At 59.8% G+C, this 57671-nt stretch carries 55 protein-coding genes (2 of these 55 cut by a window edge); 45 read left to right on the top strand and 10 right to left on the bottom strand.

The window, feature by feature from the left end; genetic code table 11:
- The 7 genes in view from flgG to fliP are tightly spaced (at most 17 nt apart) and all read left to right on the top strand, a layout consistent with a single transcriptional unit that may run on beyond the window.
- Positions 1-366, top strand: partial view of a flagellar basal-body rod protein FlgG gene (gene flgG, locus FHT76_RS12550; RefSeq protein WP_016552760.1) — the final stretch only. 423 nt of this gene lie to the left of the window's left edge; only the last 366 of its 789 coding nucleotides appear in the window; its start codon lies off the left edge, out of view; the stop codon is at positions 364-366.
- Positions 367-383: 17 nt separating this feature from the next.
- On the top strand, positions 384-869 hold the full coding sequence (gene flgA, locus FHT76_RS12545; RefSeq protein ID WP_183860210.1) for a flagellar basal body P-ring formation chaperone FlgA: 486 nt from the start codon (positions 384-386) through the stop codon (positions 867-869).
- Positions 866-1987 carry a flagellar basal body P-ring protein FlgI gene (locus tag FHT76_RS12540; RefSeq protein ID WP_183860208.1) on the top strand — a complete coding sequence of 374 codons (1122 nt, stop codon included), beginning with the start codon at positions 866-868 and terminating at the stop codon, positions 1985-1987. Before flgA ends, FHT76_RS12540 begins: the two co-directional genes overlap by 4 nt.
- Positions 1984-2517, top strand: coding sequence for a MotE family protein (locus tag FHT76_RS12535; protein ID WP_183752674.1), 534 nt, complete (start codon positions 1984-1986; stop codon positions 2515-2517). The genes FHT76_RS12540 and FHT76_RS12535 overlap by 4 nt, the downstream gene beginning before the upstream one ends.
- On the top strand, positions 2514-3230 hold the full coding sequence (gene flgH, locus FHT76_RS12530) for a flagellar basal body L-ring protein FlgH (protein WP_016552764.1): 717 nt from the start codon (positions 2514-2516) through the stop codon (positions 3228-3230). The genes FHT76_RS12535 and flgH overlap by 4 nt, the downstream gene beginning before the upstream one ends.
- 11 nt (positions 3231-3241) lie before the next feature.
- Positions 3242-3760 (top strand): flagellar basal body-associated FliL family protein, encoded by a 519-nt coding sequence (locus FHT76_RS12525; RefSeq protein ID WP_183752672.1) that lies wholly within the window; start codon positions 3242-3244, stop codon positions 3758-3760.
- Positions 3757-4494 (top strand): flagellar type III secretion system pore protein FliP, encoded by a 738-nt coding sequence (fliP, locus tag FHT76_RS12520; RefSeq protein WP_183752670.1) that lies wholly within the window; start codon positions 3757-3759, stop codon positions 4492-4494. Before FHT76_RS12525 ends, fliP begins: the two co-directional genes overlap by 4 nt.
- Positions 4495-4585: 91 nt before the next feature.
- Here the strand turns inward: fliP and FHT76_RS12515 are convergent, their stop codons facing one another.
- Positions 4586-6517 (bottom strand): glycosyltransferase family 41 protein, encoded by a 1932-nt coding sequence (locus FHT76_RS12515; RefSeq protein WP_183860206.1) that lies wholly within the window; start codon positions 6515-6517, stop codon positions 4586-4588.
- Between the two features lie 321 nt (positions 6518-6838).
- Between FHT76_RS12515 and FHT76_RS12510 the strand changes: the two genes are divergently transcribed.
- From FHT76_RS12510 to folD, 26 genes are all read left to right on the top strand, one after another.
- Complete coding sequence (locus FHT76_RS12510; RefSeq protein ID WP_183860204.1) at positions 6839-7729, top strand: flagellin; 891 nt, start codon at positions 6839-6841, stop codon at positions 7727-7729.
- A 282-nt stretch (positions 7730-8011) separates the two neighbouring features.
- Positions 8012-8902 (top strand): flagellin, encoded by an 891-nt coding sequence (locus FHT76_RS12505; RefSeq protein ID WP_183752664.1) that lies wholly within the window; start codon positions 8012-8014, stop codon positions 8900-8902.
- A gap of 242 nt (positions 8903-9144) precedes the next feature.
- Positions 9145-10053: a flagellin gene (locus tag FHT76_RS12500; protein WP_183860202.1), complete on the top strand. Its 909-nt coding sequence runs from the start codon at positions 9145-9147 to the stop codon at positions 10051-10053.
- 265 nt (positions 10054-10318) lie between these two features.
- On the top strand, positions 10319-11284 hold the full coding sequence (locus FHT76_RS12495; protein ID WP_183752660.1) for a flagellin: 966 nt from the start codon (positions 10319-10321) through the stop codon (positions 11282-11284).
- Positions 11285-11449: 165 nt separating this feature from the next.
- Positions 11450-12085, top strand: a complete 636-nt coding sequence (locus FHT76_RS12490) for a hypothetical protein (RefSeq protein WP_183860200.1) — start codon at positions 11450-11452, stop codon at positions 12083-12085.
- Positions 12082-13365 (top strand): MotB family protein, encoded by a 1284-nt coding sequence (locus FHT76_RS12485; RefSeq protein ID WP_183860198.1) that lies wholly within the window; start codon positions 12082-12084, stop codon positions 13363-13365. The genes FHT76_RS12490 and FHT76_RS12485 overlap by 4 nt, the downstream gene beginning before the upstream one ends.
- Positions 13366-13367: 2 nt before the next feature.
- On the top strand, positions 13368-14675 hold the full coding sequence (motC, locus tag FHT76_RS12480; protein WP_183860196.1) for a chemotaxis protein MotC: 1308 nt from the start codon (positions 13368-13370) through the stop codon (positions 14673-14675).
- A gap of 1 nt (position 14676) precedes the next feature.
- Positions 14677-16074 carry a flagellar hook-length control protein FliK gene (locus FHT76_RS12475; protein ID WP_259126522.1) on the top strand — a complete coding sequence of 466 codons (1398 nt, stop codon included), beginning with the start codon at positions 14677-14679 and terminating at the stop codon, positions 16072-16074.
- A complete protein-coding gene (locus tag FHT76_RS12470; protein ID WP_114711449.1) occupies positions 16016-16579 on the top strand; it encodes a transglycosylase SLT domain-containing protein in 564 nt (187 codons plus the stop codon). Before FHT76_RS12475 ends, FHT76_RS12470 begins: the two co-directional genes overlap by 59 nt.
- Before the next feature lie 283 nt (positions 16580-16862).
- Positions 16863-17534 (top strand): transcriptional activator Rem, encoded by a 672-nt coding sequence (gene rem, locus FHT76_RS12465; RefSeq protein ID WP_016552777.1) that lies wholly within the window; start codon positions 16863-16865, stop codon positions 17532-17534.
- Positions 17535-17662: 128 nt separating this feature from the next.
- Positions 17663-18964 (top strand): flagellar hook protein FlgE, encoded by a 1302-nt coding sequence (locus FHT76_RS12460; protein WP_183752650.1) that lies wholly within the window; start codon positions 17663-17665, stop codon positions 18962-18964.
- A gap of 18 nt (positions 18965-18982) precedes the next feature.
- Positions 18983-20449: a flagellar hook-associated protein FlgK gene (gene flgK, locus FHT76_RS12455; protein ID WP_183752648.1), complete on the top strand. Its 1467-nt coding sequence runs from the start codon at positions 18983-18985 to the stop codon at positions 20447-20449.
- Between the two features lie 3 nt (positions 20450-20452).
- A complete protein-coding gene (locus FHT76_RS12450) occupies positions 20453-21574 on the top strand; it encodes a flagellar hook-associated family protein (protein ID WP_016552780.1) in 1122 nt (373 codons plus the stop codon).
- 36 nt (positions 21575-21610) lie between these two features.
- Positions 21611-21958 carry a flagellar biosynthesis regulator FlaF gene (gene flaF, locus FHT76_RS12445; protein WP_007530128.1) on the top strand — a complete coding sequence of 116 codons (348 nt, stop codon included), beginning with the start codon at positions 21611-21613 and terminating at the stop codon, positions 21956-21958.
- Positions 21955-22404 (top strand): flagellar biosynthesis repressor FlbT, encoded by a 450-nt coding sequence (gene flbT, locus FHT76_RS12440; protein WP_016552781.1) that lies wholly within the window; start codon positions 21955-21957, stop codon positions 22402-22404. The genes flaF and flbT overlap by 4 nt, the downstream gene beginning before the upstream one ends.
- Positions 22395-22835 (top strand): flagellar hook assembly protein FlgD, encoded by a 441-nt coding sequence (flgD, locus tag FHT76_RS12435; protein ID WP_183752646.1) that lies wholly within the window; start codon positions 22395-22397, stop codon positions 22833-22835. Before flbT ends, flgD begins: the two co-directional genes overlap by 10 nt.
- A 64-nt stretch (positions 22836-22899) precedes the next feature.
- Positions 22900-23166: a flagellar biosynthesis protein FliQ gene (gene fliQ, locus FHT76_RS12430; RefSeq protein WP_016552783.1), complete on the top strand. Its 267-nt coding sequence runs from the start codon at positions 22900-22902 to the stop codon at positions 23164-23166.
- 88 nt (positions 23167-23254) lie between these two features.
- Entirely contained in the window at positions 23255-25342 is a 2088-nt protein-coding gene (flhA, locus tag FHT76_RS12425) for a flagellar biosynthesis protein FlhA (RefSeq protein ID WP_183752644.1), read from the top strand.
- A complete protein-coding gene (gene fliR, locus FHT76_RS12420) occupies positions 25339-26091 on the top strand; it encodes a flagellar biosynthetic protein FliR (protein ID WP_183860190.1) in 753 nt (250 codons plus the stop codon). Before flhA ends, fliR begins: the two co-directional genes overlap by 4 nt.
- A gap of 4 nt (positions 26092-26095) precedes the next feature.
- A complete protein-coding gene (locus tag FHT76_RS12415; RefSeq protein ID WP_259126525.1) occupies positions 26096-26509 on the top strand; it encodes a hypothetical protein in 414 nt (137 codons plus the stop codon).
- 32 nt (positions 26510-26541) lie between these two features.
- Complete coding sequence (locus tag FHT76_RS12410) at positions 26542-27108, top strand: rod-binding protein (RefSeq protein WP_016552788.1); 567 nt, start codon at positions 26542-26544, stop codon at positions 27106-27108.
- A gap of 17 nt (positions 27109-27125) precedes the next feature.
- On the top strand, positions 27126-27491 hold the full coding sequence (locus tag FHT76_RS12405; RefSeq protein ID WP_183752638.1) for a hypothetical protein: 366 nt from the start codon (positions 27126-27128) through the stop codon (positions 27489-27491).
- Positions 27491-28024 (top strand): hypothetical protein, encoded by a 534-nt coding sequence (locus FHT76_RS12400; RefSeq protein WP_183752636.1) that lies wholly within the window; start codon positions 27491-27493, stop codon positions 28022-28024. Before FHT76_RS12405 ends, FHT76_RS12400 begins: the two co-directional genes overlap by 1 nt.
- 273 nt (positions 28025-28297) lie before the next feature.
- On the top strand, positions 28298-29089 hold the full coding sequence (locus tag FHT76_RS12395; RefSeq protein WP_183860186.1) for a WecB/TagA/CpsF family glycosyltransferase: 792 nt from the start codon (positions 28298-28300) through the stop codon (positions 29087-29089).
- Between the two features lie 120 nt (positions 29090-29209).
- Positions 29210-30904 (top strand): succinoglycan biosynthesis protein, encoded by a 1695-nt coding sequence (locus tag FHT76_RS12390; RefSeq protein WP_259185610.1) that lies wholly within the window; start codon positions 29210-29212, stop codon positions 30902-30904.
- 118 nt (positions 30905-31022) lie between these two features.
- Positions 31023-31922, top strand: coding sequence for a bifunctional methylenetetrahydrofolate dehydrogenase/methenyltetrahydrofolate cyclohydrolase FolD (gene folD / locus FHT76_RS12385; protein ID WP_183860182.1), 900 nt, complete (start codon positions 31023-31025; stop codon positions 31920-31922).
- Here folD and FHT76_RS12380 read toward each other — a convergent pair.
- Entirely contained in the window at positions 31901-32947 is a 1047-nt protein-coding gene (locus FHT76_RS12380) for a LacI family DNA-binding transcriptional regulator (protein WP_016552794.1), read from the bottom strand. The genes folD and FHT76_RS12380 overlap by 22 nt on opposite strands.
- A 282-nt stretch (positions 32948-33229) precedes the next feature.
- Here FHT76_RS12380 and FHT76_RS12375 point away from each other — a divergent pair, with 282 nt between their 5' ends.
- The 6 genes from FHT76_RS12375 (at position 33230) to FHT76_RS12350 (ending at position 40353) form a co-directional block, all read left to right on the top strand.
- A complete protein-coding gene (locus FHT76_RS12375; RefSeq protein ID WP_259126529.1) occupies positions 33230-34594 on the top strand; it encodes an ABC transporter substrate-binding protein in 1365 nt (454 codons plus the stop codon).
- Positions 34595-34759: 165 nt separating this feature from the next.
- Positions 34760-35773, top strand: coding sequence for a carbohydrate ABC transporter permease (locus FHT76_RS12370; protein WP_114711469.1), 1014 nt, complete (start codon positions 34760-34762; stop codon positions 35771-35773).
- 1 nt (position 35774) lies between these two features.
- Positions 35775-36938 carry a carbohydrate ABC transporter permease gene (locus FHT76_RS12365; RefSeq protein ID WP_114711471.1) on the top strand — a complete coding sequence of 388 codons (1164 nt, stop codon included), beginning with the start codon at positions 35775-35777 and terminating at the stop codon, positions 36936-36938.
- A gap of 26 nt (positions 36939-36964) precedes the next feature.
- Positions 36965-38617 carry an alpha-glucosidase family protein gene (locus tag FHT76_RS12360; RefSeq protein WP_183860178.1) on the top strand — a complete coding sequence of 551 codons (1653 nt, stop codon included), beginning with the start codon at positions 36965-36967 and terminating at the stop codon, positions 38615-38617.
- 20 nt (positions 38618-38637) lie between these two features.
- Positions 38638-39729: an ABC transporter ATP-binding protein gene (locus tag FHT76_RS12355; RefSeq protein WP_183752622.1), complete on the top strand. Its 1092-nt coding sequence runs from the start codon at positions 38638-38640 to the stop codon at positions 39727-39729.
- Between the two features lie 270 nt (positions 39730-39999).
- Positions 40000-40353 (top strand): hypothetical protein, encoded by a 354-nt coding sequence (locus FHT76_RS12350; protein WP_040673934.1) that lies wholly within the window; start codon positions 40000-40002, stop codon positions 40351-40353.
- Positions 40354-40425: 72 nt separating this feature from the next.
- On the opposite strand, the gene edd is transcribed toward FHT76_RS12350, so the two are convergent.
- The 5 genes from edd to FHT76_RS12325 all read right to left on the bottom strand — a co-directional run bounded on the left by edd (position 40426) and on the right by FHT76_RS12325 (position 47374).
- Positions 40426-42246, bottom strand: a complete 1821-nt coding sequence (edd, locus tag FHT76_RS12345) for a phosphogluconate dehydratase (protein WP_114711477.1) — start codon at positions 42244-42246, stop codon at positions 40426-40428.
- Between the two features lie 60 nt (positions 42247-42306).
- Complete coding sequence (pgl, locus tag FHT76_RS12340) at positions 42307-43005, bottom strand: 6-phosphogluconolactonase (protein ID WP_183860176.1); 699 nt, start codon at positions 43003-43005, stop codon at positions 42307-42309.
- Positions 43006-43016: 11 nt separating this feature from the next.
- Entirely contained in the window at positions 43017-44492 is a 1476-nt protein-coding gene (gene zwf, locus FHT76_RS12335) for a glucose-6-phosphate dehydrogenase (protein WP_183860174.1), read from the bottom strand.
- Positions 44493-44625: 133 nt separating this feature from the next.
- Positions 44626-45924, bottom strand: coding sequence for an FAD-binding oxidoreductase (locus FHT76_RS12330; protein ID WP_183860173.1), 1299 nt, complete (start codon positions 45922-45924; stop codon positions 44626-44628).
- A 13-nt stretch (positions 45925-45937) separates the two neighbouring features.
- A complete protein-coding gene (locus FHT76_RS12325; RefSeq protein ID WP_037139264.1) occupies positions 45938-47374 on the bottom strand; it encodes a glutamine synthetase family protein in 1437 nt (478 codons plus the stop codon).
- Between the two features lie 125 nt (positions 47375-47499).
- On the opposite strand from FHT76_RS12325, the gene FHT76_RS12320 reads away from it, so the two are divergent.
- The 4 genes from FHT76_RS12320 (at position 47500) to FHT76_RS12305 (ending at position 53809) form a co-directional block, all read left to right on the top strand.
- Positions 47500-48681 carry an NAD(P)/FAD-dependent oxidoreductase gene (locus FHT76_RS12320; protein ID WP_183860171.1) on the top strand — a complete coding sequence of 394 codons (1182 nt, stop codon included), beginning with the start codon at positions 47500-47502 and terminating at the stop codon, positions 48679-48681.
- Positions 48682-48830: 149 nt separating this feature from the next.
- Positions 48831-48974, top strand: a complete 144-nt coding sequence (locus FHT76_RS12315; RefSeq protein ID WP_183860169.1) for a hypothetical protein — start codon at positions 48831-48833, stop codon at positions 48972-48974.
- Between the two features lie 298 nt (positions 48975-49272).
- The gene (locus tag FHT76_RS12310; protein WP_183860167.1) at positions 49273-51801 is read left to right on the top strand and encodes a HAMP domain-containing methyl-accepting chemotaxis protein; all 2529 of its coding nucleotides are present in this window, start codon (positions 49273-49275) and stop codon (positions 51799-51801) included.
- A 166-nt stretch (positions 51802-51967) separates the two neighbouring features.
- The gene (locus tag FHT76_RS12305; RefSeq protein WP_183860165.1) at positions 51968-53809 is read left to right on the top strand and encodes a methyl-accepting chemotaxis protein; all 1842 of its coding nucleotides are present in this window, start codon (positions 51968-51970) and stop codon (positions 53807-53809) included.
- On the opposite strand, the gene FHT76_RS12300 is transcribed toward FHT76_RS12305, so the two are convergent.
- A complete protein-coding gene (locus FHT76_RS12300; protein ID WP_183860163.1) occupies positions 53782-54015 on the bottom strand; it encodes a hypothetical protein in 234 nt (77 codons plus the stop codon). The two genes, FHT76_RS12305 and FHT76_RS12300, sit on opposite strands and share 28 nt — an antisense overlap.
- 88 nt (positions 54016-54103) lie before the next feature.
- On the opposite strand from FHT76_RS12300, the gene FHT76_RS12295 reads away from it, so the two are divergent.
- Positions 54104-54973, top strand: a complete 870-nt coding sequence (locus tag FHT76_RS12295) for a LysR family transcriptional regulator (RefSeq protein WP_183860162.1) — start codon at positions 54104-54106, stop codon at positions 54971-54973.
- A gap of 19 nt (positions 54974-54992) precedes the next feature.
- On the opposite strand, the gene FHT76_RS12290 is transcribed toward FHT76_RS12295, so the two are convergent.
- Both FHT76_RS12290 and aceA read right to left on the bottom strand, forming a co-directional pair.
- Positions 54993-55229 carry a hypothetical protein gene (locus FHT76_RS12290; protein ID WP_016552811.1) on the bottom strand — a complete coding sequence of 79 codons (237 nt, stop codon included), beginning with the start codon at positions 55227-55229 and terminating at the stop codon, positions 54993-54995.
- Positions 55230-55251: 22 nt separating this feature from the next.
- Positions 55252-56541 (bottom strand): isocitrate lyase, encoded by a 1290-nt coding sequence (aceA, locus tag FHT76_RS12285; protein ID WP_183860159.1) that lies wholly within the window; start codon positions 56539-56541, stop codon positions 55252-55254.
- A gap of 191 nt (positions 56542-56732) precedes the next feature.
- Between aceA and FHT76_RS12280 the strand changes: the two genes are divergently transcribed.
- On the top strand, positions 56733-57671 hold the 5' portion of the coding sequence (locus FHT76_RS12280) for a short-chain fatty acyl-CoA regulator family protein (RefSeq protein WP_183860157.1). Its footprint extends 474 nt past the window's final position; 939 of the gene's 1413 nt are visible here — the first part of the coding sequence; its start codon is at positions 56733-56735; its stop codon lies off the right edge, out of view.

The following is a 57671-nucleotide window of genomic DNA, read 5'->3' as shown; positions in this document are numbered from 1 at the left end:
ATTCCGCAGGGCTCGACGCAGGTCACGATCAGCCGCTCGGGCGAAGTCTCGGCGAAGCTGCCGGGCAATACCGATCCGACCGTGCTCGGCCAGCTGCAGATCGCCGACTTTGTCAATGAAGCCGGCCTTCAGCCGCTCGGCGACAACCTCTTCCAGCAGACGCCGGCCTCCGGCGATCCCGTCGTCGGCACGCCCGACGAAGAGGGCTTCGGCTACATGAAGCAGGGCTACCTGGAGTCCTCGAACGTCGATCCGGTGAAGGAAATCACCGAGCTGATATCGGCACAGCGCGCCTATGAAATGAACTCCAAGGTCATCACCACCGCCGACGAAATGGCCTCCATCGTCAGCAAAAACCTGAAGTAATCGGGAAGGGCCGAAACATGATGTTTTGCCGGGTCAAAGGTATCCTCGGATGGGCGGCAGCCGCCGCCATTGCGATGGCCGCATTTGCCGCAGCGCAGGCAGCTGTTGCTGCCGGCATGGGCTTTGCGGTCGTTCCGACGACGACGATCTACCCCGGCGAAACCGTGTCCGGCGCCCAGCTCCAGGAAGTGGAAGTAACCAACCCGAACCTGGCCGGCGACTACGCAAAGTCGATCCGCCAGGTGGAGGGAATGATCTCGAAGCGCACGCTCCTGCCGGGACGCACCATCTCGGTCTCGGCGCTGCGCGAGCCCTTTACCGTGACACGCGGCTCGTCGATCCGGCTGATCTTCACGCTTGGCCCGATGACGATCTCGGCCGCCGGCTCGCCGCTTGAAGACGGCATGACCGGCCAGCTCATCCGCGTTCGCAACATGGATTCCGGCGTGATTGTCAGCGGCACCGTGCTCGCCGACGGCACCATACACGTGGCCGCAAAATGAAGAAGTTTTTCCGCCTTTTCGTCGCTCTCGCGTTTTTGTCTCCGAACGTCGTCGCTGTCGCGCCCGCCGCGGCGATGAATTCGCGCATCAAGGACATCGCATCCTTGCAGGCAGGACGTGACAACCAGCTGATCGGCTATGGCCTGATCGTCGGCCTTCAAGGCACTGGCGACGGCTTCCGCGCCTCGCCCTTTACCGAGCAGTCGATGCGCGCGATGCTGCAGAACCTTGGCATCTCTACGCAGAACAGCCAGTCCAACGCGAAGAATACCGCGGCCGTGATGGTCACCGCCAACCTGCCACCTTTTGCCAGCCCCGGCAGCCGCATCGACGTGAACGTCAGTTCGCTTGGTGATGCGACCTCGCTGCGCGGCGGTACGCTTATCATGACCTCGCTCTCGGGCGCGGACGGCCAGATCTACGCGGTCGCCCAGGGCTCCGTCGTTGTCTCGGGCTTTAACGCCCAAGGCCAGGCGGCAACGGTCACCGAGGGTGTCACGACCGCTGGTCGCGTGCCGGGCGGTGCCATCATCGAGCGTGAGCTGCCTTCGCGCTTCAAGGATTCCGTCAATCTCGTTCTGCAGCTGCGCAACCCCGATTTCTCGACGGCCATCCGCATCGCCGATGTCGTCAACGGCTATGCGTCCGCGCGTTTCGGTGGTCCGGTAGCCGAGGCCAAGGATGCGCAGGAGGTCATCGTCCAGAAGCCGAGAACGGCGGATCTGACGCGCCTGATGGCCGATCTGGAGAATCTCGTCGTCGAAACGGACACCCCGGCCAAGGTCGTGGTGAACGAACGGACAGGAACGATCGTTATCGGCGCGGACGTGCGCGTGTCGCCGGTCGCCGTCAGCTATGGTACTCTGACCGTCCAGGTGACCGAGACGCCGCAGATCATTCAGCCCGAGCCGTTCTCGCGTGGCGTGACCGCGGTGCAGCCGCAGACCGATATCGCGGCGCAGAAAACGGGCGGCAAGGTGGCGCTGCTGGATGGGCCTGACCTCAGGACACTGGTGGCCGGCCTCAACAATATTGGCGTCAAGCCGGATGGCATCATCGCCATCCTCCAGGGCATCAAGTCAGCCGGCGCGCTGCAAGCGGAGCTCGTTCTGCAATGATGAAGACCATGGCTTTGTCAGATTTGCTTCAGCGTCTTGCCTTGCCGGCCATGGCCGTCGTGGCGCTGTCCATTCCCGGCGCCTTCGCACAGGAGCAGCCGGCGCCGAAGGGCGAAATGACCTCGCAGGAGGAGATCAAGCAGTTCTGCACGAACATTGCCGATCCCGCCCGCGACCAACGCTACCTGCTTCAGAAGCAGGAGCTCGAGAAGCTTCGTGCCGACGTCGATTCGCGCATCGCCGAGATGAACAAGCGCAAAGAGGAATATCAGGACTGGCTGAAGCGCCGTGATGTCTTCCTCAAGCAGGCCGAAGCGGGCCTCACCGATATCTACAAGAAAATGAAGCCGGACGCAGCCGCATCACAGCTGCAAGAGGTCAAGATCGAAGTCGCAGCGGCGGTCATCATGCGGCTGAACCCGACCCAGTCGAGCCTGATCCTCAACGAGATGGATCCGCAGAAGGCTGCGGTCATCGCCAACATCATCGCCAGCGCGTCCGATCCAAATACGTCGAAGGACCCCTCATGAACAAGCGTTTCCCGGCCGCGATTGCCGCTGTAGCCCTCCTTGCAGGCTGCGCATCGCCGCAGGCCGTCAACGAGATCGGTCGCGCCCCGGCCATGAGCCCGATCGGCAGCGGTCTCGCCTACGGCCAGACCCCACAGATGGCGCTTTATCCGAAGCAGCCGCGCCAGGTGGCGCAAGGCTATTCGCTCTGGAGCGACTCGCAGGCCGCCCTTTTCAAGGATGCCCGCGCTCTCAACGTCGGCGATATCCTGACCGTCGATATCAAGATCAACGATAAGGCGAAGTTCGAGAACGACACCAGCCGCAGCCGAACCAATTCGAGCGCCATGAACTGGGACGTCAACGCCAACGTCATGGGCTGGAATCCGTCGTCGAAGACCGACCTGACCTACGGCTCCGACACGAGCACCGACGGCAAGGGTAAGATCGACCGCTCCGAAACGCTGAAGCTGCTGGTCGCCGCGGTGGTCACCGGCATTCTCGAGAACGGCAACCTTGTGATCAGTGGCTCTCAGGAAGTTCGCGTCAACCAGGAGATCCGCATTCTCAACGTCGCCGGTATCGTCCGTCCGCAGGACGTCGACGCCGACAACCTGATTTCCTACGAGAAGATTGCTGAGGCCCGCATCTCCTACGGCGGTCGCGGCCGCCTGATGGAAGTGCAGCAGCCGCCGCGCGGCCAGCAGGCCGTCGATCTCTTCTCGCCGCTCTGAGGCAGAACATCATGGCAGAGACAGAAGCCGCCGAAGGCCAGCCGAAGAAGAAATCGGCCGCAATCATGACCATCGCCGGGCTTGCGATCCTGACGCTGCTTGGCGCCGGCGGCGGCTGGGTGGTTGGTGCCATGGTCGCGCCCAACATCAAGGGTGCCGAGCAGGCGGAGCAAGCAAAGGCGGCCAAGGACGAGGCCGCGCAAAAGAAGGAAGGCGAGGCGGGACTGCCTCACATTTCCACGGAAGCCAACAACGTCGTTCAGCTTGAGCCGATCACGTCGAACCTCGCCTATCCCTCGGAGAACTGGGTTCGTCTGGAAGTCGCACTGCTGTTTTCCGGCCCGCCCGACGTGAAACTCGCGGAGGATATCCATCAAGATATTCTCGCCTATGTCCGTACGGTTTCGCTGCAGCAGATCGAAGGGCCGCGAGGCTTCGAATATCTTAAGGATGACATCCAGGAGCGTGTTGACCTTCGCGCGCAAGGCCGCGTATCGAAGGTCATGTTCAGGACCTTCGTCGTCGAATGATTCGATTCCTATTGCTGTTCGCTGCCATGATGGCGGCACCGGAGCTGGCGCATGCGCAGCAGCTCCCGACAAACCTGTTGAACTTGCCGGTCGACGGTTCGGTCGCGGCATGGATCATCAGAACATTCGGCCTGCTGACCGTCCTTTCGGTCGCGCCGGGCATTCTGATCATGGTGACGAGCTTCCCGCGCTTCGTCATCGCCTTCTCGATCCTGCGATCGGGAATGGGCCTGTCCTCCACTCCTTCGAATATGATCTTGCTGTCGCTTGCGCTGTTCATGACTTTCTATGTCATGCAGCCGACCTTCGACCAGGCATGGCAGACGGGCGTTCAACCGCTCCTGTCGAACCAGATCGACGAGCAGCAGGCCATCACGCGCATTGCGGAGCCCTTCCGCACCTTCATGACAAGCAACACGCGCGACAAGGATCTGGCGCTTTTCGTCGATTTGGCGCGGGAGCGCGGCCAGAGCGTCGAGACCGGTGAGAAGATCGACTACCGCGTCCTCATTCCTGCCTTCATGATCTCAGAGATCCGGCGCGGTTTCGAGATCGGCTTTCTGGTTGTTCTCCCATTCCTCGTCATCGACCTGATCGTTGCCACCATCACCATGGCGATGGGCATGATGATGCTGCCGCCGACATCGATTTCGCTGCCGTTCAAGATCCTCTTCTTCGTGCTGATCGACGGCTGGAATCTCCTGGTCGGAAGCCTGGTCCGCTCCTTCCACTAGAGTAGGTTCACGGCGCAACAGGCGGTCCAAATACCACGAAACAGTAAACCCGCCGCAGAGACGCGGCGGGTTTTCTGTTTGTCGGGTTGGCTCACACGGTCGTGATGAAAGGCGTTGTCCGCGGCGGCAGCGCCGGGACGTCGAGATGATCCGGCTCCAGGCCACGCTTGGCGCGGTCGATCATCATTTCGTAAGCCGTCTCGAGATGCTGCCGGAAGCGATCCGCATCAAAGAGCGGCATGATGCCGGCGTTTTGCTTAAGGCGCGCCTTGTAGGCGACGACGCGTTGCGCGTCGAGCGCCATCTCCACAGCCATCTCCTCATAGGCCTGCGTATCGGCGGCCACGAGTTCCGGCAAGCCGATGGCATTCAGCAAGCTCTCGCTGACGCGCGACGCAAAGTTGGTACCCTTGACGGTGAGGACCGGCAAACCGCCCCAGAGCTGCTCCGACGTTGTCGTGTGGCCGTTGACCGGGAAGGTGTCGAGGCCGAGATCGGCGCATTGCTGTCGGTCGATGTGCTTTTGATAGGTGACGCGTGGGCAGAAGATGATGCGGTCCGAAGTGATTCCGCGCTTGTTCGCATAGTTCCGGATATTCGTTTCGGCGCGCACTGACGACAGCATCAGCCAGAGGACGCTGTTCGGCGCCCGCCGGAGGATGTTGCACCAGATATCGAGTGTCTCAGCCGTGATCTTGCGGTTGCCGTTGAATGACGCGAACACGAATGCATCGTCCGGCAATCCGACCGCCGCCCGCGTGGTGGGGGTCGGCTTTGGGCGGTTCGTCGGATCGTTCGGCTGGTAGCTCTCAGGCATCCGAACAAATTTCTCGTGATAGTGAGGCTTGGCGCGATCGGGGAGAACAAAGTGATCGCCGACGATGTAATCGAGGTCAATGTTGACAGTGCTGCCGGGAAAGCCCAGCCAGGAGACATGGATCGGGGCGACGCTCTGGTTGAGGATATCCGGCCGTCCGTCAGTGGTATGCCCCTTCAGATCAACCAGAATGTCGATTTCCAGCTCTCGGATTTTCTCGGCGACCTCCGCGTTGGTCAGATCACGGATCAGGCAGACATTGCCCCAGGCGGATCGGTCGGCCTTGTTCGCCGCCAGATACGCTTCTCCGGAGTGGCAGAAGAGGGTAATTTCAAAGCGGTTGCGGTCATGCAGCTCGAGCACGCGCTGGAGAAGCTTCATCGTCGCATGGTCGCTCCAGAAGTCTGACGAGAGATAGCCGATCCGGATTTTCTCTCCCCACTTGTGAGGCAACGACCGCCGCTTTGCCGCGAGTTCCGGCAGTGAAAGGAGGGGGTTGAGCGAGACGATGCCGTTCAGCGCCTCGTCTCCGCACCAATGCAGATTGTAGAAGGGATTGTCCTTCCGCAGAAACTCGAGATCGCGCTTCGCGATCATGTCGGCGATCGGACCAAAGAGGCTGGCGACGCGGCCGTAGTCGCAGGTCTCCCGCGCAAAGACGAGATTGAGCAGGCGGAGCGCCGGCATTTCCGGAAATCGCTTGAAGAGGTTCGCTACGAGGGCCTCGTTCGTCGGATCCAGAATGTGGTCGGTCAACGCGTGAACCGCGAGCGCGATGTGTTCCGGATTGGAGCTTTCCGAGATGACACGCCTGAAAGGGCTGATGAGATCAAGCCGTCCCTGCTTGATGTAGATTGAGACGAGGACAAAGGCGAGATCGGCGTCGTTTTGCGCCAACTTCATCACGCGCAAGGCATGCGCCAGCGCTTCCTGTTCGTCGCCGCTCTGGAAATACAGGATTGCTGCTTCGCGTGTGTAGATCGACTCCGCCTGACCATCGAGCTTCCCGGCGAGCGAATAGGCGGCGGCGGCTTCGGCCTTGAAGCCAAGCTTTATAAGGTTTTTGGCCAGAAGCACGTAGGTCTTGACGTCCTTCTGCGTGTCGACGAGTTGGTTCAGCACCTCAAGCGACTTGAGATAGAGGCCCTTCTGGTAATCCTTGGAGGCCGCTGCGAATGAAATGCTACTGTTCAAGACCCACTCCATGCCGGGATTTCGTCGACGCACCGGACCACGAGCATATGGGCACGGTCCTAGCTGTCTCATTCTAAGCATTTGAAGCTTGCATGAAGCCGGTGTTGCAGCGGGGCGAGGCGATCTCTTCAGTCATCGTTAACCACTGCAGGCGTCGGCGGCGGTTTCCTAATGATCTTAACTGCTTGGCAATCAATGGCTGCGAAATTCAGATGGACATGACGGGTTTGGTTGCAAACAAAACGGCACCGAGTGGCATGAAGCTGGTCCGTCATCGCCGGTATAGAAGTCCGGTATGTCCTCCTTTTGTATTTTGTTTTTGGGGACAGACTTATGACAAGCATTAACACCAACAATTCTGCAATGGCGGCACTCCAGACGCTGCGCAACGTCAACAAGGGCTTGAACGAGACGCAGGCGGCCGTTTCGTCTGGCCTGCGCGTCGGCAAGGCTTCCGACAACGCTGCTTACTGGTCGATCGCCACCACGATGAAGTCGGACAACAAGGCCCTTTCGGCCGTTTCCGACGCCCTCGGCATGGGTGCTGCAAAGATCGACACGGCTTACACCGCTGTCGACAGCGCCATCGATATCGTTGGCGAAATCAAGGCCAAGCTCGTTGCCGCAACCGAAAAGGGCGTCGACAAGGCGAAGGTTCAGGACGAAATCTCCCAGTTGCAGGCGCAGCTCTACAGCGTTGCTCAGTCTGCTTCGTTCAACGGTGAAAACTGGGTCAACAACTCGGGCGGTACCGTCAGCGTTGTTTCCTCCTTCGTCCGCGGCACCAACGGCACGGTCAGCATCAAGACCACCGACTACGCTCTCAGCGCCACGAACACCCTGTTCAACAGCGCGACGGGCGGTATTCTCGGCTCGACCGGCACGAACTACACCGCCGGCTCGATCTACTCCTTCACGATCAGCTCGACGACGACCCAGGGCCAGATCGACAGCCTGCTCAGCGACGTTGAAAGCGCTCTGAAGTCGATGACCACGCTTGGCTCGCAGCTCGGTTCGCTGCAGAAGCGCGTCGACATCCAGTCCGACTTCGTTTCCTCGCTCAGCGACTCGATCGACTCCGGTATCGGCCGCCTGGTTGACGCCGACATGGAAGAAGAGTCCTCCAAGCTCAGCGCCCTGCAGACCCAGCAGCAGCTGGCGATCCAGTCGCTGTCGATCGCGAACTCCTCTTCGCAGAACATTCTCTCGCTGTTCCGCGGCTGATAACAGCCTCGCGCAGTATCAGAGAAAAGATTTACGGCCGGGGCTTGCCCCGGCCGTAAATGTTTTAATTTCCGGTTAATGCGGTGCCGCTAAGCGTTGGATTTTTTTAACTATTTTTAATTTTTCGGTTCAGAGTTTCTTAACCATGATGGGGTTTTATGTGCCTATCGAAACGGCGAGTTGACTGCGCACAGTGAGCGGTCAACAGGCATGAGGCTGACCGTCGTTCCCGGTAGTCCGGAATGTCCCTTCCTATCAATTATGCCAAAGGGGCAAATTAAAATGACCAGCATTCTGACCAACAATTCCGCAATGGCCGCTCTCCAGACGCTGCGTGATGTCAACAGCGGCCTGTCGAAGACGCAGGGCGCCGTTTCGTCTGGCCTGCGCGTCGGCAAGGCTTCCGACAACGCTGCTTACTGGTCGATCGCCACCACGATGAAGTCGGACAACAAGGCCCTTTCGGCTGTTTCCGACGCCCTCGGCATGGGTGCTGCAAAGATCGACACGGCTTACACCGCTGTTGACAGCGCCATCGACCTCGTCGGCGAAATCAAGGCCAAGCTCGTTGCCGCGACCGAAAAGGGCGTCGACAAGCTGAAGCTGCAGGACGAAATCACCCAGCTGCAGGCACAGCTCTACAGCGTTGCCCAGTCTGCTTCGTTCAACGGCGAAAACTGGGTCAACAACTCGGGCGGCACCGTCAGCGTTGTTTCCTCCTTCGTCCGCGGCACCAACGGCACGGTCAGCGTCAAGACCACCGACTACGTCCTCAACGCCACGAACACCCTGTTCAACAGCGCGACGGGCGGCATTCTCGGCTCGACCGGCACGAACTACACCGCCGGCTCGATCTACTCCTTCACGATCAGTGCAACGACGACCCAGGGCCAGATCGACAGCCTGCTCAGCGACGTCGAACTCTCTCTGAAGGCGATGACGACGCTCGGCTCGCAGCTCGGTTCGCTGCAGAAGCGCGTCGACATCCAGACCGACTTCGTCTCCTCGCTCAGCGACTCGATCGACTCCGGTATCGGCCGCCTGGTTGACGCCGACATGGAAGAAGAGTCCTCCAAGCTCAGCGCCCTGCAGACCCAGCAGCAGCTGGCTGTACAGTCGCTGTCGATCGCGAACTCCTCTTCGCAGAACATCCTCTCGCTGTTCCGCAACTAACACTAGGAGCGCCTCCGGGCGTTTCGGCAGACAGATCGCCAATCGAAAGCCGCGCTTCCCAAGCGCGGCTTTTTTAATGCTTGTTAACTTCGCGTTAACCAAACTCATGTTTTCTGCCGTCAACGAAACGGTATGTTAACCAACCCTAAGAAGCGGTTAGCGGGCATGAAGCTGATTGCCGTTCCCCGGTGGCGGACCGGAATGTCCCTTTTCAATATTTGCCAATAAGGGGCGATAATTTCATGACCAGCATTTTGACGAACGTCGCGGCAATGTCCGCCCTCCAGACCCTGCGTAGCATCAATGGCAGCCTGGAAGAGACACAGAGCCGTGTTTCGTCCGGCTACCGCGTCGCCGAAGCCAAGGACAACGCTGCCTATTGGTCGATTGCAACGACGATGCGCTCTGACAACAAGGCGCTTTCGGCCGTTTCCGACGCGCTTGGCCTTGGTGCGGCAAAGGTGGACACCGCCTATTCGGCGATGGACAGCTCTATCGACGTCGTTAGCGAGATCAAGGCGAAGATTGTTGCGGCGACTGAAAAGGGTGTCGACAAGAACAAGATCCAGGATGAAATTGCGCAGCTCCAGCAGCAGCTCTTGAGCATTGCCCAGTCTGCTTCCTTCTCGGGAGAGAACTGGGTTGCAGGCAACACGACGAAGAGCGTCGTTTCGTCTTTCGTCCGTAACGCCAATGGCCAGGTTTCCGTCCAGACAACCCAGTATGTGCTCGATGACAGCACCAGCGGTAATGTCCTCTTTGGCATGACCACTACGGGTGCCATCAGCACCACCAGCGGCATCATCGGGACGTCCTCGGGCAGCGTCGGTTCTATTTACAGCATGAACATCAGCAGCTTCAGCCCGAGCGACATCGACCTTGCCCTGACGACTGTCGAAGCCGGCCTCAGCGCAATGACGAAAGCCGCCTCCCAGCTCGGCTCGATCTCGACCCGCATCGACCTGCAGGAAAGCTTCGTTTCCGACCTCAGCGACTCGATCGACTCGGGCGTTGGACGCCTCGTCGACGCGGATATGGAAGAGGAATCGAGCAAGCTAACGGCCCTGCAGACGCAGCAACAACTGGCGATCCAATCGCTGTCGATCGCGAACTCCAGCGCGCAGAACGTTCTGACGCTGTTCAAGAACTAAGCCGTCCAGCAGTATCATAAAGAGATAGGAAAGCCGCGTCGTCGATGCGGCTTTCTCTTTGTTTTTGAAGCAATAATCAAGATTGCGCGAGGCTTGCGACACTGAAGCCGCTGCACTTGCGCCCGTGGAAGGCCTTGGTTAACTTCGTTTAACAGTTGATTTGTTTTTGCGACAAACCGGACCTGGGAAGCCAGCCGGGGGCATGACGCCAGGTCAGTCGCTGCCGGTCGCCGGCCTGTCCCGTTTCCCTACTCAGAGCCAGAAAATGACATACAAAATTACCAGCTCGGCCCAGGTAAACGCCCTCGCGGCGCTGCGCATCATTAACAAGGACGTCGCAACGACACAGCAGCAGGTCTCATCGGGCTATCGCGTCGAAACGGCTGCCGACGATGCGACCTACTGGTCTTTTGCAAGCGTCATGCGCTCGGACAGCAGCTCGCTGCAGAATGTTCACGACGCGCTCGGCGTCGGCGCATCGAAGGTCGATACCGCCTATACGTCGATGGAAAGCCTCATCGACCAGTTGGGCGAGATCCGCAAGACCTTGGTGACAGCGCAGGAGGCCGGCGTCGACAAGACGAAGCTCAATACGACGCTGACCGAGTTGAAGGGACAGTTGCAGACGACTGTCCAGACGACGAATTTTGCCGGTGAGAACTGGCTGCTCAACCGCGATACGAACCTGCCGATCTCGCGCTCGGTGATCGGCGGTTTCGTGCGTGGCACGAGCGGTGAATATCAGGCGCAGACCATTGATTTTCCGGCCGACCAGACCGTCATGATCGATATGACTGACGCCAATCGCGGTCTTCTCACGAAGACGGTCGACGCGAACACGTTGAATTCCGATGGCACGACGACTGCGCGCAACTACTACCTTCTGGATGCGGGCTCGACGACGCCCGCGAGCGGAACCGAAATAGCGCTCGACGCCAACACGACGCCGGCGCAATTGAAGGACATGATGGCGGTTGTCGATTCCATCCTGTCGAAACTGACAACGACCGCGGCCGGCCTCGGCACGATGAGTGCCCGTATCAGTGATCGTGTTTCCTATACCGCCGACATGTCCGATTTGATCGACAAGGGCGTTGGCGCGCTGGTCGACACCGATATGGATGAAGCCTCGACCCTTCAGAAGGCGCTCCAGACGCAACAACAAATGGGCGTTCAGGCAATCTCGATCCTGAACACAGCCGCCAGCAAGGTGCTGATCCTGTTGCAATAGTGGCCGGAGCTGTTGAGCTTGTCCGGCTCCACCCTTCATCCTCGCGCAAGTTTGACACCCTAGTTTCGATACAAAGGCGCAGTGCGAAAACCGTGCCGGATGAGTTGTCAGTTTCATGATGGGGTACGGCATGTCGCAGTCCTCTGCAGCGAAAGGGTGGATTCGGTGAGCGCGCTGCTCTCTCGGTACCTCAAGGATTTTGGCGAGCCTGCCGTCGTCGCTCCCGTTACGGAAGCGGATGATTTCGCGGGCGACTTTGGCGGGTTTGCCGACGTCGCCTCCGAACCCGTGATTGATCTCGAAGCAGAACGCCACAGCGCTCATGCGGACGGCTATGCAGAAGCCACCGCGGCGCTGACGGAGAAATATGAGCTGGAAGCGCAGACGGTGGCACTCGTGCACCAGCGTGAAGTCGAAGAGCTTCGCGACCGGTACGAGGTCGAGGCCGCAGAGCTGATCGCCTCCCGTCTCGACGCGATGGCGGGCGATCTCGCCGAGCTCGTCAGCGCGACGGTCGCAAAGGCGCTTGCGCCTGTCATGACCGATGTTCTGTCACAAAAGGCTGCCGTTGATCTTGCCGGCATCCTGCGTGAGGCGTTGCTGGAAGGTGATGTCGGCACCGTGACGGTCAAGGGGCCGACGCGACTGTTCGACGTGCTGAAGAATACACTCGGCGAAAAGGCTGGTCTTCTGCGCCATCATGAAACGGCTGATGTCGACCTGACCGTCGAGTTTGACGACGCCGTCCTTGTCACGCGCATGTCAGCCTGGGCGACGAGCCTGAAGAAAGTTCTGGAATGAGTGATAGCGAAAACCACCATCACGGCAAGAACGAGATTATCATCGTCAAACGGCATGGCGGCGGTGATCACGACGGTGCGCATGGTGGCGCCTGGAAGATCGCCTATGCCGACTTCATGACGGCCATGATGGCGTTCTTCCTCGTCATGTGGCTGGTCAACGCTGCGAACGAGGAAACCAAGGCCTCGGTCGCGACCTATTTCAATCCGATCAAGCTCGCCGACGAGAAGCCCACGCAAAAAGGCTTGAAGAAGCCGGTCGACCAGGCGGATGGCGACCAGAAGCAGGACAAGTCGAAGGAAAAAGAGGACGAACCGACCAAAGGCGCATCGGCCGCCAATGGCGATGACCAGACCTCGACCTCCGGCGACCAGACGAATTATTCGGAAGCCGACTTTTTCGAGAACCCCTATTCCGTGCTGGCGGAGATTGCGCAGGAAGTCGGTCAGCAGGCAAATGTCAGCGCCAAGGGCGAGGGCGGTGCCAGCGAATCGGGTCCGGCAACTGGTGCCGACGGCGGTCAGGCCTATCGTGACCCCTTCGATCCTGATTTCTGGACGAAGCAGGTGGAAGTCACGCATGCCGACAAGAAGCAGCCCGCCTCGAAGGATACGCCTGTTGATGGTGCGGCAGACGCCACCGAAGTTGCCAAGGCGGAGGCCGAGAATCCGGCGGATCTGACCGGCAAGGCTCAAAGTGAGCACGCTGAGGAAGCGGCCGAAAGCCAGTCTCCACAGGCTGAATCGTCCGTGGACACGGCGTCTGAGAATGTCGACGGCAAGGAAAAGCCGCAGACTGAGGCACAAAAGGCCGCCGAGCAGAAACGGGCTGAAGAGCTGCAAAAGGAAATCGCCCAACAGATTAGCGGCGTAGCCGGCAAGCTCGCCGAAGGTCTGACGGTAACATCATCGGAAGGCGGCCTCCTGGTCAGCATTTCCGATCAGAGCGACGATTCCATGTTCAACATCGGATCGGCCGTCCCACGCAAGGAAATGGTGCTTGCGATGGAGAAGATCGGCGAGGTCCTCAAGGGCAAGCCCGGCGCTGTCGTCATCCGGGGTCATACTGACGGTCGCCAGTACAAGGGCGAGAACGAGAACTGGCGCCTGTCCATGGATCGCGCCCAGGCTGCCTATTACATGATCATTCGTGGCGGCCTCGACGAGAAGCGGGTTTCGCAGGTCTCAGGCTTCGCTGACCGCAAATTGAAGGATCAGGCGGATCCGTTCAATGCCACCAACAGACGAATCGAAATATTGCTGCAGGCGGATCAAGGATAGTCATGATCCGTCACCACCAACGTCTTCTGCTTATGCTTCTCGGCCTCGCGGTGGGGCCTGCTGCGGTCGCGCATGCGGAAGATCAGGAGGACATCGCGCCTTACAAGATGCTGCGTTCGTTGCAGTTCGTGCAAGATTCCGTCGTGCTCGGCGATCACTCGGCCGCCGAGATGCAGCGTTTCATGCTTGGCACGATTGATCAGCGCCTGCGTACGATCGACCAGTCGGTGTTTGACGATGATCGCAACGTCGATGCGGCACTCATCTATGCGATGAGTGGCGGCAATCCGGAGACCCTCGAATACCTGGTCGCCCGGGATGTAAACGGTCACTTCGACAACCGCATCAGCGACGTGCTGCGGAAGTATCTCAGCGGCAAGGGATTGCTCGTCGCCAAGAGCCTTGTCGAGACCGCGAACGAATACAAAGACAAGAAGATCGGTCCCTATCTTGCGCTGGTCGGCGGTAACGTCACCATCGCCAAGAGTCCGATGGAAGCACTGAAGCTTTATGATCAAGCGCGCCTCACTGCGCCGGGAACGATCGTCGAGGAGGCGGCATTGCGTCGCTCCGTTTCGATCTGTGTTGAAGCCGGCATGGTGGATAAGGGACTTGATTATTCGCAACGCTATGTGCGCCGCTTCCTGCATTCACCCTATGCCAGCCAGTTCGCGGACTTGTTTGTAAGGCTGCTCGTCTATCACGATCACGAAGTGAAGGCGGACGACGTCATCAGCATCCTCTCCTTCATGGATGAGGCGAGGCAGCGTGAGGTCTATCTTCGCATCGCCCGCGCGGCTGCGATCGCCGGCAAGGGCGATCTCGCACGGATGGCCGCGGCCCGCGCCCAGACGCTCTCCGGCGATTCTGACAATGCCTTTGGGGCGCTGGCGGATTTTTATGGCGGCATGGCGTCGATCCCGACGGACAAGATCGACGCGGCCACGAAGAACATCTCATCCATCCCGGACCAGGAGTTGTCGCCACGCGACCAGGCACTGCGGGCCGCGGCAAAAGCTATTGCGGAACAAGTGCTTCGTGCGCCCGATCCGGCAAGCTTGACGCAAGCGACGACCCCTAAATCTTACAGCCAAGAAATTACTTCTGAACAGGCAGCAGCCTCACCGGAGGCGGAGCAGGGGGATATACCAAATCCAGCTCCAGGTCCTGTTGTCGGAGACGCGGATCTAACGCCGCCATCCAATGTTGGGGGACAGCAGGACGCCGACCCGTCATTCAGCGCATTCGTGACGTCAAGCCGATCGCAGCTGGATGAAATCGACGGCCTCTTGAAAAAAGAAAGTAATTGAGATGATGGACATCAGCGTTTCGGGGGGAGCGTCTGGAGCAGGGGCCGCCTCGGCGGCCGGCGCTGGCCGTCAGACGGTCAGCGGCGGTGATGCGGACGCAGGAGGGTTCTCCGACGTCCTGAACAAGGCAAGCGGCGGCAAGCATGACGCGGCAGGGCAAGCGACGGCAGACGGCAGCGGGTCCAGCGCGCCGCGTCATACGAGCACGAAGGCATTGATCGACCTTGGAGGCGCTTCGCTCGCAGCCCACACCGAGATGAAAGAGAAGGCGTCCGGCTCCGTGGACAAAGACACGAAGAAGACGGAGCGCGGCGCCACCAAGGCCGCGGGCAAGCACGATGAGGCCGTCCCGGAAGATGCTGCCGACGTGCTGGAGGATGCCGTCGCGTCCCGTCCAGCCAAAGGCGCCAAGGAGCCGAAGACTGACGCCACTGAGGTCACGAACACTGGCGACAACGACAATGCCATCTCCGATGTTCTCAGCCTATTGAAGCAGCTACCGACGGACGGAACCGCCGCAGCCGCGTTTGCGGCCATGGCGGCTGCGAACCAAAAGGCTGACGGCAAGGTAATGGCCGATCCCAAAGACAAGCAGGTGGCCGGCATCAAGCAAAAGGACGACACGTCCATTCACAACGATGCTGTCAGCGTCGATGCGACGGGTGACGTTCAACTGCCGGGCACGGATGTTGCTGGCGTTACCGACGCGACGACATTCCGGCTGAGCCGCGCCGATGGCCGCGGCCAGTCGATGGACATGCATCTTGGCTTGGACAAGGATGCCCCAGCCGAGTCCGGCGGCAAGGCCAGCATCGAGAGTGTATCCGTCCTCGACACGCGCCGCTATATCGGTCTGGCACAGAACACCAATTCTGCCGCGGTGACGGCCGCGATATCCGGTGATCCGGAATGGGCGCAGGCCATGCAGGCGAGCTCATCCCTGTCGAACGCCGCTGAGTGGTCGAGCACCGGCAAGGTGGTGAATACGCTCAAGATCCAGATGAATCCGATCGATCTCGGCCTGGTCACGGCCACGATGCGGCTTCAGGGCGACGCGCTCAACGTCGACCTGAAGGTCGAGACCGGAGCGGCCTATCGACAGCTCAAGGAAGACCACGGCAAGATCATCGAGGCTCTGCGCAGCCAAGGCTACGCTATCGACAACGTCACGATCAGCATGGCGCCCGTCGACCGCTCCGACACCGGCAATCAGGCGAACACACAAGCGCAGCAGCAGGGCCAGGCCTTTGCTCAGCAGGGCCAGGGCGAGGCCAGAGAGCGCCAAAATCAATCAGGACAGCGAACTGGCGGAGGCTTCAATGGCTCGGGCGAAAGCAGTGTTGAAGGCACTTCTCCTGGCGCCGCTGGCAGCGGCCGCAGTGGCGACGTCTATCTCTAGCGCATGGGCGTCGAACAGCGCCTGTGAGCAGGAGATTCAATCCGCCGCGTTGAAGTATGGCATCCCCGAAGGGATACTCTATTCCGTTGGTTTGACCGAGACCGGTCGCAAGGGATCGCTCTACCCTTACGCGCTGAACATCGAAGGGAAGGCCTTCTTTCCTCCCTCCGAGCAGGACGCTCTGAGGCAGGTTGACGTTGCGCGCAGGTCCGGTGCGAAGCTGATCGACATCGGCTGCATGCAGATCAACCAGTACTACCATGGTGAGAATTTTCGGTCGGCAGAGGAGATGTTCGACCCCCGCCGCAATGTGGAATACGCGGCACGGTTCCTTCGCAACCTCCATGACCGGCACGAAACATGGACAATGGCGGTCGCCCGTTATCACGCCGGACCCAACAACGACCCCGCCCAAAAGCAATATGTCTGCCGGGTCATCGCCAATCTGGTCGCCACTGGCTACGGCAAATGGACTCCCAATGCGAGCAACTTCTGCCAGAATTGACTCAATCAAAGCGAGCAGAAAACAGAACAAAGCAGAAATGTGTCATATTGTGGCGAGAATCTGTCTCAATGTGGCAAGGCAAGTCACATTTTAGACCTTGTTAACTTTTCCACGAAATTTTTGTGTGCATAATTTCGGTCTGCTACTACATCTAGATCAAATCGCGCCTCAATTCTTAATCAACTATTAATTCCCGTCGATTAGTTCCTACAGCTTGTCCCAGAATCGCGCGATTCGTACCCATAGAGCATCGAGGTACCACAAGTGATTCGGAGGCGGACGAATGATCGTAGTGGTTGATGAGCGTGAGCTCGTGAAAGATGGTTACACTTCACTTTTTGGGCGGGAAGGCATTCCCTCCACAGGGTTTGATCCAAATGAATTCGGCGAATGGGTTCAGACGGCGGCGGATTCTGATATCGCGGCTGTCGAGGCGTTCCTGATCGGCCAGGGGCAGCAGACTTTCGAGCTGCCGCGCGCGATTCGCGATCGGACGATGGCGCCGGTTATCGCTGTCAGCGACCAGCCATCCTTGGAAAACACGCTTGCACTTTTTGATTGTGGCGTCGACGACGTCGTGCGCAAGCCGGTGCATCCCCGGGAGATCCTGGCCCGAGCCGCCGCCATTCGACGTCGACTGAAAGCGATTTCCAGCCACACGGACATCGGCGCAATCCGCGTGTTCTCCGATGGCCGCGATCCGGAAATTCACGGCGAAGTCTTTGCGCTTCCCCGTCGCGAGCGCCGCATCCTCGAATATTTGATCGCAAATCGCGGTCGTCGCGTCACCAAGACTCAGATCTTCAACGCGATCTACGGAATATTCGACGACGAAGTCGAAGAGAACGTCGTCGAAAGTCATATTTCCAAGCTGCGCAAGAAGCTCCGGAAGAAGCTCGGCTTCGATCCGGTCGATTCGAAGCGCTTTCTTGGCTACTGCATTGATTGGAACTGATTTTTTAGAACGGGCCGTGTTGCCTGAGCATTGTCGCTGCATTCTCCCGACGATCGTTCAGCTCCAGACAGCTTCACGCAAGGCCCACCAAATACTTTCAAGCCTACTAAGGGAATCGAGGTTTTCAGATGAGCATTTTTGGCAGCATGAAGACGGCCGTGTCCGGCATGAACGCCCAGGCAAACCGCCTCAGCACCGTCGCCGACAACATCGCGAACGCAAACACGACGGGCTACAAGGCCGTTTCGACCGCCTTCTCGTCGCTGGTTCTACCCTCGACCTCGGGTAACTACAATTCGGGTGGCGTCCAGACATCCGTTCGCCAGTCCGTGTCTGAGCAGGGCGATATCTCCTACACGACCTCTAGCTACGATCTCGCGATCTCTGGTGACGGTTTCTTCATCGCTCAGAGCCCGGACGGCGTTCCGGTCCTGACTCGCGCCGGCGATTTCACCAAGGATCCCGAAGGTAACCTGGTCAATTCCGCCGGCTTCAAGCTGATGGGCTACTCCTACAATTCGGGCGCTCCCTCGGTCGTCGTCAACGGCTTCTCGGGCCTTGTACCGATCAACGTCAACCAGTCCGGTCTGACGGCGATCGCCTCGACGACGGGTACGTTCTCCGGAAACCTCAATTCGAACGCGAACGTTGCGACCGGCAACCTGCCGAGCTCGAACACTGCGCCAATCACCGCCGACACGAAGCAGATGTCGATGGTCGGTTACGACAAGCTCGGCAACACCGTGCAGTACGATTTCTACTTCACCAAGACCGCGGCCGGGACGCCAGCTTCCCCAGGTCCGCCGCCGGTTGCAGCAACGTCCGGCACCTGGCAGGTCGCAGTCTACCGGCACGACGACGCGGCGACGGGCGGTACGTCATCGTTCCCCTATTCGTCGGCCGCGGTTGGTACGACGACGTTGACCTTCGACGCGAACGGCAAGATGGCTTCCGCCGGCGCGATGACGCTCACCGACCCGGTAACGGGTGGCTCCATCGCGATGGACGTGAGCGGCTTCACGCAGCTTGCTTCGGAATTCGCGGGTAGCGGTACGCCGAACGGCCAGGCTGCAAGCCCTGTCAAGGACGTGACGATCGACAAGGACGGCACGGTATATGCCAAGTACGCGGACGGCACGTCTAAGCCGCTCTACCGCGTTCCGCTGGCGACTGTCGCCAGCCCGGACAACATGACGCTGATGAGCGGCAACGTTTATAGCGCCAACGGCCAGTCGGGCGTGACGGTTACCGGCTTCCCGCAGACGAACGGTTTCGGCTCGATCCAAGCGGGTGCGCTGGAGAGCTCGAACGTCGACCTCGCCGGCGAACTGACCGAAATGATCGAATCGCAGCGCAGCTACACCGCCAATTCCAAGGTGTTCCAGACGGGGTCCGACATCATGGACGTCCTCGTCAACCTCAAGAGATAAGTAGGGTACGGATAAGCCATGTCGCTCACTTCCGCACTGAATACGGCGCAGAACATATTCAACAATACCGGCACTCAAAGCAGTGTCGTATCGAACAATATCTCGAACTCCAGCAACAGCGACTACGTGCGCCGGCAGGCGATGATCACCACCTCGCTGGGTGGCGCGCAGGTTGTGAAGATCAGCCGCGCGCAGGAAGACGCGCTGATGCGTCAGTGGCTGAAGGCGAGTGCGCAGGACAGTGGCCAGCAGACGTTGCTGGGCGGGCTGACCGACCTGAAATCGATCATGGGCGGCAACGATTACGAGACGTCGCCAGCCAACTACTTGGCGACGTTCCGCGAAAAGCTGCAGGCTTTCCGCACGTCGCCGAGCAGCACGATTGCCGCGCAGAGCGCAGTTACAGCAGCCCAAGACGTTGCCAATTCGCTGAACGACGCAACGAAATCCGTCCAGGCCGTTCGTCAGGGCGCCGACAAGGAAATCGCGACGCAGGTCTCGACTCTCAACACGCTGCTTGCGCAATTCAAGACGGCGAACGACGCCGTCAAGAGCGCCACTGCGACCGGCGGCAATCCAGCCGATGCCCTGGACGAGCGGGACAAGCTGCTCAAGCAGATCTCTTCGATCGTCGGCGTTAACGCGGTCGACCGCGACAACGGCGATATGGCGCTCTACACAACCGACGGCACCGTCGTCTTCGATACGATCCCGCGCACAGTCACGTTTGTCGCCCAGAACACCTATACCGCTCAAACGAAGGGCAACGGCGTCTACATCGACGGCGTGCTGCTCGGCAGCGGCAAGGGCTCGACGAGCACGGCTCAGGGAAGCCTGCAAGCGCTGCTGCAGGTGCGTGATGATATCGCTCCTACCTTCCAGTCGCAGCTCGATGAGATCGCGAAGTCGCTCGTCACCATGTTCTCGGAAACCGGCGGCACCCCCACTACCACGCAGCCCGGCCTGTTTGTCTGGAAGACAGCGGTTGGAGCGCCGGGCGGTACCCCGACTGCGCCTGGCGTGATCGACGGCATTGCCGGCACGATCACCGTGAACGCCGCCGTCATCACCAACCAGGGCGGCGACCCGATGAAGTTGCGTGACGGCTCGATCTCGGGCCTCACCAATCTGAACACAACGGGCAGCAGCGGCTTCTCGGACAATCTCGACGCGCTCTACACGGAGATGGGCACCGCGCAGACCTTCTCGGCCACCGCCGGGCTGTCGTCCAACGTCAACATCATGGACTACGCCTCGAACTCGATCGGTTGGCTTGAGCAGTACCGAAGCGATGCAACGACGGCCTCCGAGAACACCTCCGCGGCGCTCTCGCGTTCGACGGAAGCGTATTCCAACGAGACTGGCGTTAACCTCGACGAAGAGCTGACGCTGCTTCTCGATATCGAGCAGTCCTACAAGGCGGCTACGAAGATCCTCAACGCTGTCGACGAAATGATGAAGTCATTGCTGGATATAGCGAGTTAAGCCATGAAAAGTTCATTTATTTCTAGCTCAGCCATTCAGAACGCAATGCGATTGACGATCCGCCAGTCGCAGAAGCAATTGGTTAGCGCTTCTCTCGAAGCAACGACCGGCGTTTACGCCGACATTGGTGCCTCGCTTGGTTCGGGCGCGGCGAAAAGCGTGAATTTCACGGCCGAAGTCAGCCGTATCAAGGCTCTCAAGGGCAGCAATTCCGTCGTCTCAGCGCGGTTGGAAGCATCGCAGCTCGGCCTCGACAGCATGAAGAAGGCCGGCGATGCGCTGGTCTCCAAGCTGACCGCGCTTCAGGGCAGCCAGGACAAGACAAGCATCACGGTGGCAATGCAATCTGCCGGTGACGCGCTGTCGCAGCTGATGGATACCGGCAATTCGATGCTCAACGGCGAGTATCTGTTCTCGGGTATCAACACCGATGTCCAGCCGCTCACCAATCAGCAGACCGCCGCGACGACCGCTATTCAGACCAACCTGGAGGCTTATGCAAGCGGCCTCGGCAAGCCGGTCAGCTCTCTGACGGGCGCCGAAATGGGCACCTTCATCACCAACTTTGTCGAGCCGATGTTCTCGCAGGACACCTTCAACGGCACCTCGACGCCGATCGCGTTCCCGCCGCCCGGTGCACCGACGCCGGTGGCGCCAGCGGCCTACGTGACGCCGCCTGCTTGGAGCGATTGGTCGGCTGCCTCGAACCAGAACATGACGAGCCGTATCAGCAACTCGGAAGTCGTGACGTCGTCGACCAACTCCAACTCGGACGGCATGCGCTACTTCGCGCTGGCCTCGATCACAGTATCGGCGTTGGCAAGCCAGAATGTAAGCGCTGACGCACTAAGCACGGTCACGTCGAAGGCGATTGGCTATGCGGCACAGGCAACGACTGGCATCGTGACGCAGGCGAGCCAGCTCGGCCTTTCGCAGGAGCGCGTCGAGAAGGCTAACGATGCCCTCGATGCCCAGTCCAGCATCATCCAGAACAAGCTCGTCGATCTCCAGGGCGTGGATACCTCGGAAGCATCGACGCTGGTCAACACGCTCCAGACGCAGCTGGAGACCGCCTACACCATTGTCTCGAAAATCCAGCAGTTGAGTCTCGTGAACTACCTTTGATGATCAAGGGTATGAAAGACAAAGAAGGATGCATGAATGTATCAGTTCTCTTACTCCGAGATCATGGAGGACTCGGTGGCCGATGCGAAGGAGCGGGAGCGTCAAGTTCTCGACCGGTCCATCGAGCTGCTGTCGATTGCACGGGACAAAGAGAAATACAGCCGGGAAGCCATTGATGCATTGTTCTACACCCGGCGTGTTTGGGTGAGCTTTATCGAGGATCTCAAGCATCCGGACAACCAGCTTGAAATCCAGCTGCGGGCGAACCTCATCTCCATCGCGATCTGGATCTTGAAAGAGTGCGATCGGATCAGGCGCCGGCAGTCGACAAACTACCAAGGCATTATCGACGTTACCACCATCATCAGGGATGGACTAAAATGAAAAGCACACTTCGTATCTCGCTAAAAGCCGGGGAAAAGATCTTCATTAACGGTGCGGTTTTGCGCGTCGATCGCAAGGTCGCGTTGGAATTCCTGAACGATGTAACGTTCCTTCTTGAAAACCACGTTCTCCAGCCGGAAGACGCGACGACGCCTCTGCGTCAGCTCTACTTCATCGCGCAGATGATCCTCATCAATCCGGAAGGCAAGGATCAGTCGACGGCGATGTTCCGCAAGTCGATCACGATGTTGCTGACCTGCTTCAAGAACGAGGAAGTCCTCGCCGAACTGAAGCGCATTGACGGTCTGGTTTCCACCGGACGCGCCTTTGACGCGTTGAAGGCGATCCGCGGCCTCTATTCGATCGAAGACAGCATTCTCAACAACCAGGAAATGCACCCGACGATGGTCGAGCAGATTCGCAAGGAGATCGCGCCATGGCGGTAGACGGCGTATCAAACGTCAACAATTCTTCGTCGTCGAGCAACTCGAGCGCACAGCAAAAGGCAACGCTCAACTACGACAACTTCCTGCAGCTTCTCATCGCGCAGATGAAAAACCAGGATCCGACGGATCCGGTGGATGCGAGCGAGCAGATGTCGCAGCTGGCAAGCTTTTCGCAGGTCGAGCAGACGATCCAGACGAACAGCAAGCTGGACACGTTGCTGGCAAGCTCGAGCCTGACCCAGGCAGGCAGCTACATCGGCAAATACATGACCAGCGCGGACGGCAGCGTGAAGGGCACGGTCGCCTCGGTAAAGGTTTATTCCGACGGCATCATTGCGACGACGACCGATGGCGGTAATATCCTCGTTCAGGCGGGAATCACCCTGTCCGACAAGGCGCCGACGACGACAGATACTTCGTCGTCGAGCTAGGTGAAATGACAGAGCGGTTCGGCCCAGTCGGACGAACCGCAAGGCGATATGAGGTTGCCTGAAAATGAATGAAGCTGATGCACTTGACCTCTTCCAGGCAGCGATCTGGACCGTTCTCGTGTCCGCCGGCCCGGCGGTCGCGGCGGCCATGGTGGTCGGTCTGATCATCGCGCTTTTCCAAGCGCTGACGCAGGTTCAGGAAGCAACGCTCACCTTCGTTCCGAAGATCGTGGCCGTCCTCGTGACCATCGGCATCTCTGCGCCGTTTGTCGGATCGCAGATTTCGATTTTCACCAATCTGGTGTTTTCGCGCATCCAGTCTGGCTTCTGAGCCACCTTCGCGCAAGCTTCGCCATTTAGTTCTCGTTCCGAATTGGTGGGCATCATGCCCGCACCTCTCATGAAGAGACGGAATCGAAATGGCGCAACCTCCCGCACTTCCCCTTCCGAAAGCCGGACTTAGCGTACGTGATATCGGTTTTGCCATGGGCATCATCGTTATCATCTGCGTGCTTTTCCTGCCGATCCCGCCATTCCTGATCGACATGGGCCTGGCGTTCTCGATCGCCTTCTCGGTGCTGATCCTGATGGTGGCGCTGTGGATCCAGAAGCCGCTCGATTTCTCGTCGTTCCCGACCATCCTCCTGATCGCGACCATGACGCGCTTGGCGCTCAACATCGCGACGACCCGCGTCATCCTTTCGCACGGCAACGAGGGCCATGATGCCGCCGGCGGCGTCATCGCAGGGTTTGCAAGCCTCGTCATGTCCGGCGACTTCGTGATCGGTCTGATCGTCTTTCTGATCCTGATCACCATCAACTTCATCGTCATTACCAAGGGTGCGACGCGTATTGCGGAAGTCGGCGCGCGCTTCACCCTCGATGCGATCCCCGGCAAGCAGATGTCGATCGACGCCGATCTTTCTGCCGGCATCATCGACGAGAAGGAAGCCCAGCGCCGGCGTAAGGAACTCGAAGAGGAAAGCTCCTTCTTCGGTGCGATGGACGGTGCGTCCAAGTTCGTTCGCGGTGACGCGATTGCCGGTCTTCTGATTACCTGCATCAACATTTTCGGCGGCATCATCATCGGCTATTTCCGTCACGGGATGCCGATTGGCGAGGCCGCCGACGTTTTCGTCAAGCTCTCGGTCGGCGACGGCCTCGTCTCGCAGATGCCGGCGCTCATCGTTTCGCTCGCCGCCGGCCTTCTCGTTTCGCGCGGCGGCACGGTCGGTTCCACCGAGCAGGCGGTCGTCAATCAGCTCAGCAACTATCCGCGCGCGCTTTCGGTGTCCGCCGTGCTGATGGCAATCCTCGGCCTCATGCCGGGTCTGCCATTCGTCCCCTTCATGTTCCTTGCCGGTCTTTTGGCCTTCGGTGCCTGGTTCATTCCTCGCCAGGTCGAGGCTGAGAACAAGGCTCGACGCGAGCAGGAAGAGAAGAAGGTCGTCCAGAACAAGGAACTCGAAAAGGACTCCGTCAAGTCGGTGCTGCGCACCTCGGAGATCGAACTCGCGCTCGGCAAGATGGTGTCGACCCGGCTGCTCGGCGCCCATCAGGAGCTTGCCTTCCGTGTCGGAAAGATGCGCAAGAAGTTCGCGACGCAGTACGGCTTTGTCGTTCCCGAAATCAAGGTGACCGACGACATCGCCATCGCCGAGAAGTCCTATCAGATCCGAATCCACGGCACGACGGTCGCGTCGAACATGCTGCGCGTCGGCGAAGTTCTTGTTGTCACCGGCTCTGGCCGCAAACCGAGCATTCCCGGCGACGAGATTCGAGAGCCGGCCTTCGGCATGCCCGCCGTTTCCATCCTTGAGGCTTTTTCCGAAGACTTGAAGCGCGAAGGTTTCCAGCCGATCGACAACGTTTCCGTCGTGCTGACGCATATGAGCGAAGTCATCCGCAACAATCTGCCGGCGCTTCTCTCCTACAAGGACGTGAAGGTGCTGATCGACAGGCTCGATCCGGAATACAAGAAGCTGGCGGACGAGATCTGCTCGTCGCATATGTCTTACTCCGGTCTGCAAGCCGTATTGAAGCTGCTCCTTGCCGAGCGCGTATCAATTCGCAACCTGCATCTCATCCTGGAAGCCGTCGCCGAACTGGCGCCCCATGTCCGCAAGACCGAGCAGATTGTCGAACACGTTCGCGTTCGGATGGCACAGCAGCTGTGTGGCGATCTTGCCGACAACGGCGTCCTGCGGGTGTTGCGACTCGGCAGCAAGTGGGATCTTGCCTTCCATCAGGCTCTGAAGCGCGACAACAAGGGCGAGATCATCGAATTCGACATCGACCCGCGCATGCTCGAGGAGTTCAGCGAGCAGGCAACGAAAGTTATCCGTGAATTCATGGATCGCGGTCTGCCGTTCGCCCTTGTCACTTCGCCGGAAACCCGCTCCTATGTGCGCATGATCATCGAACGCTTGTTCGCAACGCTCCCGGTCCTCTCGCATGTAGAGCTCGCCAAGGGCATCGAGATAAAGATTCTGGGCTCTATTTCATGATAACTGACCCGCAAGGGACCGTGCTGGCGTTGTTCCTGATCTTCTGCAGGATCGGCGGCTGCGTCCTGGCGATGCCCGGCTTTTCCTCGGCGCGGGTGCCGCCGCAATTGCGGGTCTTCATCGGTGCTGCCCTGTCGCTGGCGATCCTTCCGGTCCTGTGGGATACGGTCTATCCGATCGTTCATACATCGAACGCCACCTATATCGGTTACATCTTCAGCGAATCGTTGATCGGTGTGATGTACGGCATGCTCGCTCGGGTCTACACGCTCGGCCTGCAGTTCGCCGCGAGTGTCATCGCCATGATGGTGGGATACACGCAGCCGAGCGCCGGCGACATCTTCGAAGATACCCCCGAAAGCAGCCTTTCAGGCTTCATCACCTTCGCCGGCATGATGATCCTGTTCATGATGGACTTTCATCACATCGTGTTCCGAGCGTTGGTGGATTCCTACACGTCGATGCCCTTCGGAGGCATCCTGCAGATGCGCAGCACGCTGATCTCGTTCACCGACACGCTGTCGTCGACCTTCATGATCATGCTGCGGCTCTCAAGCCCCTTCCTGATCTACGGCCTGATGTTCAACATCGCCATCGGCTTCATCAATAAGCTCGCGCCGCAGATTCCGGTGTACTTCATATCGACCCCGTACCTGCTTCTCGGCGGCCTGTTCCTTTTCTATTTCTCCGTGGCGGCACTGGTGAGCCAGTTCGGCCAGTCCTTCGCTAGCGTCTTTATCGGCAGGTAGCGGCATGGCGGACAAGACACGCTCCCAGAAATTGAAGCGCCTCGTGGCCGTTCAACGTCATCTGGAGCAGATGGCCGAATTCGATCTTGCCGAAACCAGCCGCCAGCGCGCAGAAGTTAACGACCAGATGGACAGCGTCATCCTGGCGCTTGGTTCTATGGATCCGGTCCACCACGCCTTCTCTCAGGGCTACGCGGATCGCTTCAACCGGCTCGGGATCAAGGACAAGCAGCTGACCGGCATGCAGCAGATTCACGAAATGCGCGTTGTTCAGGAGCGCGCCAGGGGCGACAGGCTGGAAGACGGCATGCGCGAGGCCTTGGAGTCGGAGCGCCGCGAAGCCGACGACAACGCGGTCTATGATCTCATCGATCAAAAGTTCGGTACGCCAGCCTCCAGCAAGCTTCAAAAACCATAATCGTCACAATCTTAAAGCAAGAGGATTGTGACTTGGCTATTTCACCTCCGAGTGATCTGGTCCTGGATGTTGTCAAGGCTGCCGACCCACTCGAGGTTCAGGCGGCGCAGGACAAACTGAAGGCAAACCAGGCCGCTTTTGCCGCCAACAGTCTCGCCGAAGCCGGCAAAGGCTTCACGTCGGCCGTCGATATTCTCGACCGCGCCGTCGGCAAGACCGGTTTGAGCGACGGCAAGAATCGCACCACCAAGACGGAAGAGGTGCCGGAAACCTATCGCAAATTCGAGGCGATGGTGCTGCAGAACTTCATCAAGAACATGCTGCCGAGCGACAGTGAAGAAGTGTACGGCAAGGGTGCCACCGGTGATATCTGGAAGGGCATGATGGCCGAACAGCTCGGCAACGAGATTTCAAAGGGCGACGGCATCGGCATTGCCAAGCAGCTCTATCAGGACGCGCTGAAGAAGCAGGAAGGCAAGGTCGCCAACGCTTCGACCGATCAGGACGATCGCAACATGGCGATGAGTATGATCGACGAGTTCCAGCGCAAGACCTTCGGTACAACAACTGCGGACAACAAGTCCGCCAATGACGCCTGAGAGAATCGAGGACAAAAATGGAAATAATCTCGAACGAATACCGTATCAAATCGGTTCTTGGACGCCTGGAGATGATCATCGACAATGAGAACACGCGTATCGGCAACGATCCGCAGTTCGATCTCAAGGTGTCGAACGCGCACAAGAGCCGCTGCCTCTATGAACTCTCGATGCTCTTCCGCGACACCGATCCGAAGGAACTGGCGGAGACGCATCTCGATCAGCTGCACGGGCTGAAGAAGAAGCTGGTACTGAACGCACGGCGCGTCGAAGCTCATCTTGAGGCGGTCCGCACGGTTGCCGATCTCCTCAAGAATGCGGTTCAGGATGCGGATGCCGACGGCACCTATTCCCAAGAGCAATTCGTGGCACGTGACGCTTGATGATTAAGCTCGTTCTGACAGGCGTCTGGGTTTGCGCGATCACGCTGGCATCGGTCTATTTCTCGGTGCACATGGCCACGGCCCCTGCGCCGGCTCCTGATGATTCCAAGCAAAGCCAGCTCGAGCTTGTAAAGGGCGAGACGATCACCGTGCCGATCATTGCCGATGGTGCGGTCACCGGTTACTTCCTCGGCAAGGTGTCTTTCATGATGAACAAGGACGCGGTGAAGAACGTGTCCTTGCCTCTGACCGAAATGACCACCGACGAACTCTTCACACTGCTCGTCGGCAACAAGATGGTCGACATCTCGAACATGAAATCCTTCGATCCGAATGCCTTCCGGGAGATGATCAAGAAGGACATCAACCAGCATCTCGGCGGGGACTATATCGACCAGGTCATGCTGGAGCAGCTCGACTATCTCTCCAAGGAAGACGTCAAGGCAAACGCTTCCGGTCAACAGAAGAAGACAGTCAAGCCTGTCAACGTCGTAGCTCCGGCGCCAGTGTCGGATCCGGCTGCAACCGAATAGACCTTGCCGTTGCCGGCATGTCTGCGTGTGGGTCTCGATGGTTAATCATTCCTTCGTTCGCAACCGGCAATTCAAGCGATTTTCCTAAGGGATAGTTGAAATCGCGCTGCTACAAGTCCCGTCGATGGGCTGATTGTGCACCTGCATTCCGGTTCCCGGAATTCTTACATACGCTCCCAGGCGAACGCGCTCGGTCGATGCTCAATCGCCCGCGCGATTGATTATCTGTTCCGGGATGCATGCGGCATGAAGCACTACCGTCAGGAGACCGGCATGAACTTGATCGCGAATTTCGCGGTTCTGTCGTCCCGTCGTGCGATTTTCGATCTGCCGGTTTGCGATCTCGGCTGGGATGACGCGCTGGTGTTCATCAACGAACTGCTGTCGATACCGGCCGGACAGACGACGATCTCGTTCGTCAACGCGCGCAATATGCTGATGACGCTGCGCGACAGTGAATATCGTGCCGTTCTTGCGCAAAGTCTGCTGCTCCCCGATGGCCAGGGACTCGATATCGCATCGAAGGCGGCGCACGGATCACCGTTCCCAGCCAGCCTGAAGGCTCCCGATTTTGTGCCGGCGCTACTGACGTTCATGGAAATACCACGGCGCATCGGCCTGGTCGGCAGCACCCCAGTGGCCGTCAGAAAGACAGCCGCGACATTCCGGCAGCACGCTCCGTGGCATGAATTCATCGTCATTTCCGACAGATTCGACGGGACCGAAGGGGGATCGGCGATCGTCAAGGAGATCGACCAGCAGCGACCCGACATACTCATCGTCGGGGCGACGACGCCGTCTCAGGAGAAATGGGTTCATAGGAATATCCGGGCTGATCACGCCCGGCTCGTTCTTGTTGCCGGTGACTTGTTCGCCGCCGTCGCAGGTGCTCCCCGTCGTCCGCCGACGATTGTGCGGAGGCTGGGCTTCGGACGCTCCTATCTCCGGACGCAGAAACCGGCTCGCTTGGGCCTTCAGTATGGCCTCGGCTTTGCAGCGTTTCTCTACTATGTGCTCCAGTACCGCCGATCACGCCGCAAACGGATCCTGAGTCGATCGAGGTAAGATGCTAGCGGCATCGCATCAGGCGCCGCCAGTTAACCATTTCTTTGCCATGAACATTTAGGCTTGGTTAACCATCCGCAATCGCGGGCGTCCGACCGTTCATACGCATGAGATCTGGCGATGTACGACAGTAATCAGAGAAGCCAAGCCTTCGATCGGTCGGCCGCCCGGCACGATCGTGCCGCGGCCCGATCCAATGCGGCGGCTGCGTTGCCGGCGGCCGAGGCACAACTGCTCGGCGTGATCGAGCGCGCGCTTGAGCAGCAGAGAGCAAGGCAGGCTGATGCGCCGGCGCTCGTCAGCCGCATCGAGACGATCTTGGGCAAGAGGCTCGAAGCCGCAAACGATGCAGAATTTGCAGTGGTTGAGCCACAGCCAGTGGTGGCGGAGCCAGAGGTGGTGCGTCCGGCCGCAAATCTCAATCAGGCGCCACTTGCCGTCGGTGCGCGGCGTTTGCAGCCCCTTTTCATGATTGGTCTCATGTGTGCATTGGGCGCCGCGAGCGGTACTCTGATCCCGGTGGAACCGGCGCGCTATAGCGCCGAAGGCAGGCTTAGCATCCAAGGCACCGGCCAAGGTCGCAGTGAAATGGCAAAAGCGGCCGAACGGACGCTTTTGTCTTCTCACACGGTCGCAGCAACCGTCGCGGCATTGAAGCTCGATCGCGATGCCGAGTTTTCCGGGGCGTCCTCCGATGCGCTTGCGGTGACTTTCGACCTGATCGCGGCCGATGGCGCCGCCACCGATCCTGTTTCACGCGCCGAGGCATCACTCGCCTCCGCAATTCAAACGGCGACCGATACACATGCGGGCACGGTCGATTTCAAGGTGACGACCGGGAGTGTGGCGAAATCCACACGGATCGCCGGCTACCTTGCCTCAATCCTAACAGGCGCAGGCGCCACCACCGCAGTGGCCGAAGGCGGATCGCTGAAGAACGCGGCTGACGCCGCACAGCTCGAACTTTCCTCCTTTACGCAGAAGAGCGGCGAAGGAAACGTCAAGGTTGCCACTGATCTGCGGCAGCAGATCGGAAGCGTTGATGCGGCGGTGAAGGCGGCCGAGCAACGCATCGTCACCGCTCAGGACAGGGTGCGCCGGCTAAAAACGGCGAAAGTCGGCGATGTGTTGGCCGGCACACTGGATGCGGATCTCATGTCGCCGACACTCGTCGAGCGCCGCGACAAGGATGTGGCCGCGCAACTCGCCCTTTCGCAACTGTCCGTCAGTCTCGGCCCCCGTCATCCTCAGCTTCAGGCGCAGCAGGCGGAGGTCGACAGCGTGAGGGCAGCAGTCGGCGACGAACTGGCGCGCCTGGTGCGCGACGCGAATGATGAGATCAAGTCAGCCACTACAGACAAACGGCAGCTGAGTGACCGCCGCAATGCGCTCATCGCGCAGAGCAAGGATACGGGCGTCGACCTGGCCAAACTCATCGAACTCCGCGACAAGGCGAGCGCGGCGCGCTCGCGTCTTGACGATGCGATTACCACAGGATCCGTGCCTGGCGCTGGCGGCGTGCAACTGCTGAAACCCGTGCAGGTCGCTGCGGTGCCGGCCGATCAAGGCTGGCTTCCACCGCTGCTCGGCGCTCTTGCTGGGCTTGCTTTCGGCCTCGCGACTCTCTCAGTAAAGGCGCGTACCATCTTGGCCGTTCCGATAAGGAAAGAGCCATCAATGCGGACAATTACGCGAGAGCCGGCAAGTGTCACTCCATCATCGGCTCCGGTCGAGACTTCACAGGACATGGCCGCCATCCGCGCGGACCTCGCCGCTATGCGGCAGAGGCTGCATACCCGGTCGGCGACGTCCTGACCTTGCTGCGACACGATTGTTCTTGCATTTGCCATTTTAGGCAGGATAGGGCGTGGACAGGCAAATCGCGCTGAGCGCCACCGGCTATAATGAGCGAAAGCAAGGGCAGGAGACAGTCTTGACGACAGTGATTGATGGCAAACAGGTCGCAGCTTCCGTCATCGAAACGGTAAAGGCGGCGACATCGGCACTGGACAAGCAGAGTGGCGTCAAGACGGGACTCGCCGTCGTGATCGTCGGCGATGACCCGGCCAGCCATGCCTACGTCAATTCCAAGAGCAAGATGGCGAAGGAATGCGGGTTCAAATCCGTCCAGCACACCTTGCCGGTCGAGACGACCCAGGAGGAGTTGGCGGCGCTCGTCGCTTCGCTGAACGACGATCTGTCGATCCACGGCATCCTCGTGCAACTACCGCTGCCCAAGCACCTGAAATCCGAGCCGATCATCCAATCGATCCTGCCGGAAAAGGACGTCGATGGTCTCCACGTCGTCAATGCCGGTAAGCTTGCGACCGGCGATCTCGAAACAGGCTTGGTCTCCTGCACACCGGCAGGCGCGATGGTCTTTGTGCGCCGGACACACGGCGAAGATCTTTCTGGCTTGAATGCCGTGGTTATCGGCCGCTCGAACCTCTTCGGCAAGCCGATGGCACAATTGCTGCTGAACGCCAATGCGACGGTGACGATTGCTCACTCGCGCACAAAGGATCTGCCCTCCGTCTGCCGCAACGCGGACATTCTGGTTGCGGCAGTCGGACGCCCCGAGATGGTCAAGAGCGATTGGGTAAAGCCCGGCGCTACCGTCATCGATGTCGGCATCAACCGCATTCCCGCGCCGGAAAAGGGTGAAGGCAAGACCCGTCTTGTTGGCGACGTTGCCTTTGATGAAGCCGCGAAAGTCGCTGCCGTCATCACGCCGGTTCCCGGCGGGGTAGGGCCGATGACGATCGCGATGCTGATGGCCAACACCGTCATCGCCGCGCACCGCACGGCTGGTCAAACCCCGCCCAAGTTCTGATCCGCTCGCGGCACAGGCCCCGTCGAGGACCTGACGATCAGCTCGGTCTTCCAGAGTTCCTGCTCCGGAAACGGCCCATCCTGCTTGATCGTGCCGATGAGGCGCTGGGCAATGCGAACGCCCGCGGCGCGCAGCGACGATCGCGTCGTTGTCAGCGGCACGGAGAAGTTCTCTGGCTTCAGATGCGGCAGGACGTCGTCATGCGCGATTAGCGAGACGTCCTCCCCGAGCTTCAAACCAGCCTGATTGACGGCGCGGATTGCGCCGAGCGCCAGCACCGTACTGGAACACAGGATCGCCGTCGGTCGCTCCGGCATCTGCAGAAACCGTTCCATTGCAGTCTGGCCAAGCTCGTCGGTCATCGTCGTGTGGCTCATGTGATCGTCCGGAAGTGACAATCCGCGCTCGGAAAGCGCGGCAATCATCCCGTTCTTGCGGCGCATTGCGAAGTCGAGATGTTCCGGCCCGTTGAGCAGGGCGAAGCGCGTATGGCCGAGTTGCAGCAGCAGGCGCGTCGCATCGTAGAAAGCGCCTTCGTTATCGATATCGAGATAAGGGTAGTCCGGCTCAGAACCGATGGAACGACCATGCACGAGGAAGGGCATGGAGAGCGACTTCAGCATTGGCAGCCGCGGATCGTGGCCACGCATATAGGCCACAAACAGCGCATCGACATTGCCGCTGATCGCAAGCCGCCGCAGCGCGCCCACTTCGTCGTTAGGATCGGCAGGCATGATCACGAAATGAAAATCGTGGCGGACGGCCTCCTCGCCGAGGCCCGTCAGGAACTCGCCGAAGTGCACATCGGAATAGTGGTCGGGAGCCGTCGGCATCACAAGGCCGATCGAGCCGGCCTTGCCGGTTGCAAGCCGCTGAGCCGCCTTGTTCGGGCGGTAGCCAGTTTCCTTCACCGCCTGCAGAACGCGCTCGCGCGTCGCTTCATTGACCTCTGGATAGCCGTTCAATGCACGGCTTACCGTCGTCTGCGACAGGCCAAGCAATTCCGATAGCTGTTTCAAATTCACGTGCTATGCTTCCTCCGCCTACCCTGGCTGCCAGCTCCCAATGGCATCCAAAGCGCTTTTAATTATGTAGCAATTGTGCCGCTTGACTCAAGGAAAATCGCTCCATATTCCCAAGATATGGCGCTGAAGCCGTGATATAAAAGGCCGCATCTTTTACGCTTTTCGCAAAATTGCTTGACTCTTTTCCGCCGAAAGTGACATGAGTGCTTTTGTCAAAGCGCTTTGGAACGGCGTCAAAATGGTTCAAAAGTGCGGTTGGGATTGTGATGGGAGGTTGATCACATGAGAAAGACGTTTTTGATGGGCGTTGCTGCGGCGGCGCTTCTTGCTGCCGGTGCCGCATCTGCTGCCGATCTGAAGTTTGCCCCTGGGCAGGATTCGAAGTTCAACTGGAAGAGCTACGACGATTTCAAGGCTGCTCACGCCGATCTCAAGGGCGAGCAGATGACGATCTTCGGGCCGTGGCGCGGCGAAGACGAAGCCTTCTTCCGCAGCATTCTTGCTTATTTCACCGAAGCGACCGGCGTAGACGCCAAATATTCCTCTTCGGAAAACTACGAACAGCAGATCGTCATTGACACGCAGGCAGGTTCGCCGCCGAATATCGCCGTTCTGCCGCAGCCGGGCCTTCTCGCCGATCTCGCCAGCAAGGGATTCCTGACGCCGCTTGGTGAAGAGAACTCCAAGTGGATCAAGGACAATTACGGCGCTGGCGACAGCTGGGTCGGCTACGGCACCTACAAGGGCAAGGACGGCAAGGAAGCCTTCTATGCCTTCCCGTATAAGGCCGACGTGAAGTCGCTGGTCTGGTACGTTCCCGAGAATTTCAAGGAAGCAGGCTACAAGGTCCCGACGACGATGGAAGAACTGCACGCCCTGACGGAGCAGATCGTCAAGGACGGCGGTGTTCCGTGGTGCATCGGTCTCGGTTCAGGTGGTGCGACCGGTTGGCCGGCAACGGACTGGATTGAAGACATCATGCTGCGCCAGCAGAAGCCTGACGTTTACGACAAGTGGACCACCAACGAAGTGAAGTTCACGGATCCTGCCGTGGTGGCTGCGATCGAGGAATTCGGTTCCTTCGCCAAGAACGAGAAGTATGTCAGTGGCGGTGTTGCAGCTGTAGCCGCAACCGACTTCCGCGACAGCCCGAAGGGCCTCTTCGGGGTGCCGCCGAAGTGCTACCTGCACCATCAGGCTTCGTTCATCCCGTCCTTCTTCCCTGAAGGCACGAAGCTCGGTCAGGATGCCGACTTCTTCTACATGCCGACCTATGCGGCGCATGCCGACCTCGGCAAGCCGGTTCTCGGTGCGGGTACTCTCGTCACCATCACCAAGGACTCCAAGGCTGCTCGTGCTTTCGTCGAATTCCTGAAGACGCCGATCGCACACGAAGTCTGGATGGCGCAGTCGAGCTTCCTGACGCCGTACAAGGGTGTCAACACGGCCGCCTACGCCAATGAGCAGATGAAAAAGGAAGGCGAGATCCTGACGACCGCGACTACCTTCCGCTTCGATGGCTCCGACCTGATGCCTGGCAAGATCGGTGCCGGTGCGTTCTGGACCGGCATGGTCGATTTCGTCGGTGGCAAGTCCGCGGAAGAGACCGCCACGGAAATCCAGGGCGCCTGGGATGCCATCAAGTAACAACGCCTGAGTTCCATGCCGCCGTTTGCGGCGGCATGATTGAAGTGCATGGCCGGATACTGGGAGTGTCCGGCCACTGTCGCCTGTCGCTTCGAAAGCGACGGCGGCGTGACGACATCGGCGCGCAAACCCGTCAGGATAGACCGGGTCGCAGGGGAGGGACGAATGCTGTCGCAGATAGTTTCCGCTTTAGGGGTCGTGGTCGTGGCGGTCTTCGCCTGCTCGGCCTATTTCTACTTCTCGAACAAGATCTTGGATTGGTCGCTGCCGGTGAAGCATGGCGATATCCATTTCGCGGCGCGTAACCTGAACCGCCGGGCAATGATCCGACCGTGGCTGTTCATCGGGCCCGCCCTTTTGCTGCTTGTCGTCTATCTCGTCTATCCTGTGGTCGCGACGCTGATCCTGTCTTTCTATGACCGCTCCGGCGAACAGTTCGTCGGCTTTGCGAACTACCAGTGGGCCTTTACCGACCGCGAATTCCGCCAGTCGATCTTCAATAACATCTTGTGGCTGGCTGTCGTGCCGGCGGCCTGCACTTTCTTCGGCCTCGTTATCGCCGTCATGACCGATCGCATCTGGTGGGGCAATATCGCCAAGAGCATCGTGTTCATGCCGATGGCGATCTCCTTCGTCGGCGCATCGGTCATCTGGAAGTTCATCTACGAGTATCGTGGCGGCAACGATGTACAGATCGGCTTGCTCAACGCCATCGTCCAGCTGTTCGGCGGCACGCCGCAGGTGTGGATCTCGGTGCCCTTCTGGAACAACTTCTTCCTGATGATCATCCTGATCTGGATTCAGACGGGTTTCGCCATGGTGATCCTGTCCGCAGCACTTCGCGGCATCCCGGAGGAAACCATCGAGGCTGCCGTCATCGACGGCGCGAATGGTTGGCAGATCTTCTGGCGCATCATGGTGCCGCAGGTCTGGGGCACGATCGCCGTTGTCTGGACGACGATCACGATCCTCGTCCTCAAGGTCTTCGATATCGTGCTGACCATGACCAATGGTCAATGGAATACGATGGTGCTCGCCAACCTCATGTTCAACTGGCTCTTCCGTGGAGGCGGCGATTCCGGCCGAAGTGCTGTTATCGCGTTGATCATCATGCTCGCCGTGACGCCGATCATGGTCTGGAACGTCCGCCGTGCAAATCGCGAGCTGGGAGGCCACTGAGATGACGCTGACCCGAGATTTCTTCAAGATCGGCCCCGCCCGCCTCTTCGTTCACTTCGCGGTGCTTGTCATCGTCATCATTTGGCTGATCCCGACACTCGGCATCTTTGTCAGTGCGCTGCGTGACAAGGACCAGCTCGTCGTCTCCGGCTGGTGGACGGCTTTTGCCGGCTCGTCGCGGACGGTTGCGGCGCGTCTTGGCCAGCCGGACCAGCAGACGCAGGAGGGAGCCGTCTACGTCATTTCCGGCAATGTGCTGGAGGGCCAGCAGGGCCGTTCCATCCGGGCCTTCGGAACGCGCGTCCAGCAGCCATCTGCCTATAAGGCCGGCGAGACGGCAGATCTTGGCGATGGCCTTTCGCTGACCGTCGCCAGCGATGGTAACTATCGCTACATGAAGAACGCCGCCTTTGGACCGGATGATGGCGGCCGGCGTGTTTACATTTCCGTCGCCACGCCGCCGGAATTCACCCTGCAGAACTACAAGAACGTTTTGACCAGCGAGGGGATTGGCCAATCCTTCATCAACTCGTTGACCGTGACCATCCCGGCGACGATCATCCCGATCCTCATTGCCGCCTTCGCCGCCTATGCGCTGAGCTGGATGGAATTCCCCGGTCGCGCGCTGATGATCGCGCTCGTCGTCGGCCTGATCGTCGTGCCGCTGCAGATGTCGCTGATCCCGCTTCTCAGGCTTTATAACGGCATCGGCGCGCTGCTCGACGCTCCGTCGAAGACCTATCCCGGTATCTGGTTTGCGCACACCGCCTTCGGCATGCCGCTCGCCATCTACCTGCTGCGCGCCTATATCGCCGGCCTTCCGAAGGAGATCATCGAATCCGCCCGCGTCGACGGCGCCAGCGATTTCGAAATCTTTACCCGTATCGTACTGCCTTTGTCCTTCCCGGCGCTCGCATCCTTCGCGATCTTCCAGTTCCTGTGGGTGTGGAACGACCTGCTCGTCGCCATGGTCTTCCTCGGAACCGACAGGGATCACCTCGTTCTGACAGGTGCCCTGAATGCACTGCTCGGCTCGCGGGGTGGCAACTGGGAAATCCTGACGGCATCGGCCTTCGTCACCATTGTCGTACCGTTGCTCGTGTTCTTTAGCTTGCAGCGCTATCTGGTGCGTGGTCTGCTCGCGGGCTCGGTCAAGGGCGGCTAGCAACCAGAAAGCATCCAACAGGAAACATGAGCATGGCATCCCAATCCATTTTGACGGCCGACAAGGACTGGTGGCGGGGCGCGGTGATCTATCAGATCTACCCGCGCTCCTACCAGGATTCGAACGGCGACGGCATCGGCGATCTGAAGGGCATCACCGCCCGTTTGCCGCATGTCGCGGCCCTCGGCGCCGACGCGATCTGGATCTCGCCGTTCTTCACCTCGCCGATGCGCGATTTCGGCTATGACGTTTCCGACTACGAAAACGTCGATCCGATTTTTGGCACGCTGGTGGATTTCGACACGCTGATAGCAGAAGCCCATCGCCTCGGTATCCGCGTGATGATCGACCTCGTCATCTCGCACAGCTCGGACCAGCATCCTTGGTTCGTCGAAAGCCGCACGAGCAAGACGAACGCCAAGGCGGATTGGTATGTCTGGGCCGATGCCAAGCCGGACGGCACGCCGCCGAACAACTGGCTGTCGATCTTCGGCGGGTCCGCATGGGCGTGGGACCCGACGCGCATGCAATACTACATGCATAACTTCCTGACCTCGCAACCGGATATGAACCTGCACAATCCCGAGGTTCAGGATCGGCTGCTGGATGTGGTGCGCTTCTGGCTGAAGCGCGGCGTCGACGGCTTCCGTCTCGATACGATCAACTTCTACTTCCATGATAGGGAACTGCGCGACAATCCGGCTCTGCCCCCTGAGCGTCGCAACGCGTCCACCGCTCCGGCGGTCAATCCCTATAACTTCCAGGAACACGTCTACGACAAGAACCGCCCGGAGAACCTCGAGTTTCTCAAGCGGTTCCGCGCCGTGCTCGAGGAGTTTCCGGCGATTGCGGCCGTCGGCGAGGTGGGCGACAGTCAGCGCGGTCTCGAGATCGTCGGCGAATACACATCAGGCAACGACAAGATGCATATGTGTTATGCCTTCGAGTTCCTTGCGCCCGATCCCCTGGCTCCCGAGCGGGTTGAAGAGGTCATGGAAGACTTCGCTGCGGCTGCACCGGATGGCTGGGCCTGCTGGGCTTTCTCCAACCACGATGTCATGCGCCATGTCAGCCGCTGGGGATCGCTGGTCGCTGACCACGATGCCTTTGCCAAGCAGTATGCGTCCCTGCTGCTGACGTTGCGCGGCTCGGTCTGCCTCTATCAGGGCGAGGAACTCGGCCTCACCGAAGCCGATCTTGCCTACCAGGACCTGCAGGACCCGTACGGCATCCAGTTCTGGCCGGAGTTCAAGGGCCGTGACGGCTGCCGCACGCCGATGGTCTGGGACAGTCAGGTTGCTCAGGGTGGCTTCTCCACCGTCAAGCCATGGCTGCCGGTCCCGGTCGAACACATCCTGCGCGCAGTCAGCGTCCAGCAGGGCGATGAGACCTCGGTGCTCGAGCACTATCGCCGCTTCCTCGCCTTCCGCAAGCAGCATCCCGCCTTTGCGAAGGGCGAGATCGAGTTCATGGAACCGCAGGACGACGTGCTGATTTTCGTGCGCGAATACGGCAACGAGAAGCTGCTTTGTGTCTTCAACATGAGCGCTACCGAAAGCGCAGCTGTTTTGCCCGCCGGCGACTGGCAGGCGTTGACGGGCCACGGCTTCGTCAGCAATAACTACGGTGAGAAGATCGATATTCCGGCATGGGGAGCGTATTTCGCTCGTCTCGCCTGACGATTCTGGAGGAGGAATTAATGACTGGACTGACGCTCAAGGATATTCGCAAATCCTACGGCTCCGTGGACGTTCTTCACGGGATCGATCTTGAGATCAAGGAGGGCGAGTTCGTTGTGTTCGTCGGTCCTTCGGGCTGCGGAAAATCCACGCTGTTGCGCATGATTGCCGGCCTGGAGAACATCACCGGCGGTGACATGTATATCGATGGCCAACTGGTCAACGATGTGCCGCCGTCGAAGCGCGGCATCGCCATGGTGTTCCAATCCTACGCGCTCTATCCGCACATGACGGTTTACGACAACATGGCGTTCGGCATGAAGATCGCCGGCGAAAGCAAGCAGGAGATCGATCGCCGTGTTCGTGCTGCGGCCGACAGCCTGCAGCTCGGCAAGTATCTCGATCGTCTGCCGAAGGCACTCTCCGGTGGTCAGCGCCAGCGCGTGGCCATCGGCCGCGCCATCTGCCGCAACCCCAAAGTCTTCCTCTTCGACGAGCCGCTGTCGAACCTCGATGCAGCTCTTCGTGTCGCAACCCGCATCGAGATTGCCCGCCTCAGCGAGCAGATGGCCGGCACGACAATGATCTACGTCACCCACGATCAGGTCGAAGCGATGACGCTTGCCGACCGCATCGTCGTTCTTTCTGCAGGCAACATCGAGCAGGTAGGCGCGCCGCTGGAACTCTACGAGCGCCCGGCAAACCTCTTCGTCGCGAAGTTCATCGGCTCTCCGGCGATGAACGTCATTCCTGCGACCATCACCGAAGCTGGCAACACGACAACGGTGACGCTGACGGGCGGCAAGTCCGTCACGCTGGATATTGCGACAGCGGCTTCCGAGAAGGGCAAGACGGCAAGCTTCGGCGTCCGCCCTGAAGATCTGCGTGTCGCCGGTGCGGGCGACGACTATCTTTTCGAAGGCGAAGTCTCGATCGTCGAGGCGCTCGGTGAGGTGACGCTTCTCTACATCGAGGGCCTTGTCCGCGGCGAACCGATCATCGTCAAGCTGCCAGGCATTTACGACATCAAAAGGGGCCAGAAGATGCATTTCTCTGCCGACCGTTCCAAATTGCATCTCTTTGATGCGGACGGCCGTACGTATCGTAAATAAAATTGCTCCAAACGGGAGCAGCAAAAAGCGAAGCCCGGGGGTCAGCAAGCGCTGCCGGGCTTTTTATGTATCTGATCGAAAACAATATTATTTGCTGAGACACGCCCCGCCGTTCGCTGTGGACAGTACTCGATATCGAAACTGCTCTCACCTTCTGTTAAGCATCGCCCGCTAGTATTTCCTCATTGAGTATTGAGGGGAATACGAGCGGTGGCTCCATCCAATCCGATGCCCTTTGGGCAGCACTTTCTGAACAAAGAGGAATCCTTCATGTACGACCGCGAAGTGCGGTTCAGAATGGAGGATACGAGGAACGCCGCGCGCATCGAATATACGGAAAAAGGCGTCATGCACATGGCGTCCCGGCGGTGCGACATCATTCGCATTTCCAAGAGCACGGCGGTTCTCGCGCTCCTCACCCAATACGCCCTTCCGAAGCAGTTCTATCTCGATATTCCGGATGCGCGCATCACCAAAGTCGGCTGCATGCTGATGAGGGTGAATGCGAACAACACGATCGAAGTCCGATTCCTGCGCATGCTGAACGACAAGGAACTGAACAAGATCTTCGTCTACAGCACACATCCGGCGCACCGCGATCGCGTTCTCGATATTCGCGCCTGAGTTTTCAAACCATCAAAAGACAAAGCCCGCGAGCTTCCTCGCGGGCTTTGTTGTTTGATGGCTGGCTACCGACTAGTGGAAGAGCACACTCGCACCACGATCCGACGGGCCAACCGCCCGGCGGAATGGCGCAAACAGGTCGCGGCCCATGCCGAATTCGTTCTCCGACAGATCGGCGACCACCGACTCACGCTCGGCCATATCAGCTGCGTCGACAAGAACTTCCAAAGTGCCGGCGATCGCGTCGAGACGGATGATATCGCCGTCCTTGATGCGAGCGATCGGGCCGCCATCGACAGCCTCGGGCGTGACGTGGATCGCCGCCGGCACTTTGCCGGAGGCGCCGGACATGCGGCCATCTGTCAGCAGCGCGACGCGGAAGCCGCGATCCTGCAGCACGCCGAGCGGCGGCGTCAGCTTGTGCAGTTCCGGCATGCCGTTCGCCTTCGGTCCCTGGAAGCGCACGACGGCGATGAAGTCCTTGTTGAGCTTGCCTTCCTTGAAAGCGTCCTGAAGCTCCTGCTGGCTATGGAAGACAACGGCCGGTGCTTCGATGACATGCCGGTCCGGCTTGACCGCCGAGATCTTGATGACTGCCTTGCCGATATTGCCGCGAAGCATCTTCAGGCCGCCATTAGCCTGGAAGGGCGTTTCGATATTGGCGAGCACCTTCGGGTCGACACTCTTTTCCGGTGCGGGTTCGCGCACGATCGCGCCGTCGTCGCCGAGGCGGGGGTCGATCGTGTAGGCCTGCAGGCCATGTCCGAAGACGGTGCGTACGTCATCATGTACCATGCCGTGCTTGAGCAATTCCTTGATGAGGAAGCCCATGCCGCCGGCGGCGTGGAAGTGGTTCACGTCGGCAAGGCCGTTCGGATAGACGCGTGCCAACAGCGGCACGATCTCGGAGAGCTCGGCAATATCCTGCCAGGTGAGCTGGATACCGGCTGCCCGCGCCATGGCGACGAGGTGCAGCGTGTGGTTCGTCGAGCCGCCGGTGGCATGCAGGCCGACGACACCGTTGACGACCGAGCGCTCGTCGATCATCTCGCCGGCCGGCGTGAATTCGTTGCCCTGCGCGGTGATCGCCAGCGCCCGTTTGGCCGCTTCGCGCGTGAAGGCCTCGCGCAGCGGCGTGCCTGGATTGATGAAGGAGGAGCCAGGCATATGGAAGCCCATGATTTCCATCAGCATCTGGTTCGAGTTCGCCGTACCGTAGAAGGTGCAGGTGCCCGGACCGTGATACGACTTCGATTCAGCCTCTAGCAACTCGGCACGGCCAACCTTGCCTTCGGCATAGAGCTGGCGCACGCGCGACTTTTCGTCGTTCGGCAGCCCCGACGTCATCGGGCCGGCAGGAACGAAGATCGCAGGCAGATGGCCGAAGGATAGGGCGGCGATGACGAGACCCGGCACGATCTTGTCGCAGACGCCGAGGAAGAGAGCGGCATCGAACATGTTGTGGGAGAGGCCAACGCCGGCCGCCATGGCGATCAGGTCGCGGGAAAACAACGAGAGCTCCATCCCCGGCTGACCTTGGGTGACGCCGTCGCACATGGCGGGAACAGCGCCTGCGACCTGTGCAATGCCGCCGGCCTCGGCTGCCGCCTCGCGGATAATCGCGGGATAGGTCTCGAACGGCTGATGCGCCGAGAGCATGTCATTGTAGGAGGTGATGATGCCGAGATTGGGCACGCGGTCCCCCGCAAGAGCGTCTTTCTCGGCGGGGGAACAGACCGCAAAGCCATGCGCGAGGTTGGCGCATCCGAGAACGGAGCGGCTCACACTCTTCGAGGCGGCATTGCGCAGGCGCTCCAGATAAAGTCCGCGCGTCGGCTTCGATCGTTCGACAATGCGGGCGGTGATCGCAGAAATGCGTGCATTAGCGGACATGGGAGTTATCCTGCCTTGTTTGCTCTTCAGTTTTTCGTTCGCGGCTATCTGCCCGAAGGCTTATGGAGCCCAGTAGATTTCGACGGGGCTCGCTGCCCGCCGCAGAATGGCGCGGATCGGCATCTCTGCCTCGTCGCCGGCGCCTTCCGCCTTCGCCAGGACGTCCTTTTTGCTCTCGCCTTCGATATGAAGCACGAGCAGCTTTGCATCCTGGAGGCTGGAGAAGGTGAAGGTCAGCCGCGGTTCACCCGCGCCCTCAGCCTCCATGGTGATGATACCACGCGGCGTCTTCGGGTCGAGAGCGGCATTGAGGTTGCTGCCATCAGGGAAGAACGAAGCGGTGTGGCCATCACCACCCATCCCGAGGATTGCAACATCGAAGGGATTGCCGATTGTTTCGGTCGCCTTCGTCGCGAGCTTTGCGGCGTCCTCGACCGAAGCTGCCGCCTGGTAGAGCGGCAGGAAATTCGCTTCCTTGGCCTTGTTCTGGAGAAGGTTTTCGGCCACCAGCAGATGGTTCGAGCGTGGGTTGTCGGCCGGAACAAAGCGTTCATCCACGAGCGTGATGGTCACCTTCGCCCAGTTGAGATCGCGCGCCGAAAGCTCCTGGAAGAAGCGCTTCGGCGTCGAGCCGCCGGAAACGGCAAAGGTTGCCGCTCCCCGTTCGTCGATTGCCGCGGAAAGCGACGCAGCGACTTTGTCTGCTAGGTTGCGAGCCAGTTCCGCGCCATTGGCAAAAGCATGCATCGTCGCTGCCATCGTCTCTGATCCTACAGGTTGTCGTGCCAGGTGCGGCCATCACGCTCGATGAGCGCAATCGACTGGCTGGGGCCCCAGGTGCCGGCGGTGTAACCCTGAACTTTCTGGCCGGTGGATTCCCAGCCCTTCAGGATCGGGTCGACCCACTGCCACGCGGCCTCGACTTCGTCGCGGCGCATGAACAGCGTCTGGTTGGAGCGGATGACGTCCATCAGCAGGCGCTCGTAAGCGTCAGGGTTACGGACCTGGAAGGCGTCGGCGAAGCTCATATCGAGCGACACGTTGCGCAGACGCATGCCTCCCGGGCCGGGGTCTTTGATCATCAGCGACTGCTTGACGCCTTCATCTGGCTGCAGGCGGATGATGAGCTGGTTCTGGTTGATACGACCGGCGGACTGGTCGAAGACCGAGTGCGGGATCGGCTTGAAAGTGATGACGATTTCCGACATGCGACCCGCAAGGCGCTTGCCGGTTCTGATATAGAAGGGAACGCCAGCCCAGCGCCAATTGCCGATCTCCGCCTTGATCGCCACGAAGGTCTCGGTGTTCGAAACGCCGCCTTCGAGCTCTTCAAGGTATCCCTTGACCGGACCGCTGCCGGAAGCGCCGGCACGATATTGGCCACGTACGGTGTTGGTCTCGACGTTCGATGCGTTGATCGGCTTCAATGCACGCAGCACTTTCAGCTTCTCGTCGCGGACGGCCTCGGAGTCCATCGAGGAGGGGACTTCCATCGCGACCAGGCAGACGAGCTGCATGATGTGGTTCTGCACCATGTCGCGCAGCGCCCCAGCGGTGTCGTAATATCCGGCGCGGCCTTCGAGACCGACCGACTCCGCGACCGTGATCTGCACGTGGTCGATATGGTTGGCGTTCCACAGCGGCTCGTAGAGGGCGTTGGCAAAGCGCAGCGCCATCAGGTTCTGCACCGTTTCCTTGCCAAGGTAGTGGTCGATGCGGAAGATCTGCTCTTCCTTGAAGACCTTGCCGATGGTGTCGTTCAGCTGCAGGGCGGAAGCGAGATCGCGACCGATCGGCTTCTCGACCACGATGCGCGTCGACTTAGTGATCAGCTTATGATCGTGGATCTTCTGCGAAATGTCGCCGAAAATGCCCGGTGCGACGGCGAGGTAGAAGGCGCGTACGCGATCCTTGCCTTCGTCCAGAAGCTTCTTGAGGTGATCCCAGCCGGCATCCGAGCGCGCATCGACTGGTACGTAGTACAGGCGCTGCAGGAACTTCGTGACTTCGGCTTCGTTGTATTCGCCCTTCTTGAGGTGTTCGTTCAGGGCATCCTGGGCAAACTTTCGATATTCCTCGTTCGTCAGCGGGCTACGCGACGCACCGATGATGCGGGTCGGCTCGGAGAACTGACCCTCGACTTGCCGGTGATAAAGGGCCGGCAGCAACTTGCGTTCTGCAAGGTCGCCACTGCCGCCGAAAACGACATAATCAAAGGGTTCAACGGGGATGGTTTGGCTGCTCATGAGGATGTCTCTCAATCAGACGGGTTATTGGCTCTTTAATCTAATCGATTTAAAAAAGCCAGTGTGCGATGCAATGAATCTCTCGGAAAGAGGTTTTAGATCGAATTGCCGCGCGATGAAATCCGCAATCTGACTAAAACTTGTCGCGCAAGGCAAACCAGGAAAGCGCCAGGAAAAGCAGCGGCGCACGCATGGCCGCGCCTCCCGGAAATGCCGGAATATCCAGCGATTTGAAAAGCTCCAAATCCGCCGATCGCCCGAGCACCGTGTCAGCATAGAGCTTTCCACAGTAATTGGACAGCATCACGCCATGCCCGGAATAGCCGCCAATGGACGTCACACCAGGCATCACCTCACGCACGAACGGTTGCCGTGGCATGGTGATGCCGACCGAGCCTCCCCAGGCGTGCGAAATCTCGATATCCCGAAGCGCCGGGTAAATCTCGGCGATTTGTCGGCGGATGTGCTGCGTTATGTCGCGCGGATTGTCGGCCGTATAGGCCTCCCGACCGCCAAAGAGCAGCCGGCCGTCCTTGGATTTGCGGAAGTAGCGCACGACGAAGCGTGAGTCGGCCACGGACTCTCCGCCTGACAGCACTTGCGGGTGCCCATCGAGCGGCACGGTAGCCCCGATAAAGGAGCGGATGGGCATCACATGGCTAGCCGTCACCGGCTCGAGATTGCCGATGTAGCCATTGCAAGCGATCAGCGCCCTGTCGGCAGTAATCGTGCCCCGCGACGTCTCGATTATCACCTTGTTGCTGCCATGAAGGATCGCCGAGGCCTTGGTCATCTCGTAAATCTGTGCACCGGCATTGGCTGCAACGCGGGCGAGCCCGATCAGCAGTTTGAGCGGCTGAATGTGGCCAGTGCCGGTGTCGCGAACGCCGCAATAGTAGCGCGTTGAGCCGAGACGCTCTTGGGTTTCGGCTTTGTCCATGAAGCGCATGTGCGGATAATTGTAGCGCATCGCCGCGATTTCAGCATTTTCGTAGTAGTCCGCCTTGTAGCTCTCCTTGTGCGCGACGTTCATCTGACCCGGCATGTACTCCATGTCGATCTGATGGTCGGTCGCGAAATCCATGAGATGGTGCTTGGCTGCCTCGGCCAGATCGAACAATGCGCGCGAGCGTTCGTAGCCGATCTTTTCCTCAAGTTCTTCCGGCCACCAGCGCTGTCCGGTACCAAGCTGGCCACCATTGCGGCCCGAGGCGCCGTCGCCAACCCGGCACGCCTCGATGAGAACCACCGAGACGCCTGACGTGGCGAGATTGTAGGCGGCTTGAAGGCCGGTGTAGCCGCCGCCGACGATGGCGACGTCGCACGTCTTCGAGCCGTCCATTTCGGGATAGGTCGGCCGCTCGCCCGAGGTGGCCTGATACCACGAAATGCCGGGCGCAATGGGGCTCTGCCATCTCTCCTGCGATGTCATGACTGAGCCCTCCCTACACGTTCAGCAGAAGGAATTCGCGCTCCCAGGGGCTGATCACCTGCATGAAGGTTTCGAACTCTCCACGCTTCACGCCAGCATAGATGCCGAGGAACTCTTTGCCGAACACTTCCTCGAAGGCCTCCTCGTCTTCCATTAGCGCGACCGCTTCCAGCAGGCCGCGCGGCAGGTCGATCGAGCCCTCGTTTGCGGTATCCTCTGTCGGCGCTGTCGGTTCGATGCCCTTCATGATACCGAGCAGGCCGGAGGCGAGCGAGGCCGCAAGCGCGAGGTATGGATTGGCATCCGAACTCGGCAGCCGGTTTTCCACGCGCCGTGCCTGCGGGTCGGACACCGGCACGCGGAACGCCGTCGTGCGGTTGTCGTAGCCCCAGGCGTTGTTGACGGGCGCCGACATGTCGGGTGTCAGTCGCCGATAGGAGTTCACATAGGGCGCCAGCATCACCATTGAACTCGGCACGTATTTCTGCAGGCCGCCGATGAAATGGAAGAATTCGCGAGAGGCAGAACCATCGGGGTTCGAGAAGATGTTCTTGCCCGTCTCGCTGTTGACCACCGATTGGTGGATGTGCATCGCCGAACCCGGCTGCCCCTGCATCGGCTTGGCCATGAAGGTGGCATAGATGCCATGCTTCATCGCCGCTTCGCGGATGGTGCGCTTGAACAGAAACACCTGGTCGGCAAGCTCGATCGGATTGCCGTGGCGCAGGTTGATTTCGAGCTGCGCCGGACCTTCCTCGTGGATCAGCGTGTCGATCTCGAGGCCCTGCTTTTCCGAGAAGTGATAGATGTCGTCGATCAGTTCGTCGAACTCGTTGATGCCGGCGATCGAATAGCCCTGACCGCCGAGGATCGAGCGGCCGGAGCGGCCCTTCGGCGGATGCAGCGGATAATCAGGGTCGTCGTTCTTGGCAACGAGATAGAATTCGATCTCTGGCGCCACGATCGGTTTCCAGCCGCGGTCGCCATAGAGCTTCAGCACGCGCTTCAGGACGTTTCGCGGTGTATAGGGAACCTCTTCCCCATCCACGCTAACAATATCGCAGATCACCTGCGCCGTCGGGTCGGTTTCCCAAGGGACGACGGAAAGCGTCGAAAGATCGGGCACCAGCTTCAGGTCGCTGTCCCGTGGCTCGTAGCGGAAGCTTTCCGTTTCGTCAGGATATTCGCCGGAGATGGTGTGGCGATAGATCGCCGAAGGCAGCGCAAGCGAGGTGTTCGAGGTGAACTTCGAACTCGGCATCATCTTGCCACGCGGCACGCCGGCGAGGTCCGGCGTGATGCATTCGATGTCCTCGATGCCGCGTGCCCGCAAGAACTGCGCCGCTTCCTTCCAGTTTGCCACGCCGCGCTGATGTCCGGGGTCCGGGGGAGTTTTTTTCGAGGCGGGTACGTTTCTGGCAGGCTTCAGCGTCGTCTTTTTTGGGGACATGACACACCGGTTTGCGTTGATCGTGGCGGCATCATAACCGGAGTTTGGCAATTGGCGAGAGGGTGGCACGTTGACTTTCGCCCAATGATGGAAAAAGAAGACGCCTTTCGACAAGGGAAGTGGTTTTGCAGCGAAAATGCGATGTGATCGTCCTCGGCGCGGGCGCCGCCGGCATGATGTGCGCCATTCGCGCCGCTCAGCGCGGCCGCTCGGTCATCGTTCTCGATCATGCGAAGTCGCCGGGCGAGAAGATCCGCATTTCGGGTGGCGGGCGCTGCAACTTTACCAACATTCATACCAGCCCGAAGAGCTTCCTCTCCGCCAATCCGCATTTCTGCAAGTCGGCGCTGGCGCGTTTCACGCCATCGGATTTCATCGCCATGGTCGATCGCCACCGGATCGCCTGGCATGAGAAGACGCTTGGGCAGCTATTCTGCGATGACACCGCCAAGGATGTTATCCGGATGCTTCTCGACGAGATGCAGGCCGCAGGCGCAGCTCTGCATCTGCGTACCGAGATCGTTGATGTCGAGAAAAGCGACGAGGGCTTTCGTATCGCGACGTCGGAGAGTACATACGAATGCCGCTCGCTGGTCATTGCGACCGGCGGCAAGTCGATCCCGAAGATGGGTGCGACCGGCCTCGCCTATCGTATCGCCGAGCAGTTCGGCCTTCCTCTGGTGGAGACGCGGCCTGGCCTCGTACCACTGACCATGGATCAGGCCACGCTCGAAAATCTTTCCGAACTATCGGGGATATCCGCACCCGCCGAAATACGCCACGGCAAGACCGCCTTTCGCGAAGCGCTGTTGTTCACGCACCGCGGCCTGAGCGGCCCCGCGATCCTGCAGATTTCATCCTATTGGCGCGAGGGCGACGATATCACCGTCGACATCGAGCCCGACATTGATCTCCTTGAGCATTTGAAGGCGGCGAAGAGGGCAAACGGTCGGCAGTCCGCTCAGACGGCGCTGGCCGAGATACTCCCCAAGCGACTCGCGCAACACCTGACTGACCGGGAGGGTATTGTCGGCCACATGGCGGACCTTTCCGACAAGACGCTGCTGCGCCTCGCCGAGGCCGTGCAGAGCTGGAAGATCAAGCCATCGGGTTCGGAAGGGTACAGAACCGCCGAAGTGACGCTTGGCGGCATCGATACCGCGGCACTCGACTCCCGGACCATGGCGGCGAAGGAGGTTCCGGGCCTCTATTTTATCGGCGAATGCGTCGATGTAACCGGCTGGCTCGGCGGCTATAATTTTCAATGGGCCTGGGCGTCTGGCTTTATTGCCGGCGAATCTTTGTAGACGTGAAACTATCTGGCCGATTCAAGAGTTCTTAAACTGGGTGCGCCATCCTGCCTCATGAACAGTTGGAAAAGCGCTTCCTAAATAAAGCTTTACCAGCAAGACGTTTTGTTGGATTGTTATGCCAGAGATGAAGTGAGGTTCTGCAAATGAACAAGAACGCTCGACGCGCACGCGCCATTGCAATCGCCCAGGCTAAGCCGGACAAAAAGCTCGTTGCCTTGCGTTATCTCGTCATCTCTGCCAGCGCGTTGGCCGCTGTGGCCGCTCTTCTCCTCGCACGTTGGCTCTGACATCCCCCGAGTTCTTTTGGCGGCTGCATGAAGTAGTTTGTCCCGCTGGCTATCGCGCGGATAAATCGATTTGAATGCGCTTTTCCATAGTTTTCGCTTATCCGAAAATTAAGACATCCTCTGCAACATTCGCTCAATAATTTGGGCGCTTACGCATGCGCGTGAAGCGAGTTGGCAATGACTGCCGCCCGGTCCCGGCCGGGACTCCAATTGTTCCAATTTAAGCAGCTCAATGCACTCGGTCGGCGCCCATCAGGCGGCTGGCGGGAGGAGTGGTGTATGGAAGGCCGGAACCGCCATGTTGATTGATAAGATTCTTTCCCGCTTCAGGATCAAAACCAAGGTCCTGATTTTTGTGTTGCCGTTCGTTGTCAGCATTTCGGCAGTCGGCCTGACGGGGCTTTATGCTTCGGGCATGCTGCAAGGACGCATGGAAATCTCCAATAGCGTGCTGCAGTCGCTGAGCGGGTTCAAGGATCTTTACGGCTCCATGGACGATTTCCTGCAAATCACCAGCCAGGAAGCCCGTGACAAGCTTTACGGGGACATCAAGACACAGCAAGGCACGCTGAACGCGACGCTGAAGCAGATCGGCGATAATGGTGGCCGCGACAACCTGCGGGCCGCGACAGATGGCACCTCGGGGATTTCCGATACTGTCGGCAAGCTCTGGACCCTGCATGAGCAGGAACTTGCCCTGCGCAAGTCGATCGACGACGCGCAGAAGGTAATGATTACCAGCCGCTTCAACGTCAACTACGATGCCCAGCAGCTTGAGGAAAACATCCGCAAGGACGAGGGCAACGCCACGGCGACGCTGCGCGCGGCGGATCGTCTGCTGAAGGGCGGCGATACGCTGGCGACCGTTATGGGCGACTTCAACAAGGCCCAACTGCCAGCTGACAAGCTCAAGGTCGTAACCGATGCCATTCCTGCGATCGCCAAGGCTCAGCGCCTGATCGAGATTTCCGTGCCGCAGAACCAGAAGAGCATGACGCAGTCGCTTTCGCAGACGATTAGCGACGTCAAGGCGCAGGCGACTGCCGCCGACGCCGGCACCGATGAGGCGATTGCCAATCTCGGTCGGCTCGTGTCCCGCTTTCGTCAGATGTCGACCTATACTCAGCTGACGGCAACGCAGATGATGCGTGAAGCGACGACGACCTTCGTCGAGCTGGACAGCCGCATTGCGCAGACGAACTCGGTTCTCGAAGACACGCGCCGTCTGGAGAGCGCGATCTACTCGCTGCAACTCGTTCTGGGCGAATTCGCCGCGAAGCCGGGCAAGGAAAACCGCGTTCGCCTGCACCAGGAGATCGCGACGCTCGGCACCAACCTCAACACCCTGCTTGCCAGTGCGAAAGGCATGAACTTCGCGGAAGACATCGTCGCTGCGATGTCGCCAGCCCTTGCCTCCATGGACAAGGATGCCCAGAGCCTGGTCGACACGATCAACCAGCGCGTTGCCGACTACGCTTCCGCTCGCCAGCAACTCGATGCTGTCTGGGGCCAGCTGACAACCTTCGCCGAGCTGCAAAAGCAGAGCGCCGGTGCCGAACGCACGCAGGCAAACGGCATCTCGGTGCTGACGACCGGCCTCGGCATTCTCGTCTCGATCATCGGCGGCATCGCGCTTGTTCTGACGCTGCAGCGCCCGATCGGCCAGATCACCGCAGCGATGCGTCGCATTGCCGACGGCGTTCTCGATACCAACATCTCGGGCCATCTGCGGCACGACGAAATCGGCGACATGGCTCGCGCGCTCGGTATCTTCAAGGAGAACGCGATCTCCAAAATCCGTATCGAGGAGCAGAGTGAGGAAGAGCGCGCCGCAGCCGAGCATGAGCGCCAGTGCAACGATGCCGAGAAGCGGGAGATGGACCGCCAGATCGAGTTTGCCGTCAACGCGCTCGCGTCCGGCCTCGAACGGATGTCGCAGGGCGACATTTCGACCACGATCGAGACGCCGTTCATCGGCCGCCTTGAACAGCTTCGCCAGGATTTCAACGGTTCGATGATGCGCCTGCAGGCGACGATGAGCCAGATCCGCGATAACGTCGAGATGATCCAGGGCAATGGCAACCAGATGGCCCAGTCGGCGGAAGATCTCTCCAAGCGCACCGAGCAGCAGGCTGCCTCGCTGGAAGAGACCGCTGCTGCGGTTGAACAGATCACGGTGACGGTCCGGTCTTCCGCGGAGCGAGCCAAGGATGCGGACCAAATCGTCCGCCAGGCCAAGCGCAGCGCCGACGACTCGGCAGTCGTCGTCAGCAACGCCATCGACGCGATGGGCCGGATCGAAGGGGCGTCCCGCCAGATCGAACAGATCATCGGCGTCATCGACGAGATCGCCTTCCAGACCAACCTGCTGGCTCTCAACGCCGGAATCGAAGCTGCGCGTGCCGGTGAAGCCGGCAAGGGCTTCGCCGTCGTCGCGATGGAAGTGCGTGAGTTGGCGCAGCGCTCCGCTGCCGCAGCGCAGGAGATCAAGGGGCTCATCAACAAGTCGACGACAGAGGTCAGTTCCGGTTCGCAGTTCGTGCAGGAGACCGGCACGGTGCTCGCAAAGATCAGCGCCCAGATCGTCACGATCAGTCAGCATGTCGAGACGATCGCGCGTGCAAGCCACGATCAGTCGAACGCCCTGCAGGAAGTCAATGCGACCGTCAACCAGATGGATCAGATGACGCAGCAGAACGCCGCGATGGTGGAAGAGACCACTGCGGCAAGTCGCGAGCTTGCCGTCGAGGCGGATTCGCTGCTGCGGCTCATCCAGCAGTTCAAGATTGATGGCGACGCGCAGCCGGCGGTCTATCGCGCCGCATAAAGCGACCGCAGGCACAAGCGCTTTGAGGGCCCCGGTATTCCGGGGCCCTTTCTGTTTCTCGATCGGTTGCGTGCCTTTTTCAAATTTTTGACAATTGTCAATTTTTTGAAGACTTTCCTTAAATTTTTAGCGCTAACCCATGAGGCTCATGTCTCAGGGGATATCTATGCTGCGCCTGTTCTCGGCTTCCATCGTACGTCAGATCGTTGCCATCACACTTGTTCTACTCGCCTTCAGCACCGCGGCGATCGTCTGCGTCACCTACTACAATCTGAGCGCCTACGTGATGGCGAGCGCCGTTTCCGACGCAAAGGACGCGAGCCGGACGATGGCGGTTCTCTACGGCGCGAGCGATGCCGGAGTGAGGGTGGACGTCAGCAACAATGAGCTTGCGAGTGTGACAGAAGAGAAGCTTCCTTCACTCGGCGATCACGTGCTGGTCGATCGCACGGCACAATCGATCGCCGGCGTTGCCACCGTCTTTGAGCGCCAGGGCGGCGACTACGTCCGCGTCTCCACCAACGTCAAGAAAGAGAACGGCGACCGCGCTGTCGGCACGAAGCTTGCCACGGATCATCCGGCGCAAGCGGTGTTGGCCAAGGGTGAGGCCTACTACGGTCCCGCTGACCTTTTCGGTCGCAAATTCATGACGGGCTATTTCCCGGTGAAGAACACGGCTGGTTCGAACGTCGGGATCCTGTTCATCGGCATCCCGATGGAGGTCTACTACAGCAGCCTGCAGCAGCTGCTGATGCTGGTGGCCGGTGTCGGCGTCGCAGTTTTGCTGCTGGTCGGCGTGGTGGCCTACTTCGCGATCCGCGCGTCCATCAGGCCGCTGGAGGCGCTGACCGCAACCATTCACACGATTTCCGACGGTAATCTCAACGGGCCGATCCCTTGCGTGGAGAAGCAAAACGAATTCGGTGCGATCGGACGCGCACTCGCGCTGTTCCGCGACAATGCGCGCGCCCGTCAGACGCTGGAGGTGCAAGCCGCGGAACAGCGGCAACTCAGCGACGATGAGCGTGCCCGCAACGACGCCGAGAAGCGCGCGCTCGACGGCCAGATCGACTTCGCCGTCAACCAGCTGGCTGTAGGCCTGGGGCGCCTGGCGGGGGGCGACGTTTCGCAGACGATCCAGACACCATTTGTCGGTCGCCTCGAGCAGCTCCGTGTCGACTTTAATGCCTCCCTCGTTCGGCTGCAGGAAACGTTGGCACGCATTCGCGACAACACCGCTTCGATCCAGAACAACTCCGGTGCCATGCTGGCCTCTGCCGACGAGCTTTCGAAGCGCACGGAAGCACAGGCCGCTAACCTGGAGGAGACCGCAGCTGCAGTTGAGCAAATCACCGTGACCGTCAAATCGTCCGCGGTGCGTGCACGCGAAGCGAACGAGGCCGTGTCCGCGACCAAGAAGAATGCCGATAGTTCGGGCGCAGTCGTCAGCGACGCGGTCGCGGCGATGAACCGCATCGAAGAGGCATCGAAGCAGATCGAACAAATTATCGAAGTCATCGATGATATTGCGTTCCAGACCAACCTTTTGGCGCTGAACGCCGGTATCGAGGCGGCTCGGGCCGGCGAGGCGGGCAAGGGCTTTGCCGTGGTCGCGCAGGAGGTGCGCGAGCTTGCACAGCGCTCCGCCGACGCGGCGCGCGAAATCAAGGGGCTGATCGAGAAGTCGACGCGTGAGGTTATGGCAGGCTCGGGCCTCGTGCAGAAGACCGGTGCCGTGCTTGCAACGATCAGCCAGGAGATCGTTGCGATCAGCAGCCACGTTGAAACGATCGCGACGGCAAGCCAGGATCAATCAGCCGCTCTGCAGGAGGTCAATGGGGCCGTCAATGCGATGGACCAGATGACGCAGCAGAACGCTGCGATGGTCGAGGAAACCACGGAGGCGAGCAGGAAACTTGCCAACGAAGCTGATGCTTTGATGACGTTGGTACAGCAGTTCCGGTTCGAAGCCGCCCAGGATTATGACCGCGCAAGGCAGGCGGCGTGACCGATCTGTCCGGATCGGCAGGAGTCCTTTCCTCGGGGGCGAAGCGTCCCGCGGTTTAGCCGGGGGGACATGAGGAAGGCCGCGAAGCGGACCATACTGGAGTTGCCGACGCTCTCGTAGAATTCGCTTTCGGCTTTTGCCGAATACTTGTCACGACTGTCGTTCAGCAGATCCGCAATCTGTGCGATGGCGATGAGAGTAATCATGGCGATGTCCTTCAATCTTGGGCATCACCTTAGTTATTCCCCGGAATTTGCTTTATAAACGGGAATTCTCTCACTATGTTTTTCACTCATGAAAAACACTCAATGGGATTCCTTTCAATTATTCGTGCAGGTCGCGCGCTTCGGCGGGCTGACGGGCGCCAGCACGTCGAGTGGGCTCAGTCCGGCCACGATCGGTCGCCGCATGCTCGATCTTGAACATGAGATCGGCAAGGCTCTCTTCATCCGCAGCCAGACGGGATACGGCCTCACTGTGGACGGCCAGGTCCTGCTGGAACATCTGCAGGACATGGAGGCTGCGGCCCGCAAGGTCGACGCCTGGCGGCAGGCGGGCAGCGTCGGCGCCACGGTAAGGGTGGCTGCAGGCACCTGGGTGGCCTGGCTCCTGACGGACAACTTCGCAGCGATCCGCAAGCCCGGCGATGCCTTTGCCGTCTCGCTGACCATCGGCGAAGCGCGCGCCAACCTCAATTACAGGGAAAGCGATATCGGCATCCGCGCTTTCGAGCCGGAAGAAAGCAACCTCGCAGCACGCCTGCTCGGCGAGGTGGCCTATGCAGTTTACACGAGGCGCAATGCTGACGGCGCCGAAGAACGGTGGGTGGCGGTCGCCGAAGAGGAAGCGATCTCGAACTATCTCCGCTGGCCGCATCGCAATGCAGCCGGTTCGATCGTTGCGACAGTCAACCGTCCGCGCTCCCTTCCGGAGTTGGTCAGAGCCGGTGCGGGTAGGGCCGTCTTGCCGTGCTTCGTCGGTGACCTCGATCCCGCACTGCAGCGTCTTGGTGGCGAGTTGCCCGAACTGCGCCACCGGCAATGGATCGTCATGAACAACGAGGATCGGCACCGACCGGAAATCCGGACCGTTGCCGATCGCATGACGAAATTGCTGAAGAGCTATGTCGATCTCTTCGCGGGCAAGCGCCCCAGTCGAAGCTGAGGGCGCCGACCGGTGCCGTTCAGCTGCGTCCCGCGACGATGACGGGGATCAGAAGGTCGCCCCAGTTCCCGTCGCCACCATGGTGTCTCGCCGAGCGAACGATCTCGACGGAAACGCCGGCATCGACTGCCTTCATGACCGATTGGTTCAGTCGGTGCAGGTCGTTGGCGAGCATGCGGATCATCGTCTGCTGATCCGGGGTCATGCAGGTGGACTGTTCTTCAGCGCGTTCCTTGACGCGTGCAAGCGTGGGCATGGCATTCTCCTCCTTGGTGCGTTCATTCTGCTGCTGGTTTGAATTGTGCGTGTTCGGTGGATTCTTTCATTGCAGTGGTCGACGAACGTCCGCCGGTGATGGCCATCGAAACGGCATCGAAGTAACCGGTGCCGACTTCGCGCTGATGCTTGGTCGCGGTGTAGCCGTTAATCTCCGCCGCGAACTCTGCCTCTTGCAGTTCGGAGTAGGCGGCCATCTGCCGGTCCTTGTAGCCGCGGGCGAGCTCGTACATCCCGAAGTTCAACTGGTGGAAGCCGGCAAGCGTGATGAACTGGAACTTGTAACCCATCGCGCCGAGTTCGCGCTGGAACTTGGCGATCGTCGCGTCATCGAGGTTTTTCTTCCAGTTGAACGACGGCGAGCAGTTGTAGGCGAGCAGCTTGCCCGGATGCACCTTGTGGACCCCTTCGGCGAAGCGGCGCGCCTGCTCGAGATCCGGCTTCGAGGTCTCGCACCAGATGAGATCGCAGTGCGGTGCATAGGCGACCGCGCGTGCGATGCATGGCTCGAGCCCATTGCGAACCTGATAGAAGCCTTCGACCGTGCGACCGGCATCATAATCGACAAAGGGTTGGTCGCGTTCATCGATGTCTGAGGTCAGCAGCTTGGCGGCCTCGGCGTCCGTGCGGGCGATGACGAGCGTCGGGACGCCCATGACATCGGCTGCGAGGCGAGCCGCGTCAAGGTTGCGGATATGAGCTGCGGTCGGGATCAGGACCTTGCCGCCAAGGTGGCCGCATTTCTTCTCGGACGCCAACTGATCCTCGAAATGGACGCCGGCGGCACCGGCTTCGATATAGGCCTTCATGATCTCGAAGGCATTCAGCGGACCGCCGAAGCCTGCCTCCGCGTCGGCGACGATCGGCGCAAACCAGGTCTCGACGGAAAGGCCGTTCCGCTCTGATGTTTCGATCTGGTCGGCGCGCTGCAGGGTCCGGTTGATCCGCTTGGCAAGCTCTGGCCCGGCGTTCGCCGGATAAAGCGACTGGTCCGGGTACATGGCAGAAGCGGTATTGCTGTCTGCGGCGACCTGCCAGCCGGAAAGGTAGATTGCCTTCAATCCGGCACGAACCATCTGCATCGCCTGATTACCGGAGAGCGCGCCGAGGGCGTTGACGAAATCATCCTGATGCAGAAGTTGCCACAGCCGCTTGGCGCCCATTTCGGCGAGGGTATGGCGTAGTTCGACGGAGCCGCGCAGCCGCTTGACGTCATCGATCGAGTAGGGACGCTCGACCCCGTTGAAACGTCCTGCCGGAAGATCCCGGTGCAGCTTGTCAAATTCTGTCATCTCATGCTCCTTGTAGATTATGTGGTCGGTCTGGATGATTGACAGAATTTACAAATCCCTGAGAAAAGCCAGAGTTATCTATGGTATAGCGGGCGAAAACGAGTTAGGATGCAAAGCTTTGACAGGTTCGCTTTGTGAATTTGTAAAATATTGTAAATGTCGCGCGTCGAAGTTTTGTAAAGGATTGTCACATGGCGGAGCGCAAGATCTTTGCGGGACCAAAGGTTCGGCGCATTAGAAACGGTCTCGGCTTGACCCAGTCCGCGATGGCCGAGGCGCTCGGGATCTCTCCGTCCTATCTCAACCTTATCGAGCGCAACCAGCGGCCACTGACCGTGCAACTGCTCCTGAAGCTGTCTTCGGTCTACAAGGTCGATCTGGAGGAGCTGAGGGAAGGCAGTGGCGGCAGTCTCGATCAACTGAGGGAGATTTTTGCGGATCCGCTGCTGGCGGGCGAACTACCCGGCGATCAGGAGCTCGTCGAGGTCGCGGAAGCAGCGCCCAACGCGGCCAGTGGCATCATCAAGCTGTACCGCGCCTACAGCGAACAGGCGAGCCGCTTGTCGGACCTGACGTCCCTGACAGCGGGACCGGGACAAATGCCGCTGGCGGGCGCGCGGCTTCCAGCCGACGAAGTCCGCGATGTTCTAGAGCGGCGCTCCGCCTATTTCCCTGAGTTGGAGGCAGCGGCAGAGGCCTTCCTGGCCCGCTTTGCCGAGGTGCGTGATTTGCCGGCGGCTTTCAAGGAGTGGCTCGGGGCGGAGCGCGGGATCAGTGTGCGTGTCCTTCCAGTTCATGTCATGCCCGACCTGCGGCGCCGCTTCGACCGGCACTCGATGCGTCTCTTCGTCTCCGAGCGACTGTCGCCGGCCGATCAGGCGCACGAGGTCGCCATCGAGGTTGCGACGCTCGCCTTGCGCGATGCGATCCTGGCGGAGCTCGACGGTCTGGCGCTGTTGACGCCGGAGGCGAAGCGGATAGCGCGCTTCGAACTCTCTCGTTACGGCGCGTTGGCGCTCGCCATGCCCTATGCGCCATTCCTCTCTGCAGCACAAGCCAGCCGATACGATGTCGACATCCTTCGCTCGCGCTTCGGCGTTTCCTATGCGCAGACGGCGGCCCGGCTGGTC

It is taken from the genome of Rhizobium sp. BK176, from assembly GCF_024808055.1.
The sequence above is the reverse complement of the archived record's forward strand: the minus strand, read 5'-3'. Positions and strand labels throughout refer to the sequence as shown.

Coding starts and splice junctions, on each gene's coding strand:
- flgA (WP_183860210.1), top strand. CDS start 384: ATGATGTTTTGCCGGGTCAAAGGTATCCTCGGATGGGCGGCAGCCGCC.
- FHT76_RS12540 (WP_183860208.1), top strand. CDS start 866: ATGAAGAAGTTTTTCCGCCTTTTCGTCGCTCTCGCGTTTTTGTCTCCG.
- FHT76_RS12535 (WP_183752674.1), top strand. CDS start 1,984: ATGATGAAGACCATGGCTTTGTCAGATTTGCTTCAGCGTCTTGCCTTG.
- flgH (WP_016552764.1), top strand. CDS start 2,514: ATGAACAAGCGTTTCCCGGCCGCGATTGCCGCTGTAGCCCTCCTTGCA.
- FHT76_RS12525 (WP_183752672.1), top strand. CDS start 3,242: ATGGCAGAGACAGAAGCCGCCGAAGGCCAGCCGAAGAAGAAATCGGCC.
- fliP (WP_183752670.1), top strand. CDS start 3,757: ATGATTCGATTCCTATTGCTGTTCGCTGCCATGATGGCGGCACCGGAG.
- FHT76_RS12515 (WP_183860206.1), bottom strand. CDS start 6,517: ATGGAGTGGGTCTTGAACAGTAGCATTTCATTCGCAGCGGCCTCCAAG.
- FHT76_RS12510 (WP_183860204.1), top strand. CDS start 6,839: ATGACAAGCATTAACACCAACAATTCTGCAATGGCGGCACTCCAGACG.
- FHT76_RS12505 (WP_183752664.1), top strand. CDS start 8,012: ATGACCAGCATTCTGACCAACAATTCCGCAATGGCCGCTCTCCAGACG.
- FHT76_RS12500 (WP_183860202.1), top strand. CDS start 9,145: ATGACCAGCATTTTGACGAACGTCGCGGCAATGTCCGCCCTCCAGACC.
- FHT76_RS12495 (WP_183752660.1), top strand. CDS start 10,319: ATGACATACAAAATTACCAGCTCGGCCCAGGTAAACGCCCTCGCGGCG.
- FHT76_RS12485 (WP_183860198.1), top strand. CDS start 12,082: ATGAGTGATAGCGAAAACCACCATCACGGCAAGAACGAGATTATCATC.
- motC (WP_183860196.1), top strand. CDS start 13,368: ATGATCCGTCACCACCAACGTCTTCTGCTTATGCTTCTCGGCCTCGCG.
- FHT76_RS12475 (WP_259126522.1), top strand. CDS start 14,677: ATGATGGACATCAGCGTTTCGGGGGGAGCGTCTGGAGCAGGGGCCGCC.
- rem (WP_016552777.1), top strand. CDS start 16,863: ATGATCGTAGTGGTTGATGAGCGTGAGCTCGTGAAAGATGGTTACACT.
- FHT76_RS12460 (WP_183752650.1), top strand. CDS start 17,663: ATGAGCATTTTTGGCAGCATGAAGACGGCCGTGTCCGGCATGAACGCC.
- flgK (WP_183752648.1), top strand. CDS start 18,983: ATGTCGCTCACTTCCGCACTGAATACGGCGCAGAACATATTCAACAAT.
- FHT76_RS12450 (WP_016552780.1), top strand. CDS start 20,453: ATGAAAAGTTCATTTATTTCTAGCTCAGCCATTCAGAACGCAATGCGA.
- flaF (WP_007530128.1), top strand. CDS start 21,611: ATGTATCAGTTCTCTTACTCCGAGATCATGGAGGACTCGGTGGCCGAT.
- flbT (WP_016552781.1), top strand. CDS start 21,955: ATGAAAAGCACACTTCGTATCTCGCTAAAAGCCGGGGAAAAGATCTTC.
- flgD (WP_183752646.1), top strand. CDS start 22,395: ATGGCGGTAGACGGCGTATCAAACGTCAACAATTCTTCGTCGTCGAGC.
- fliQ (WP_016552783.1), top strand. CDS start 22,900: ATGAATGAAGCTGATGCACTTGACCTCTTCCAGGCAGCGATCTGGACC.
- flhA (WP_183752644.1), top strand. CDS start 23,255: ATGGCGCAACCTCCCGCACTTCCCCTTCCGAAAGCCGGACTTAGCGTA.
- fliR (WP_183860190.1), top strand. CDS start 25,339: ATGATAACTGACCCGCAAGGGACCGTGCTGGCGTTGTTCCTGATCTTC.
- FHT76_RS12415 (WP_259126525.1), top strand. CDS start 26,096: ATGGCGGACAAGACACGCTCCCAGAAATTGAAGCGCCTCGTGGCCGTT.
- FHT76_RS12405 (WP_183752638.1), top strand. CDS start 27,126: ATGGAAATAATCTCGAACGAATACCGTATCAAATCGGTTCTTGGACGC.
- FHT76_RS12400 (WP_183752636.1), top strand. CDS start 27,491: ATGATTAAGCTCGTTCTGACAGGCGTCTGGGTTTGCGCGATCACGCTG.
- FHT76_RS12395 (WP_183860186.1), top strand. CDS start 28,298: ATGAACTTGATCGCGAATTTCGCGGTTCTGTCGTCCCGTCGTGCGATT.
- FHT76_RS12390 (WP_259185610.1), top strand. CDS start 29,210: ATGTACGACAGTAATCAGAGAAGCCAAGCCTTCGATCGGTCGGCCGCC.
- FHT76_RS12375 (WP_259126529.1), top strand. CDS start 33,230: ATGAGAAAGACGTTTTTGATGGGCGTTGCTGCGGCGGCGCTTCTTGCT.
- FHT76_RS12370 (WP_114711469.1), top strand. CDS start 34,760: ATGCTGTCGCAGATAGTTTCCGCTTTAGGGGTCGTGGTCGTGGCGGTC.
- FHT76_RS12365 (WP_114711471.1), top strand. CDS start 35,775: ATGACGCTGACCCGAGATTTCTTCAAGATCGGCCCCGCCCGCCTCTTC.
- FHT76_RS12360 (WP_183860178.1), top strand. CDS start 36,965: ATGAGCATGGCATCCCAATCCATTTTGACGGCCGACAAGGACTGGTGG.
- FHT76_RS12355 (WP_183752622.1), top strand. CDS start 38,638: ATGACTGGACTGACGCTCAAGGATATTCGCAAATCCTACGGCTCCGTG.
- FHT76_RS12350 (WP_040673934.1), top strand. CDS start 40,000: ATGTACGACCGCGAAGTGCGGTTCAGAATGGAGGATACGAGGAACGCC.
- edd (WP_114711477.1), bottom strand. CDS start 42,246: ATGTCCGCTAATGCACGCATTTCTGCGATCACCGCCCGCATTGTCGAA.
- pgl (WP_183860176.1), bottom strand. CDS start 43,005: ATGGCAGCGACGATGCATGCTTTTGCCAATGGCGCGGAACTGGCTCGC.
- zwf (WP_183860174.1), bottom strand. CDS start 44,492: ATGAGCAGCCAAACCATCCCCGTTGAACCCTTTGATTATGTCGTTTTC.
- FHT76_RS12330 (WP_183860173.1), bottom strand. CDS start 45,924: ATGACATCGCAGGAGAGATGGCAGAGCCCCATTGCGCCCGGCATTTCG.
- FHT76_RS12325 (WP_037139264.1), bottom strand. CDS start 47,374: ATGTCCCCAAAAAAGACGACGCTGAAGCCTGCCAGAAACGTACCCGCC.
- FHT76_RS12315 (WP_183860169.1), top strand. CDS start 48,831: ATGAACAAGAACGCTCGACGCGCACGCGCCATTGCAATCGCCCAGGCT.
- FHT76_RS12310 (WP_183860167.1), top strand. CDS start 49,273: ATGTTGATTGATAAGATTCTTTCCCGCTTCAGGATCAAAACCAAGGTC.
- FHT76_RS12305 (WP_183860165.1), top strand. CDS start 51,968: ATGCTGCGCCTGTTCTCGGCTTCCATCGTACGTCAGATCGTTGCCATC.
- FHT76_RS12300 (WP_183860163.1), bottom strand. CDS start 54,015: ATGATTACTCTCATCGCCATCGCACAGATTGCGGATCTGCTGAACGAC.
- FHT76_RS12295 (WP_183860162.1), top strand. CDS start 54,104: ATGAAAAACACTCAATGGGATTCCTTTCAATTATTCGTGCAGGTCGCG.
- FHT76_RS12290 (WP_016552811.1), bottom strand. CDS start 55,229: ATGCCCACGCTTGCACGCGTCAAGGAACGCGCTGAAGAACAGTCCACC.
- aceA (WP_183860159.1), bottom strand. CDS start 56,541: ATGACAGAATTTGACAAGCTGCACCGGGATCTTCCGGCAGGACGTTTC.